The sequence below is a fragment of the Clostridium sediminicola genome (assembly GCF_050402865.1).
Taxonomy (GTDB): domain Bacteria; phylum Bacillota; class Clostridia; order Clostridiales; family Clostridiaceae; genus Clostridium_AF; species Clostridium_AF sediminicola.
In genome coordinates, this window is the sequence record NZ_BAABMF010000007.1 from 57,672 (window position 1) to 115,342 (window position 57,671).

Below are 57,671 nucleotides of genomic sequence, written 5' to 3' on the forward strand. Positions count from 1 at the left end.
TTGCTAAATTGTTTATTAGCTGATATAAAATCCACTCCCACTCCAGAAGGAATATCAAGATCCTCAACTGGTGAGTGAATTACTCCACTGCGAAAATATATGTAAATTATTATAGAAAGAATGAGAATAATTATATTTTTTTCTTTATTCACCAAACTAATTAATCTATTATTGTTAATATGTTTTTTATACATATATTCCCTCCAACTTTAGTTAATTCTTATTCTTAATTCGTATTAGTAAAGCTGTTAATGTAAAAAATATTAAATCGAAAATAATAAAAACAGGAATTGATAACTCTACTATTTTTGCTCTTAATATTCTATCTAAAAGTTTTAAAGACAAATAAAAAACAAAAGGATAAATGAATAAGCATAATTTTTTTATATCTATTTTTGTTAAGTGGTTTAAATTAAAAGCAACAGCAAAATAATTGACAGCTGAAGTTCTCAATGATATTAAAATCCATACAAACATGAATATATATCTAAAATTATTAATTATTGGTACATGAATACTTTCATAAACCAATATGAAAGACCAGTAGCTTTTAGGTATTATATCTATACCTAAATAGAATATAGTTACAAAAATAACCCACACATATATTATTCCGGTTAATCCTACAGCTTTTAGGGCTGATTTTTTTATGGCCTTAGTATCCTCTACATATGGATAAAACAAAAGTAGTGCTTCCCAACCATGGTAAGAATAGCCCGTTGTTATAGTTGCTTTTAAAATATTCGATAAACCAGAACTTAAAAAAGGCTGTAGGTTCAATATTCTACCATATTTTAAAGCTGATATTGAGAATAAAATCACTACTATAAAAATATAAGAAATTAATTCACTTGTTTTTCCTAACACCTTTAATCCTTTATAGGCTCCATAAGCTGTTATGAAAATTGCTACAATAGCAATTTTTAATGGTGTTAAAAAATTGACGATATAAGTTTTTATTAGGATGATAAAGTCTGATACAATTAAAACAGTAGTAATCAAAAATTCCATCATAAAAATAAAATTCAATATACTTCCTAATAAACTGCCAAAGTATTTTTTACTTAAGGAAAGTATATTTTCCTTTGGATGTTTATTTATAATATAACTGGCTATTAGAATAAGATATATTGGATATATTAATGCGATGATAGCAGAAATCCATGCATCCTGACCTGCTGTTTCCACAACAGCATTAGGTAATTTTAAAATACCTGTTCCAACTACAAAACTAAATAATAAAAAAGTTAGTTGATTTTGAGTTAAAAGATTTTCTTGTTTATTCATTATTATTCCTCCTGAACTGCTTCCTAAAATCACTCTGTCTTACTTGATTATTATTAGGAATAGATTCAGGTCTCTTATTCATCTTCCATAATGGAGCTCTAATAAATATATCTTTTAAATCACTATTTTTAATTGAAACATAAGGTACACCAAAGCTTTCTAAAGAGAAAAGATGGATTATCAAAAAAAACATCCCCCCTGTTATGCCCAAGAACCCCATAGCATTTGTAAGTATTAGCATAGGAAATCTTAAAACTCTTATACTAAGGGACATTTCATAATTAGGTATTAAAAAGGTAGCTATTACAGATATCCCAATTACAAGCAAAGTGGTAGGACTCACTATTTTAGATTCAACAGCAGTATTTCCTATGATAATACCACCTACTATACTTAGGGTTGAAGCTATTCTAGGGGGAAGCCTAAGCCCACCTTCTCTTAGAAATTCTACTACAATTTCCATTGCTAATATTTCAAGAAAAGGTGTTAAAGCTATACCTTCTCTTGACTGTACAATAGGATTAATAAATTTTACTGGTATAAGTTCAGTATTGTATTCTATGAGAGCTAAATATATAGACGGTAGTGTTATTACTATAAAAACTGCTATAATTCGCAGAATTCTTGCAAAGGATGAAACTATAGTTCTCTGACTATAATCTTCAATGGCTTGAAAAAATTCTATAAAGATAGCAGGCACTGAGAGCACATAAGGAGCCCCATCAAATATAATCGCCACTCGTCCTTCCATTATATTTGATTCTATTATATCAGGCCTTTCAGAACCGTAAACTTGTGGAAATACAGTATAAGTACTATCTTCTAAATATTGTTCAAGAATACCAGTACACTCAACCATATCAACATCAATCTTGGTTATACGATTACGAACTTCATTCAAAACATCATCATCTACTATACCTTCAATATACATTATAGCCAAATCTCTTTGTGAGAATCTTCCCACTTTAAATTTTTCAATTGCTAAATTTTTATCTTTAATATGTCTTCTTATTAAAGTTATATTAGTATTTAAATTTTCTACAAAGCTTTCTCTTGATCCTCTTATTGCCGATTCATTTGGTGGATCAGAAATAGAGCGATAATTACCTCCTAATGTATTAAGAACTATACTGCTAGATATACCATCTATTAGAATAGCAGTTTTTCCTGATTTAATGGAATCAATAACTTTATTTATATCTGATTCAATAGATGTATTTGATACTGGTATAAATCTTTTGCATATATACTCTAAAGAACTATCTTTTAAGATTGATTTTTCATCTACATTATTCATAAGTGGGGTTAATATATCCCTATCTATCATTTCCTTATTAACCAAACCCTCTACATATATAAGCACTGCATCTAATACTTCCTCATTTCCAATGAAAAAATGTTTTACAGTAATTGGACTTTTACTACCAATTTCATTAATAATCAAATCAATATTTGTATCAATATTTGTATTCATTATTTTTATCTCCTACATTAAAAGCATATTTACAAATTGATCATTTACTTCTTAAATTATAATTTTTGCATTTCTTTGTACCTTTATGCATATTTTTGTCGAATTCACGTCACAGTTTTACTATATGGTTAAACCACAGGATTATTCTTAAAAAAAATAGCCATACTAAGTATGAAAAGTAATTCATTTTAGGAGGATATAATGAAAACTAAAAAGAAAAAAGAGTGGACTAAAGAGAATTTTTTAAAAAATGGTACTAAATCACAAAATCAACACTCAAAAAATGAGCTAAGTACTACAATAGAAGAACCAGGAATTAATGAAAGTGGTATAGAAGCTAAAAAAAACGGGTGGAAATAAAAATAAAGTGCGAAAAATCGCACTTTATTTAAAATACTCTACTCCAGATAGGAATATTTGTTGATCTTTTGAACCTATTATATTTTTATAAACATTGCTGTCTATTCTTTCTGAGTGTCCCATCTTACCAAAGATTCTACCATCTGGACTTGTAATCCCTTCAATTGCGTACATTGATCCATTTGGGTTGAAGTCTATATCATAAGTAGGTTTACCTTCAAAGTCTACATATTGAGTAGCAACCTGGCCGTTTTTGAATAACTCTTTAGCTATTTCATCAGTACATACAAATCTACCTTCACCATGAGATATTGCTATTGAGTGGATATCATCTTGTTGTACTTTGTTAAACCATGGTGATAATGTTGATGTGATTTTTGTATTGACTATCTTTGACATATGTTTTCCGATTTTATTATAAGTCAATGTTGGACAGTTTTCATCCATCTCTCTAATCTCTCCAAAAGGTACAAGTCCTAGTTTAATTAATACTTGAAAGCCATTACAGATTCCTAACATTAAGCCATCTCTATTTTTCAATAAGTTCATAACCGCTTCCGTAACTTTTGGATTTCTAAATACAGCAGCAATAAATTTACCAGATCCATCTGGCTCATCTCCTGCACTAAATCCACCTGGTAACATGATTATTTGAGAATTATTTATTGCTTTAACCATATTATTAATAGATTCTTCTATAAGCTGTGGTGTTAAATTTTTGAATACTCCTATTTCAGTTTTGGCGCCTACTTTTCTAAAAGCTCTATCCAAATCATATTCACTGTTTGTTCCTGGGAAAACTGGAATATAAACATTCGGTTGTGCAACCTTTATCACTGGTGATTTACTTTTGAATATTTCTTCTGAGGAGTATTTAATTTCGTCATCTATTTTATTGGAATCTATTTTAAATACCTTAGATAATGGTTTTTGCCATGCATCTATTAAAGAATTAAGATTCATAACAGTATTTTTCACTTTTATTTCCGCTTTTGCTTGTGTAAATCCTAATAATTTATATGAAATTCCTTCAAGATCTTCTTTTAACTCAACTGATTCACAAAGCTCAAGTATTATAGACCCATAGTCAGGAGTAAATAAATTTTCAACTTTTACGTTGTTTGAAAAATTCATTCCGATTTTGTTACCAAAACACATTTTTGATACAGCTGCAGCTATTCCACCATATGTTACTGCATTTGCGGCAACTACTTTTTCTCTATGAATAAGTTCTCTAACTTTTTCAAAATTAGCTTTTAATATTTCAAAGTCAGGCAAACCATCTTCTCCAATAGGAGTCTGAACTAATACAACTTTGCTTCCTTTATTCTTGAATTCAGATGATACAACTTTATCAGTATCCACAACATTCACTGCGAAGGATACTAGTGTTGGTGGAACATTTAGATCTTTGAATGTTCCAGACATTGAATCCTTTCCACCTATTGCTGGTATTTCTAATTTATTTTGAGCATAAAACGCTCCAAGTAATGCACTAAATGGTTTTCCCCATTTTTCCGGTGTTTTTCCTAATCTTTCAAAGTATTCTTGGAATGTAAGTCTTATATTTTTATAATCTCCACCTGCTGCAACTATTTTAGTTACAGAATCTAATACCGCATAAAGAGCACCATGGAATGGACTCCATTTTGCAAGAGTTGGATTATAGCCATAAGACATAAGTGTTCCTGTTTTTGTTTCTCCATTTATAAGAGGAATTTTTGCACACATTACTTCAGATGGAGTAAGTTGATATTTTCCTCCAAATGGCATTAATACTGTCCCTGCGCCTATCGAACTGTCAAATTTTTCAATTAACCCTCTTTGAGATGCAACATTTAAGTCTTGAAGATTACTCATCCACTGCTCATTTACATCACTAATTTTCTTTTCTTCAAAATAAGTATTTTCAGAAGGTTTTGATACTTTAACATCAACCTTTTGTCTAACTCCATTAGTATCTAAGAAATCTCTCTTCAATGAAACAATAGGTTTTCCTCTCCATAACATTTTTAAAGTTCTATCATCTGTTACAGTAGATACTACAATTGCTTCTAAATTCTCTTCTTCTGCATATTTTATAAATTCTTCAGCCATTTCTTTTTCAACTACTACTGCCATTCTTTCTTGAGATTCTGAAATAGAAAGCTCTGTTCCATCAAGCCCTTCGTATTTTTTAGAAACTAAATCAAGATTTATTGTGAGGCCATCACTAAGCTCACCAATAGCTACTGCTACTCCACCTGCTCCGAAGTCATTACATTTCTTTATCATATTACTTACTTTTTCATTTCTAAATAGCCTTTGAAGCTTTCTCTCTGTAGGAGCATTTCCCTTTTGTACTTCTGCACCACAAGTTAGAATAGATTCTTCGTCATGCTCTTTTGATGAACCAGTTGCACCACCACAACCATCTCTACCAGTTCTTCCACCAACAAGTATTATTAAATCACCTTTTTCAGGAGTCTCTCTTCTAACATTTTTCTTTGGAGCAGCTGCAATAACGGCACCAATCTCCATTCTTTTTGCAACAAATCCCGGGTCATAAATTTCACTAACAAGTCCAGTAGCAAGGCCTATTTGATTACCGTAAGAACTATATCCATCAGCAGCCCCTAAAGTAATTTGTCTTTGAGGAAGTTTTCCTGCTAATGTCTCTTCAATAAAAGCTCTTGGGTCTGCACTTCCTGTAACCCTCATGGCCTGGTAAACATATGATCTACCTGATAATGGATCTCTAATAGCTCCACCAAGACATGTTGCAGCTCCACCAAAAGGTTCAATTTCAGTTGGATGGTTATGCGTTTCATTCTTAAACATTACTAGATATTTTTCTGTTTTGCCATCTACATCAACATCGCATTCAATACTGCAAGCATTGATTTCTTCTGATACTTCAAGGTCATCTAGTTTCCCTTCTTTACGAAGCTTTTTCATTCCCATTACAGCTATATCCATAAGAGTCATTTCTTTTTTTCTATCTCCGTATACGTATATTCTCGAATTCTTATACATATCGAAAGACTCTTTAATTGCTTTGGTGTATTTTGAATCTTCAATTTCAATATTTTCTAGTTTTGTTTCAAAAGTAGTGTGTCTGCAGTGATCTGACCAATAAGTATCTATTACTTTTATTTCAGTAATAGTAGGATTTCTCTTTTCTGTATCTCTAAAATACTCCTGGCAAAATTTTAAATCTTCAAAACTCATTGCAAAACCATGTTCATTAATAAATATGTTAAGTTTTTCATCATTCATCTCAATAAATCCATCAATAATTGCTACTTCTGCTGGTATATGAGTTTCTATATCTAAATTCTCAGGCTTCTCGAGAAGTGCTTCTCTTGAATCTACATTATTTATATAATAATCTTTTATATTTACAAAATCATCATCAGATACGCATCCATCAATAACTATAATTTTTGCGCAAGCAATTTTAGGTCTTTCTCCATGAGTTATAAGCTGAATACATTGACTTGCTGAATCAGCTCTTTGATCATATTGTCCTGGCAAGTATTCAACCGCAAATACTTTTGAATCTGAATTGAATTCGATTTTTTCGTCACAAACATTATCTACAGTTGGCTCTGAAAAAATAGTGTTTCTTGCTTTTTCATATATTTCATCAGAAACACCTTCAATGTCATATCTATTCACTAACCTTAATTTCTTAATACCCTCTATCCCAAGGTTTTCAGTTAATTCGCCATACAAAGCCATAGCTTCTACATCAAATCCCGATTTCTTTTCCACATAAATTCTTCTGACATTGTTATTCATGGTTTTACTCCTTCTAATTAAAATTCTTTTTTAAGCCAATATCTTTTCTATAATGCATCCCATCAAAATGGATATTCTGAAGATCTTTGTATGCTTTTTCTCTTGCTTCTTCCAAACTCTCCCCAAGAGCTACTACAGACAAAACTCTTCCTCCTGATGTTTTCAATTTTCCATCATTATATTTAGCTCCACAAATAAATACTTTACTATCGACTTTATCTATTCCTAAAATTTCATATCCTTTTTCATAAGTACCAGGATATCCTTTAGAAACTCCGTTAACACAACAAGCATGTTTTTCCTTCCATTTAACTTCACAAGTTTCTAATTTCCCATCCACTGCTTTCATCATTAAATTTAAATAATCACTTTCCATTAATGAAAGCACTGCCTGCGTTTCAGGGTCCCCCATTCTCACATTGTATTCAAGAAGATAAACTCCCTTTTTAGTAATCATTAATCCAAAGAAAATTGTTCCCACAAAATCCATCTTTTCTTCTTTTATACCCACTAATGTATTTTTCATAACGTCTTCTTCAAAGGCTTTTAGCACTTCATCATCACAATAGAAGTTTGGAGCTATAACACCCATACCACCTGTATTTGGACCCTTGTCTCCATCAAAAATTTGTTTATGATCTTTGCTTGAAATAAAAGGAATAATTGTTTTACCATCTGTAATTGAAAGTATAGAAGCTTCTACTCCTTCTAAGAATTCTTCCACAACAATTTCTAGTCCAGCACCATGGAAAATATCTAAAACCATTAATTTGTCTATAGCCTCTACTGCTTCTGTTACACTTTCACAGATAATTACCCCTTTACCAGCTGCAAGTCCATCTGCTTTAACAACTACTGGGTATTCACATCTTTGCACGTACTCTATTGCTTTTTTTCTATCATTAAACACTTTGTATTCTGCACTTCTAATTCCATATTTTTCGGCGAATTTCTTAGCAAAACTCTTACTTCCTTCTAATTGTGCCGCAGCTTTTGATGGCCCAAAAATCTTTAAATTTCTTTTTTTGAAAAGATCTACTATGCCATCAACTAATGGTACCTCGGGTCCAACAATAGTAAGTGCTATTTCATTTTCTATAGCAAAATCAGCCAATTTTTCTATTTCAGTTATATCTAAATTTTCGCATTTATTTTCTAATTGTGTTCCACCATTTCCTGGTGCCACATATATTTTTTCAACATCTTTATTTTGAGAAATATTCCAAGCAATTGCATGTTCTCTCCCACCTGAACCTACGATTAATATTTTCAATGTATGCATCTCCTTTTCAAGATCGGCTTAATAATTACTTCTACTTTTGTTTTGAAAATATGCATGTTTCTAACATTTTTCAAAACAATCTAGTAGATGTTTTTTTCAACGTTCCCTAACTGTGTACTTATTTTGAGTATAACCTATAGGTTAATCTATTTTAAAGATTAAAAACAAAAGGTAAATTGGTTATTCCAATTACTCACCTTTTGTTTTTAGTTTTACTAATGTTTAAAGTGTCTTAAGCCTGTCATTACCATAGACATCCCATTTTCATCACAAGCCTCTATTGAATCCTTGTCTCTAATAGAACCACCTGGTTGAATGATTGCTTTTATTCCATATTTAGCTGCTTCTTTTACAACATCATTAAATGGGAAGAAAGCATCTGAAGCCAAAACTGTTGCTTCTCCTTTAGCTCTTTCTAAAGCTTCCTGTGCTGCCCAAATTCTGTTAACTTGGCCTGCACCTACTCCAGTAGCCATACCATCTTTTGCCACTACAATAGCATTAGATTTCACATACTTACAAACTTTCATAGCAAATATCATATCTTTCATTTCTCTATCAGTAGGTTGTTTTTTAGTAACTACTTCATATTTATCTGCAAATTTCTTATCTTCTTCCATTACTAAAATACCACCATCAACTCTTGCAAGATTATACTCATCCTCTGGTTTAACTTCACACTTAATAACTCTAAGATTTTTCTTAGTTTTTAGTACTTCTAATGCGTCCTCGTCAAAAGCTGGTGCAATAACAATCTCAAGGAAAATTTTGACCATTTCTTCCGCTGCAGCTTTATTTACTGAAGTATTGCATGCAACTATTCCACCAAATATTGAAACAGGGTCACAACTATAAGCTTTTACATAAGCTTCTTCAACAGTTTCAGCAATTGCAACTCCGCAAGGAGTATTATGTTTTAATCCACAAACTGCAATTTCTTCAAACTCCCAAACAGTTTTCCAAGCAATATCCATATCTTTTATGTTATTGTAAGATAACTGCTTACCATTTAGTTGCTCAAAGTTATTCATAGCTCCTATACCACTTGTTGCTTTATAATAAGCTGCTGTTTGATGAGAGTTTTCTCCATATCTTAAATCAGCATCTTTTTCGTAAGACAAAGATAAATATTTAGGATACTCTTCTTCTAACATAAAGTTACTAATAGCAGCATCATAAGCAGATGTCAGATTGAATACTTTACCTGCCAATTTTTTCTTAGTATCGTAATTTACTTCTCCAGACTCATTCATTTGAACTTTTACATCTTCATAATCAGATGGATCAGTTATAACTACTACATCTCTAAAGTTTTTAGCAGCGGATCTTAGCATAGTAGGCCCACCAATATCAATAAATTCTATTTTTTCGTCAAATTCTAAGTCTTCTTTAACTTTTTCAAAGAAAGGATATAAATTTACAATAACCATATCAATTGGTTCAATATTCAATTCTTCTATCTTATTCATGTGATCAGCATTGTCTCTAATCGCTAATAATCCTCCGTGAATACATGGATGAAGTGTCTTAACTCTGCCATCAAGAATTTCTGGAAATCCTGTAATTTCATTTACTTCAGTAACAGGTATATCATTTTCTTTCAAATGTCTGTATGTTCCACCAGTTGAAATAATTTCAACACCTTTTTCCACTAAGAATTTAGCAAAATCAGCAATTCCTTCTTTTTTAAACACACTTATTAACGCTCTTTTTATCACAGTTAGCACCCCTTTATTCAGTGCACAATTCACAATGCACAATTCACAATTATTGTTGATTTTCTGAGAAAATCTTTAAATTTATTAATCTTACCTTAATTAATTATAGTCGCTCTTCTTCCTTCTATCCTAATTCTTTTTTCTGAAATCAGTTTGATTGCTTCTGGAAGAGCTATATGTTCTTGAACTAAAACTCTTTTTTGTAATTCTTTTGGTGTATCTTTACTTTTAACTTCAACAGCCTTTTGCAAAATAATAACCCCAGTATCAGTTCCTTCATCCACAAAATGAACAGTACAGCCAGCAATTTTCACTCCGTATTCAATTGCTTTTTCGTGAACTTTGATACCATACATTCCTGCCCCACAGAAAGCTGGTATCAAAGAAGGATGAATATTTACTATCTTATTTTTAAATTTATTTAGTATATCCCCTTTTAAAATCGACAAAAACCCTGCTAAAACAATCAAATCAACTTTCCCATCAATTACTTTTAGTATTTCATCAGATAAATTAGCCCCGTATTCTTTTTTATCTAAAGTAATACCTTTTATATTATGTTTTTCCGCTCGTTTTATAGCATAAGCCCCTTTTTTATCACAAATTACATATTCAATACTACAGTTCAAGTAACCATCCTCAATTCTATCTATAATTGATTGAAGATTACTTCCTCCCCCTGAGGCCAAAACTGCTATTTTAAACATACTTCCTTGCCTCCTGTTTGGACAAAACCAATCTCATAAGCTTTATCTCCAAGCTTTTTAAGTTCTTTTATAACTTCTTCTGAATCCTCTTTATTTATACATAACACAAATCCTATCCCCATATTAAAAGTATTATACATATGTTCTTCTTCAACACCTAAATCCATTAAGTAATTAAAAATTGGAGGTTTTTCAAATGAATCTTTAAAAATAACTGCAGTGAAATCATTTTTAAACATTCTAGGAATATTTTCATAAAATCCTCCTCCAGTAATGTGAGCCATTCCTTTAATACTAAATTTCTTCATTATTTCTAATACACTTTTAACATAAATCTTAGTAGGTTCTAATAAAACTTCACCAATTTTTTTTCCATTAAATTCTTCATCAAAATTAGTAATTAGTTTTCTTACTAAAGAAAAGCCATTGCTATGAACACCAGACGACTCTATTCCTATAAGTACATCGCCAGCTTCTATAGTGCTCCCATCTATTATGCTATCTTTTTCTACTGCACCTACACAAAAACCTGCTATATCATACTCACCTTTTTTATAAAATCCAGGCATTTCAGCAGTTTCCCCACCAATCAAGGCAGAATTTGCCATAATACATCCTTCACTCACACCTTTAACAATGTCAGTTGCCGCATCTGCATCTAATTGTCCACAGGCCATATAATCTAAAAAGAATAAGGGTTCTGCACCATGGCACAAAATATCATTTACACACATTGCAACACAATCTATTCCTACAGTATCATAAATACCCATTTCAAAAGCGATTTTTAACTTTGTTCCTACACCATCAGTACCTGACACTAATACTGGGTTCTTATAGTCCTTCAATTGATACATCCCAGCAAATGAACCTAAGTTATTTAATACCCCATCATTATATGTTTTTTCAACATGATTTTTCATCTGTGATACTGCTTTATAACCTTCTTCTATATTGACACCAGCGTCCTTATAAGTGGCCATGAATTTCCTACCTTTCTAAACATTCTTTTGAATTTTCTATTGGTGCAGATTCTGGATAAACTCCATTAAAACATCCCATACATAAACCTTTATTACATGGTATTGTTTCCTTCAAACCTTCTCTACTTAAGTATCCAAGACTATCTGCCCCAAGATAATCCCTAATCTCTTCAACATTCTTATGTGCACCAATAAGTTCTTTTCTATATGAAATATCTATACCAAAGTAACATGGATATTTTACTATAGGTGATGATACTCTAAAATGTATCTCCTTTGCCCCAGCTCTTCTCAATATCTCAACCAATCTTCTACTTGTTGTTCCCCTAACAATGGAATCATCAATTATTACAACTCTTTTTCCTTCAATATTAGGTTTAAGCGCATTTAACTTAACTGATACTGCTTTTTCTCTTAACTCCTGAGTTGGTGCAATAAAAGTTCTTGCAACATATTTATTTTTTATAAGTCCTATTCCATATGGAATTCCTGATGCCTTAGAATATCCTATAGCTGCTGATAATCCTGAGTCTGGAACGCCTACTACAATATCAGCTTCCACAGGTGCTTCCTTATATAATAATTCCCCTGCCCTTACTCTAGATTCATAAACACTATCTCCATCCATAACACTATCAGGCCTAGCAAAATAAATATATTCAAAAGAACAAGTTGCATGTTTTATTTTTTCAGCATATTTAATAGATTTAATTCCATTCTCATCAATTATTACCATTTCACCTGGATTAACATCTCTTACAAGGTCCGCTCCAATAGCATCTAATGCACAACTCTCAGAGCTTAGAATGTAATCATCATCAATCTTACCAATACAAAGTGGCCTAATTCCATGAGGATCTCTCACTCCTATTAATTTATTTTCAGTTAAAATAACTATAGCATAAGAACCTTTTACTGCACGTATCGCACTAACAACTGCTTCTTCTATTCCATACTTTACTTTTCTTGCAATTAGATTAAGTATTACTTCTGAATCATTTGAGGTATGAAATAAAACTCCGCCATCCTCTAACAAATCTCGTATAACATCAGCATTAATCAAATTTCCGTTATGTGCTATGGATATAGCCCCAAGTTTATATTTACTAAGTAAAGGCTGAGCATTTTTAACATTACTTGAACCTGTTGTTGAATATCTAACATGACCTATTGCCATATTTCCTCTAAGACTTGTTACCGTTTCTTTATCTAAAGCTTCATGAACTAATCCCATATCCTTAACACACTTTAATTTTTCTCCATCGGAAACTGTAATACCTGCACTTTCCTGTCCTCTATGCTGTAGTGCATAAAGACCATAATAAACAGAAGGCGCTACATCAATATCTTTTTTTGAATAGATCCCGAAAACTCCACACTCTTCTTTAAATTTATCATTTTCCAAAAAGATTCCACTCATTATTAGTTTTCCTTCCCAACCAATCTTTTTAAGATTTCTTCGTACGCCTCTTTTACGTCTCCCATATCTCTTCTAAATCTATCTTTATCTAACTTTTCATTAGTAGTAGCATCCCAAAATCTGCATGTATCAGGTGATATCTCATCAGCTAATAAAATTTCTCCATTGTATCTTCCAAACTCAATTTTAAAGTCAATAAGTTTAATATTTTGCTTTAAGAAAAATTCTTTTAAAATATCATTAATTTTAGCAGTCATTTCGTACATGACATTTAACTCTTCAAAAGTAGCAGCACCCAATGCAACTGCATGATAATCATTGATTAATGGATCTCCTAAATCATCATCTTTGTAGCAAATTTCAAAAATTGTAGTGCTTAACTCAGTTCCTTCTTGAATATTTAGTCGTTTTGCCATACTACCTGCAGCAACATTTCTTACTATAACTTCTAAAGGCACTATTTCAACTCTTTTACAAAGTTGTTCTCTATCACTTAACTTCTTCTCGAAGTGAGTTTTTATTCCATTTTCTTTCAATAAATCAAAAATCATTGTTGTAATGCTATTATTTAAAATTCCCTTACTTTCGATTTGTGATTTTTTTTCCCCGTTAAATGCTGTTGCATCATCTTTGTAATAAATAATTACATGATCTTTGTCATCTGCCTCAAAAATTTGCTTTGCTTTGCCCTCATATAACATTTTTCTATCCATTTTATAACTCCACCCCTTCACTATTGTCACTAATAAATTTAGCTTTCATATCTATACGATATTGAATTAATTTTTCTTTAAGTTCTGGATATTTGATAGATAACATTTCCACCGCTAACATTCCTGCATTTGAAGAATTGTTAACGCCAACTACTGCTACTGGAATAGGTTTTGGCATTTGAACCATAGATAGAAGAGAATCAAACCCTTGCATTGCCGCATTAATAGGTACACCGATTACTGGTAGTATTGTCTTAGAAGCAATAACTCCTGGAAGATGTGCTGCGAGTCCTGCTCCTGCTATAATACATTCAAATCCATCATCTTCAATTTTCTTAAGCACTTCAGATAGTTTTTCTGGAATTCTGTGAGCTGATAAAATATATGCTTTATATTCTATTGAGAATTCCTTAAGAATTTGTGCTGCCCCTTTCATTTTTTCAATGTCTGATCTACTTCCAAAAATAATAGCTACTTTCATAATAAACCTCCCGTTTTTTATATTTATTTTTTAAATTTTTCAATTGTATAATCATTTTAAAGTCCACCATTTGGAAAATTAATGGTGGATTTTTAATGTAAAATATATTTTTAGGGGAAATATATTTTAGTTAACTAAAGTTAATCATCGTTTGTATTAATACTAACATTGGCATATACAAAAGTCAATATATTAATTAATATTTCAAACTTATAATTCGTACGTAGTGAATTATTACATCTGTTTTTTGTGTGTTTTGTACGTACCGTATCGAACTATACGCATTTTTGTTTTAATTTTTTTGTTGTCTTTAAAACTTATCATCGTACTAATATGGATTAAAATATATCTTTTTTTGAAAATAAAACAAGAGTACCATTTAATAGGTACTCTCGTTATTATATACTCATATTTGAATTATTATTTATTCAACTACTTTTTTATTTTTCTTCTTAAAGTAATTTATTTTCATTTAAATTATCAAAGTAAGTCTTTGTTTCAGCAATTATAACTCCACTAAGACCTATTAAAGCAATTAAGTTTGGAATTGCCATTAACCCATTAACTATATCTGCTATTGTCCAAATCATATCTAGTTTTAAAAATGCTCCTATTGCAACTAAAGCAATAAAAATAACTCTGTATGGTGCAATTCCTTTTATTCCTACTAAATATTCTATACATCTTTCACCATAATAGTTCCATCCAAGTATTGTAGTGAAAGCGAAAAATATCAAACCAATAGTAACAATTAATTGCCCTATAACCGCCACTGGAAGGCTATTTGAAAATGCCGAATTTGTCATTGCAGCACCACTAAATTCTGAACTCCAAGCCCCAGTTAAGATCAATACAAATCCTGTCATTGTACATATTATTATTGTATCAAAGAATGTTCCTGTCATAGAAATTAATCCTTGTCTTACACAAGATTTTGTTTTGGCTGCTGCCGCCGCAATAGGTGCAGAACCTAAACCAGATTCATTAGAGAATACTCCTCTTGCAACACCACTTTGAATTGCAATCATGACAGTTGCACCTGTAAAACCACCTGTTGCTGCAGTTTTTGTAAATGCACTTTTAACAATTAAAGCAAAAGTGGCAGGTACTAATTTTATATTTAATATAAGAATTATTAAAGCCCCAATAACATAGAAAACAGCCATAAAAGGTACTGTTTTTTCAGCTACTGCTGCAATATTCTTTATACCACCAATAGTTACTAAAGCTACTAAAATCGTAAGTACTATTGCTGTTACGTAGATTGGTAACTTGAAAGTAATACTTACAGCTTCAGTAATAGCATTTACTTGTGTAAAAGTTCCTATACCAAAGAAAGCAACACCTACACCGAAAATAGCAAACATTTTTGCTAAAAATTTATTTCCAAGACCTTTTTCAATATAGTACATAGGTCCACCTGACATCTGACCATTTTCATCCACTGTTCTATACTTAACAGCTAGTAATGACTCGGCATATTTAGTTGCCATACCAAAGAAAGCTGCTATCCACATCCAAAATAGTGCACCTGGTCCTCCTACTTTAATGGCAGTTGCTACACCTACAATATTTCCTGTACCAATTGTTGCCGATAAAGCAGTACATAAAGCTGCAAATGAGGATACATCTCCCTCTACATTATCATCACTTTCTTTTGTAAATAAATACTTTAAAGCTAATGGAAGTTTTTTTACTTGAAGTAATCCTAACCTAATAGTAAGATAAATTCCAGTTCCAACAAGTAAAATTAGAAGCGGTGGTCCCCAAACAAAACTATCAATTTTTTCAAGAACACCCATAAGATTTGACATAAAATTTGACATAAAAATTCCCCCTTAAGTCTTTTGTTTTTAACTAAGAGGAGATTAAATTATACAACTCAATCCCCTGTCCTTTTACCTGAGAGTTTCAATAGTATAGAACTATTTTGCTCCTTCGGTGACTGTAAACCAGTTCTCTCCAAGGGCTCGTCCAATAACGGTCCTGCCAATTAAGGCACCTGAAAGCATAACATCTTCGGTAGATGGTTTCCCATCACTCTCCCGTAATCTTCATCCGAACACAATATTCAATTAACTTAGTTACTTAATATGCATAATTATAATAAGAATTTTATAATTTTGCAAGTAAAAATAACAAGCTCAGAATATTCTAATTATTCCACTTATAATAATCAAAATCATATACTTCATCTTACTTTTAATGGATTAACCATATAAGCTTAATAAAAGAGTTCACGATTGAAATAAAAAACGAAATAAATCAGTGACAAGTTAATGATGATTGAACATTGAGCTTTTGCTACGCATAAGGAATCATTTTATTCTTTATTAATTAAAAGCTTTCGCTTGCGAAAGGTATCCATAACTTGTCACTATAAATTGCGAACTTGTTCGCAATTTATAAAAAAAGTGCCCTTCGGAATATCCTCAGGACAATTATATTATGAAAAATAAATTAAGGGCATAAATAATCCAAAGTATCATTTATCACTTTGTTTGATATTGTAACATATTCTTAACTATTTGTATAGTTTTTAAGACTTTTTATTATTAATTTATCAATATCTTCACCTTTTAATTATCCATTTGTTAATAACATGTTTATGTTTTCTACAAATCGATATCTATGTTTTTAGTTTTACATTTTTGATAAATGTAGATAATTTTTATAATTTATAGTAAAATATTTATGATTATTGTTTCGTTTTTTATAAGATACTTTTTCTCAATAAAGATCTTTAACTAATCCTGTATGAGGTGTTCTTATGGATATTAATACTTTTAATTATTTCAAAAGTTGGTTTTCACGTTATGTAGAATCATTTTATTGTGAAGATGAATTTATAAATGAAAATATTACTTTAAAGCTTAATCATACTATACGCGTAGTCGAAAATTCTAAAATCATTTCCCAGTTTTTAAAACTAACAAAAGAACAAAGTTTAACGGCCGAAGTTACAGCACTTTTTCACGATATAGGCAGATTTGAGCAATTTAAAACATATAAAACTTTTAACGATAAAATATCAGAGGATCATGCTTCTTTAGGTATAAGCATCCTAAATAATTATGGAATTTTAAATACTCTAGATAATAAAGAAAAAAATATTATACTTTTTGCAGTATATCATCATAACAAATTTTCTATACCAAAAATTAATAATATAAACAAAGAAATGATATGTAAAATAACTCGAGATGCAGACAAACTAGATATACTAAAAATAGTAACTGACTATTATGCTACTAGGTTCACAAATTCTAATCCAGCTATTGAACATAACCTAGTAGAAAGTAATAATTATTCTTCCAAAATTGTTGAAGATATATTTAAATGTCAAAACTCCAAATTAGAATATATTGAAACTTCAAATGATTGTCGTTTAATGAAACTCACATGGATTTTTGATATATATTTTCCTAAAACACTTTTGTTAATTAAAGAAAGAAATTTTATTCAAAAAACAATGGAAGCTCTTCCCAAAACAGATGAAATGGACTCAATTCAAAAACATCTTTTAAATTATATCGACAAAAAAACTATCAGTTAATGATAGTTTTTTTATCGATATTAAATTTATATTTAATATAAATATTGTACTTGAAATAAAATTCGAACTAGTTGACGGTTAACAGTAAAGGACACCTTTCACTAAAGTGAAAGTTTTAAATTAAAATTTGTTTACTTTTCCGTTAGCAAAAGTACCTTATACCAATTAGCTAAGCTAATTAAGGCTTAGCTAAAGATTTTCTCCAAGAAAATCATCCTTTACTGTCAACTATAAATTATAATACTTTAAAAACCTTATCATACTCTAAAGTACAATTCCCTGTGGTTTCAATATCAGCACAGAAATCACTTTCTATGTATAAATAATTACCATTCTTTTCAATAATCTTTCTAACAACTGTATCATCTTCACTGGTTTCATATGTGTGAACAACATTGTAATCACTATAAATAGGTTTTTCAACTTCTTGTGAGTTTACTGTTTCGCTTATAAGTTCAAGATTAGCTTTTCCTTCACTTATAGCGTTTATGATGTCTTGAAGTTTTTTCATAATTACACCTCGTTATTAAATAGATAAACTGTTTCAACTATGAATTTAGTTTTTAAGTTATCTATCATAAATAAATGTTCCTATTTATATTATGTACAAATAAAATTTAAAAATACTACTTAAACTGCACTTAAATTTCTTATAAGATCCATTGCAATTACTTTTAATTCCTTTTCTTCATTTATATTTCCTTCGTATAAATGTGGAATAGAATCTTTATTACATAGTCTATTGATTATTTTTAAATTTGCCTTAAACTCTTCTCTTAAAATTATTGTTCTTTCATTAAGTTTTTTTATGTATTCACGATTTTCGCTAAATTCTTTTGTATATCTCCCAACCAAAGTCGCTCCTTCCATTTCACAAATAAGCTCAATATATTTTCCAGCTGAAACTATTAATTCTTCTACAATATCAATACAATCATCGTCTTCTGAAGAAATCAACGCACTTACTAATTCTTTTATTGTGCATAATTGCATAATATCACCTCTTTGTATATTCTATGTTATCTATCTTTTTATAAAATACATATAATTCGGTTATTCCACAAAAGGTAATTCAGTTGAACTTCAACCACAATATATAGCGTCAGAACGCACCAATCCGTGGTAGATATTGTGGTTGATTTTAGTTCAACTTACTTTTTGTGGCTTAACCATAACACTTTATTTTGATAGAGATATATCCTCTACTATAAATGAAAACTTTATTACATTAGCAATGTATTGCTTGAATATATTCTCCTCTTTAGTATTGTCGTAAATATCGATAATTTTTATTTTACTCAAACATATCCATCTATTTTCATTGTATTCAATAATTTCACTATTAAATTTATCAATCAATATTTCTTTTCTTTCATTTTTCCTTGTTTTATCTGATTTTAAACCCCTATACAAACGAGCTAAGGAACCTTGTCCACCAAATCTACTAATATTTTTTACAATATATATATATTCATCATCTATTAAGTTTTGAGATAAATCTAATCCAAAAAAATGACTCCCAAAAGTTTTGCATCCTACACAAAAATGTACTCCGGGTAACCTTGATTTTGTTTTCCAATTTCCGATATTATAATATAGTTCTTCTTTCTTTCCTTTTATGTCCAAAACTTTACTATCATCATTTTGCATAAAATAAACTTCTTGCATATCTTTAAAATGTTCACTCTCATCAGTAGTAGAAACCCCATCTAATTCTAATTTTACATCTAATACTTCACTCCTATATGTAACAGGTTCAATCATCCCGCTATTTAATAATATTTCTTTCAATCTTAATACTTCTTTTTCTCCAATCAAACTATACCCCATTTAATCTCCTCCCAAAAGTACTTTCAAATATTATTTTCTATGGTAATTTTTGTATGATTATATAATACCATTAACTCCCATTTTTTTCAATCTTAAATAATTTAAAAAAGGCGAAGAAATTATTATAATTGAATTTCTTCGCCTTAATCATTTAAAAAATATTTTTTAGTTCTTTTATATCATTTATCAATAAGTCAGCTTTCTCTAACTCATCAGTTAATCCAAAACCATATTGGCAACCGATTGTATAAATACTATTCTTTATCCCTGCTTCTAAATCTTGAACTCTATCTCCTATAATAACCATATTACCTTCGTATTTATTCTTAATTTTATTCAGTATTTCGTATTTAGGTATAAAATTAAACCTCTCTGAACATACCATTTCACTAAAATACTCATCTAACCTAAAATATTCATTCACACTATCCATATAGTATTTGCCACAATTACTAATAAAAATCAATTTGTAACTTTTACTTTTTAAATATGAAAGAACCTCTATAGCCCCATCATAGAGCTCTGCTCTTCCTTCATTAATTGCAGTTAACATTTCAGATCCAATGATTTTGCTACAAGCTTTTTTATCTTCTTCGACTAGTTCAGGCATAAACTTTTTCCACATTTCTTTACTACTATAACCAAGCCAATAACTAATTTCATCTTCACTCCAAATTTTAGGCTCTGCAAATTTATTCTCTACTAAATATTTATATGCCATTCTAAAAGCAGGTGCATATATTTTTATACTATCATGCACCGTACCATCAAAATCAAAGAATATTGTTTTAATATTTTCCAATTTATTCACATTTTTATTTACTTTAGAATTCATTTAACAAGTTTGCCATTTCAATAAAAGTAACAGCTGCGTCAAATCCTTTATTACCAGCTTTTGTTCCCGCTCTTTCGATTGCCTGCTCAATAGAATCAGTTGTTAAAACTCCAAAGATAACTGGCTTCTCTGTTTCCATTGAAGCTTGCGCAACCCCTTTAGCTGCTTGACTACAAACATAATCAAAATGAGGAGTTGAGCCTTTTATAACTGCACCTAAACAAATAACACCATCATATTTATCAGTTTTTGCAAGTTTCTTTGCTATTAATGGGATTTCAAAAGCACCCGGCACCCATATAATATCTATATCATCTTCATTTACTCCATGTCTTTTCAAAGCATCTATAGCACCACTTAGAAGTTTTCCTCCAATAAATTCATTAAATCTTGCAACTACGATTGCTGGTTTTAAACCTTGCCCTGTTAATTTTCCTTCAAATATATTCATTAATATTTTCCTCCTTATATCTTCTCAAAATTTATTATAAATTTAATTGATGACCCATTTTTTCTTTCTTTGTTTTTAGGTAAAATAGATTTTTCTCGTTATGATTCATTTCAATGTGCACTCTTTCAGTTATCTCAATTCCTGACGCTTCTAATCCCAAAATTTTATCAGGATTATTTGTCATTAATCTTACTTTCTTAACTCCAATATTTTTTAGTATCTGCCCCGCCACTGCATAATCTCTTAAATCATCTGGGAAACCAAGAGCAATATTAGCTTCAACTGTATCCATTCCCCCATCTTGTAACTCATATGCTTTTAATTTATTTATTAACCCTATTCCACGACCTTCTTGTCTCAAATAAATAAGAATCCCCTTACCTTCTTTATTTATTCTTTCCATTGCTTCACCAAACTGCTCTCCACAGTCACATCTTCTAGATCCAAACACATCTCCTGTTAAACACTCAGAGTGAATTCTCATAAGAATAGGTTCATCACCTGTTATTTTACCTTTTACTAATGCCACATGATGTTCTTTGGTTATTTTGTTTTCAAAACCAACTACCTTAAATTCTCCATATTTAGTTGGCATATCAGCTTCTGCTTCTTTTAGTATCATAGTTTCGTTTTCTAGACGATATTTTACTAAATCAGCAATCGTTATTATCTTCAAATCATGTTCTTTCACATACTCCATTAATTGAGGTACTCTAGCCATAGTTCCATCATCATTCATTATTTCGCAAATAACTCCAGCAGGATAAAAACCACATAATCTTGCTAAATCAACTGCTGCTTCAGTATGCCCTGTTCTTTCTAGTACACCATTCTCTTTTGCTCTTAATGGAAATATATGTCCTGGTCTTGTAAAATCTTCTGCTCTTGATTCCATATCAATGATTTTAGAAATAGTATCAGCTCTTTCAAAAGCAGAAATCCCTGTTTCATTACTTATATGATCTACAGAAACAGTAAAAGCAGTTTCCTTCGCATCAGTATTATTTTTAACCATAGGATGCATATTCAACTGATCTAACCTGTCACCAATAATAGGTAAACAAATAAGTCCTCGTCCATATTTAGCCATAAAATTTACTGCTTTAGCTGTAGCCATCTGAGCTGGAATAATTAGATCGCCTTCATTTTCTCTATCCTCATCATCTACAGCTACTATCATCTTTCCCTTTTTCAAATCTTCTAATGCTTCTTCAATAGTATTAAATTTATACATTTTCTCACCTCATATTTAAAATCCATTTTCTCTTAAAAAATCCATGCTAATTTTATTTTCTGTTTTATCTTCTTTTTTATTAAAGCCTATCAATCTTTCAACATATTTTCCTACAATATCACATTCAATATTAACTCTCTCTCCTATACCTTTTGAAAGCAAAGTAGTTTCTTCTTTTGTCAATGGTATCAAAGAAATTTTGAATATTTTTTCATCTACATACGCAACCGTAAGACTTATGCCATCAATTGCAACTGACCCCTTTTCTACTATATATTTCAAAATATCATCATTTACTTCAATAGAAACCCAAGTCGCATTATCTTCATTTTTAAGGTTTATAATGTATCCAACTCCATCAATATGCCCAGAAACAATATGTCCACCAAATCTATCACCTACTTGCATAGCACGTTCTAGATTCACTTTACTTCCTGTTTTTAAGTTTCCTAAATTACTTCTGTTCATAGTTTCTGGCATTACATCAACAGTAAACTCATTTTCAGTAAATTTTGTCACTGTTAGACAAACCCCATTTGTTGATATACTATCTCCCAACTTTACTTCCTTTAAAATTTTATTAGCTAATATAGTTATCTTTGCAGAATTCCCTGATTTATCAATCTTTTTAATCTTACCAATTTCCTCTATTAAGCCTGTAAACAAAATTATCCCCTCCTTTCATATGAATATGTATGATGGACTGTTCCCTGTAAAATATCAACTAAACACTGTCAACTGTAAACTGTCAACTGTATATGTATCCTTCTATCACAATATCTTCATCCAATGTTATGATTCTCATGTCTTTTATCAATATACTACTATCCATAGTAGCTACACCAGTTCCTTCCACTGGCGTTTTTGCATTTTTTCCTCCAATAATTTTGGGTGCTATAAAACTAATCACTTTATTTACTAGTCCATTACTAAGAGCACTCCAATTTAGAGTTCCTCCCCCTTCAATCAGAATACTATCAATTTTCTTTTCTCCAAGCTTTTCTACTAGCTTGCTCAAATTAACTCTATTATTCTCCGAAGGCATAATTAAAACTTCTGCACCTTTTTTCTTAATGGACTTTAATTTCTCATCATCAATGTTTTTTGTAGTAGCAATTATTGTTTTTGATGCTGACTTAGAATTTAAAACCTTAGAATCTAATGGGATTATTCCAGTAGAATCAACAATAATTCTTATTGGATCTTTACCTTCACCACTTTCTAATCTAGTAGTAAGAGATGGATTATCTGCTAAAACTGTACCTATACCTACCATTATTCCAGAAACATGATTTCTAATTTTATGTACATACTCTCTTGATTTTTCATTAGTTATCCACTTTGAATGTCCTGTATAAGTAGCAATTTTGCCATCTAAGGTCATTGCTGTTTTCATAATACAATAAGGTGTTTTTGTAGTAATATAATGGATAAAAACTTCATTAAGTTCTTTTGCTTCTTTTTCCATAATTCCACAAGTAACATCAATACCATTATTTCTTAATATTGCTATCCCGCCACCAGCAACCACTGGATTAGGGTCTTCCATTGCAATAATTACCTCTTTGATTCCTTTTTCTACTATAGCATTGGCACAAGGTCCAGTTTTACCATAGTGTGAACAAGGTTCCAAAGTTACATACATAGTTGCACCTGTAACATCCTCTTTTGCATTTTTAAAAGCATTAATCTCTGCATGAGGACCTCCATAAAACTCATGGTACCCTTCACTTATAATCTGATCATTCTTGACAATAACCGCTCCTACTAATGGATTAGGATTAACATACCCAGAACCCATATTTGCAAGCTCTAAAGCTCTTTTCATAAATTTTATATCCATACTCTACCCACCTTTGACCTTCTCTAATCCTACTTTTCCCTAGTCAATAATATTTACTCATATCAATATATAATAGTTATTGATATCTTTTTACTGAAAAACTTAAATTTAATAGAAAATAAAAATGCTCTGAAGATTTTAATCTTCAGAGCATTTTTAATCATAAAAAAAGTTATCTTATTGTTCTACCATAAAGTAATTTAAGTTTAACTTACTTTTGTGGTTTAACCGTCTTTTATAATCTTTAGAAACTTTTTGTTAGTTTCTATATATAAAAAACCCTGAAGAATTATAAATTCCTCAGAGTTGATAAAATCAGATCATAAAAATAACCTTATTAAAGCTTAATATTCCTTCTTCCATCCAGACTTTAACTGTCGGTCTTGGAATTTCACCAAGTCAACTATTTATATCATTTATACAAATAGCTCGCGGACTATAACCGCCGGTAGGGAATCACACCCTGCCCTGAAGTTTTATTTAATTTTTATATTTGTATTATATTACCCTCTATCAATTTTGTCAATATGTATTTTGCATTTTGTATTTCTGATTACCTTTCTAATATTGTATCGATACATTTGCTTTGATTTAATAAACGTACTATGATTATTTCAACAAATAGCTCGACTTTAAGATGTTATTGATTAAAATTATTAGACACACTATCTATGAATTGCAAACAAGTTCGAAATTTATAATGACAAGTTACAAGTGATAAGTGACAAGTTGTGAATACCTTTCGCAAGCGAGAGCTTTTAACTAAATAAAAGATAAAAAGATTCCTTTTGCATCAGCAAAAGAACATTATTTCAGTTAGCGAAGCTAACAAAGGCTTAGTTAAAGATTTTCCTAAAGAAGATCATCCTTAACTTATCACTTATAACTTATCACTTGTCACTGATTTGTTTCGCATTTTATTTCGATTTTGTACTCAATATTTACAATTATCATTATCATCTTAAAACAGCGCCAAACAAACAAAAGGGGGATTTCTCATGGAACAAAAACAAAATATTACACTAACAAAAAGGAATTTTGCTGTAAAAGATTTAACTTTATCTGCTCTATGTATTGCTTTGGTTTTTATTGCAACAAAATTTATTAATATTAGACTACCTATTTCAGTTAATGGTGGTTTAATTCATCTAGGTAATGTTATGCTTTTTTCAATATCAATATTATTTGGTAAGAAAAAAGGTGCTATTGCAGGTGCTTTTGGTATGGCCATCTTTGACTTGTTATCTGGATGGGTAATTTGGGCTCCCTTTACTTTTATTGTACGAGGTGTGATGGGGTATATTATAGGAAGTATTGCTAATGCTAAAAACAGAAACGGAGAGAAACTTTCTTGGAATTTATTAGGTATAACACTAGCAGGCATTTGGATGATCTTCGGCTACTATATTACCGAAATCGCAATTTACGGAAATTGGTTAGCACCAGTTACATCAATTCCAGGAAATATAATTCAAATCGTTTTTGGAGCTATCCTTGGAATCCCATTGGCTGCTTCACTAATTAAACTAAAAATAAAAAATTTCGTATAATTTTGAGGTGATAAAATGAAAGAAACTTTAATAATGACTCCTGGCCCTACTTATGTTAATGAAGCGGTAAGAAGTGCTCTGGCAAATCCTATTACTAATCCAGATTTAGATTTGAATTTTTATGACTTCTACTTAAATACATGCACTAAATTGCAAAAATTAATGAAAACAGAAAATGATGTTCTTATTCTAAGTGGAGAAGGAATTTTGGGACTAGAGGCTGCTTGTGCATCATTAATTGAACCTAATGATAAAATCCTATGTATTAACAACGGAATTTTCGGTAAAGGGTTTGGAGATTTTGCAAAAATGTACGGGGCAGATGTTTACTATTATGACTGTGAAAATAGAAAAGCTATAGATACACAAAAATTAGAAGAATTTTTGAAAGAAAATCATGATTTTAAGATTGCAACTTTGGTTCATTGTGAAACTCCATCCGGTATCACTAATCCAGTTAAAATTATTTGTCCTTTACTTAAAAAGTATGGTATTATCAGCATTGTCGATTCAGTTTCTGCTGTTGCAGGGGAATCTTTAGAAGTGGATAACTGGCAAATGGATATAGTTATTGGTGGTTCACAAAAATGCCTTTCTGCTCCTCCTGGACTAACTTTTTTAAGTATAAGTGGAGAAGCTTGGAACGTTATAAATAATAGATCTACACCAGTGTCCGGCTTCTATGCAAATTTAGGTATTTGGAAAGATTGGTATGCGCAAAAATGGTTTCCTTATACTCAACCTATTAGTGATATTTATGCTCTTGATAAAGCTTTAGAAATTACATTATCTGATAAAGACCTAATAAATCGCCATGCTTTATTAGCTAACGCTGTACGTAAAAGTTTTATTCAATGTGACTTAGAACTTTATCCTATTAACGGATTTTCAAATACTGTAACAACTGTTAATATGCCACAAGGTTTGAGTTACGATAAACTATTTAATGAAATGCTAAATAGTCATAGTATTATGATTGCAGGCGCCTTTGATTTCCTAAAAGATAAAGTTTTTAGAATTGGACATATGGGAGAGAATTGCAAAGAAGAAAAGCTCTATATTACTTTAAAAGCTTTAAATACTGTACTGAAAAATAATAAAATAAGATTAGAAAATGATCTTCATAAAATTTTTAGTTCCTATTTATAAAATGCGAGTCTTTTTTCGCATTTTATTTCAATTATGCATTAATTTTTAATCTTATTATAGTTTTATAAACAATCCAACAATTCCTTCTGTTCTTAACACAAACTAAACATATTAAAATATGCATTTTTCTTACAATTATAATTAATTTGCTTTTTCTCCTCAAAAATATTTGCGTAATCTAGTACAATATTGCGCAATCTACTATCCATGGGATTTATACGCTCATTTCAATATACTATTCTAGAAAATTGTTATATAATGATTGAATATATTATTTATATTATTTAAGGGGGCTTTATAAATGAAGAATTTGTTTGAAAATAGTGAGCGGGGATTACTCACTTATAAAAACATAGAAGAAGCAGTAGAAAATCTGCATGGAGTTTCTACAAAAACCGGACTTATTTATAGCGATGTTTTTAGTTTAGAATGTGGTAATAAAGTATATATTAAACCTGAAAATCTTCAAGTTACGGGAGCATTTAAAATTAGGGGAGCTTATAATAAAATTTGCAAATTAAGTAAGGAAGAGAAAAAAAACGGTATCATTGCATCATCTGCTGGTAATCATTCACAAGGAGTAGCCTATGCTGCAAAACTATTGGGGGTAAATGCAACCATTGTAATGCCTAAAAATACTCCTTTAATAAAAGTTTCTTCTACTCGTTCTTATGGAGCTAATGTAATTTTACATGGAACTTGTTATGATGAAGCATATTCAAAAGCAGTAGAGCTACAAAAATTAAATAATTATAGTTTTGTACATCCATTTAATGATATAGATGTAATTGCTGGGCAAGGAACAATAGCAGTAGAAATTATAGAAGAAATTAAGAATATAGAATATATCCTAGTTCCTATTGGTGGAGGTGGCCTAATAAGTGGTGTAGCTTTTGCAGCTAAGTCGATAAATCCAAACATTAAAATTATAGGTGTTGAGCCCAATGGTGCAGCAGCAATGAAAAAGTCTATCAAAGATAATAAAGTAGTAAGTCTTGATTCCGTAACAACAATAGCTGAAGGAGTGGCGGTAAAAACTCCTGGTGATTTAGCTTTTGGAATAATCAGAGATTATGTTGATGATATTGTAACTGTATCAGATGAAGAAATAATGGAAGCTTTCTTAATGATAGTTGAAAAACATAAATTAGTATCAGAAACTTCTGGAGCTGTTTCTCTTGCTGGACTAAAGAAATTAAATGTAAAAGATAAAAAAGTAGCATGTATTCTAAGTGGTGGAAACATTGATGTTGTAACAATTTCTTCAATGATTAATTCTGGTTTAGTTTCAAGAGGAAGGTTATTCTGTTTTTCAGTTGAATTACCTGATAAACCTGGAGAATTAGTGGAAATTTCTAAACGCCTCGCTGATTTAAATGCTAATGTTATTGGTCTTGAACATAATCAATTTAAAGCTTATGACAGATTAAAAAATGTAGTATTAGAAATTACTTGTGAAACAAATGGTTTAGATCATATAAACCAAATAGTTTCTGAACTAAATACTGCGGGTTATATCGTTAAAAAAGTATATTAATTCTTATCTAAAAAACCTCTCAGACATAAATATTTGAGAGGTTTTAATTCTAATCAATTTCTTAAAATTATTGTATAACAGTTAATTCATCTTGCATCTTTTCTAAATCACTGAATTTAATTACTGATTCATCATTTTTGTCAGGAACTTTTATTTCAACTGCTTCATTTATTCTTTCAATTTTATAATCAAAAACCATTTCCATTGTTTGCCCTTCAGCAGTGATTAAAACATTATACTTAACACCAGTTATAAATCCATCATTAATGATTGTTTCCATTTCCAAGTTGAATTCTTCTACTTCTTGTAAACCAGTAAAAAACTCTTCCTTGAATCCTTCAATACCTACTGTATCTTTCTGCTCAGAAGGATTTGCTGATTCACTAATTTGCATCATTTGCTCTATTAATGAAATGACCTCTTCATCAGCAAATAAAGCTTCCATAAATTTAATAGATTGCTCTTTATTTAGATTAAATAAATACTTACCATTTGATTCAATTGATTTACCCTCAATTTCTTCAAATACTAGAACACCCTTGTTGTTTTTAGTAAAATTATCAAATATGGCATTTATGCTTTCGTTAAATTTAGTTAAACTATTTAAAAATTCATCATGTTTAGTTTTCTCGTCTTGTTTTATAATATCTTTAGGATTATAATATAGAACATTTTTTCCTTCTGGTAATCCCATCATTTGTGCAAACATTGTAGGTATTGTAATAAATATATCTGCATCATTTGCACTTTTCGTATCAATAACAATAGGGAATTGAAAATCCATTCCTAAATCTTCCATATTCAAATTTATATTAACTTCATTTTTACCCTTTTCTTCATTCTCTATATCAAATGCTCCATCAAAAGATACCTGTGCATTAATCGGTATACTTTCCTCATCACCAGGTAAATTCATAGCCATATTTGCACTATAATATCCTGATTTCATCTTATTACTGTTTTCCATAGCCTGTTTTAGAGTAATTGGCTCTTTCTTTCCACATCCACTTAAAGCAAAAATAAATACTAGTATCAAACAACTAACTATTGCTTTAAAACTCTTATTCCATCTTTTGTTTATCATATTTTTCATCTCCTATTTTTGAAAGTATAACTACGTATATATTTAAAACAATTTAATTCTAACAAAGTGTTGTTTGCATGTCCACATGAAAAATGTACCATAAATATACCTTATGCATTAATAAATCCATCAACTTATTGAGTTAGGAGACATTTTATTATAAAATATTAAACTGGGAGGTGTTTTTATGAATGAAATAAAAAAATCACTTTATGATAACATCAATTTTTTTGACTCTTTTTCAAAATACGTACCATCATTCATTTTAAGAACAATTATTGTAACTTTAGCTATTTTTATTTTATTTTTAATCCTAAGAAAAATTTTTACTAAATACATATTTCGTATATCAATAAAACTAACCCTGAAAACCAAAACTAATCTTGACGAAAAATTACTTCATGCCTTTGAGAAGCCAATGAAGTCCTCCTTTATCGTTATCGGAATATTTTTTTCGCTAAAGTATTTTACTTCTGAATTCGGTCTTACAATGGCTAAAATATACATAAGTATTTTTCGTTCTATATTTATTGGACTTTTTTCATGGGGACTACACAATTTGACGAACGAGGATTCTATTCTATATGAAAATCTTAAAGAAAAATTTAGTTTAAATATTGATAAAACTCTATATACTTTTTTAGCTAAAATCATCAGATTTATCATTGTTACACTTTCTTTATGCGTTATTGCGGAAGAATTCGGCTTTAATGTTAATGGTTTTATTACTGGTCTAGGTATTGGTGGACTCGCTGTAGCTTTAGCTGCTAAAGATACTTTAGGAAATATTTTTGGAGGCTTTGCAATTATAATGGATAAACCATTTTCAATAGGTGATTGGATTAAAGCTGATTCTGTGGAAGGTACAGTTGAAGATATTACATTTAGAAGTACTAAAATCAGAACTTTTGCAAATGCTATCGTAACAGTCCCTAACTCTAAATTATCAAATGAATCTATTACTAATTGGGCTAAGATGCAAAAAAGAAGAATAACCTTTAATATAGGAATAACTTATGACACTCCAATAGATAAAATTCAAGTATGCATAAAACGTATAAAAAAAATGCTCCAGGAACATCCCGATATACATCCAGAAACAATATTTGTTAATTTTGATAAGTTTAATACTAGTAGTTTAGATATATTTTTATACTTCTTTACCAATACTACAAATTGGAGTAAATTCCTAAAAGTTAAAGAAGATATAAATTTTAGAATAATGAAAATTCTCCAAGAAGAGAATGTCAACATAGCATTCCCAAGTAGAAGCTTATATATTGAAAAATCTTAAAATTTAAGAATACTAATAGAAACAGAAAAAGGATGATAATCTATGGAAAAGCTATTAAAATCAATTACCATTGAAGAATTCAATTCTATTAAGAAAATATCCATCACTAATATTCAAGAAGGATTTAATAACTATACCCATGGTATCCTAGATGTCCATGATAGTTCTTTATCCATTAATGAACAAGATGAATCTTCACGCTTAATCTATAACAATAATTTGAAATATGAAAATAGATTTATAAATTTCATGAAAAAAATTTATACTATTAATAAGAAAAAACCCATAATAGTAGATTTTTATCTAAACAATATAGATAACGAAGGAATTCTTAGAGTGCTCTCTCACTTGGAACATGACGATAAATTAACCTTTATAAATCATGTCAGAAATATAAAAACCCATTCAGTATACTTTTTGATAGAAGATAAAGAGTTAATCCCTTTTATGACCAGACTTTCTACAAGAGAATTACATTTTTGTACATTTCATTTTACAGAAAAACCTATAACTATATGGGGTAACTACAATTTGTCCTTTCCAGTATTTTTTAAGAATAATGAAGATGTAAACTTTTATGACTCTATTGCCCGAAAAAATGATCTATTTATTAGGGATATAAATTTCTTAAATACATAACCTATATTTTCAAAGTAACTTTACTTCTAAAACAATAAGACAGCTTAAATATTTAAGCTGTCTTTACATTTTTCCCTTTTATTTTCTCACTTATCTTTTCCCAAAATAATACAACATATATCCCCATTATAATAAATACAGTCCCGATGAAAAGATTCATAGTAGCTTTTTCCTTCAAAATAATTATCGCAAAGACACTTGCTAGTACTGGCTTTATAAAAAAAACTAAAGAGCCATTACTTGTACCTATAATTTCTAAACCTTTAAAATACGCAATATAAGCAATGCCTGTTACAAAGAAAGACAAATAGAAAACTGGTAAAATTAAAGAAGATTCAAATTTGATAACTGGAATTTTAAATAACATAAGAAATGGAATAATTAATACACTTCCTATAGTAAATGAGTATGCATTCATTTTCAGACTTCCAATTTTTGATGATACTTTTTTACCTAGTACAGTATACATTGCAAAAGAAATTGCAGATGCTAATGCTAAAGAAGGACTCTTAAAATTCATGTTTGACATATCTAGATCCTGAAAAAATACTATACCAATTCCCAAAACACCTATTATTAATCCAACAACTTTGTATAGTTTGATTTTCTCCTTTTCAATTAACGCAGAGAAAATAGTAACAAAGATGGGATTACTACTTATAATCACTGCAATAACTGATGCTTTAGCATTACTATCACTTAGACTTAACTGAATTAAATTCATAGAAATACCTACATTCATTATTCCAACTAATGTAACCCATAAAAATTCCTTTTTACTTATCCTTTTACTTTCTTTAGATATAAACAATACAACTAGTAAAAGAATTCCCCCAAAGAAAAATCTCAGAAAATTAATTTGAAATGGACTGATTTTTCCCGCAACCATCCTACTTACGACCTCAAATGTACTAAAAAATATAATTGTGTTTAATAAATAAAAATACCCCAAACTCTCTTTTTTCATAAAATCCCCCCGTAAACTTCAGTAAAAAGCTTCGCTTTTTTCTTAATATTGAATATTATACCACATATATGCAACCATTATAATCATGGATAAAGCCATATAATTCTAGAAAGCAAAGACAAACTTAAGTATTATCCCCCTAAGTTTGTCTTTGTTTTATAAAATATTTTTTATACCCAACCTAAAAGTAAACATATAGCTAAAAATAAAGCAATTGCCGAAGTTATATAGTATAAAATTGCTGCTCGTTGATCCCCTAATGCTTTTCTTATTAATTTAACTCTTTTACTTTCCCAAAAATATTCTATTTTTTTAAATACACTAATACTTACAAATATAGCAAGAAAAATAAATGCAAATGCAATCATAAAAGAATTCTCGTGCAGATAGTTTTCCATATCTATACCTCCTATCTATGTTTTATATTATACTCAAATTCAATCAACACCAATAATTATTCTATCACAAAATCTTTGTTTACTGAACACATAAATAACTTAAAAAGCCATGAGCTAAAAGCCCATGACAGATTATCGGTATACAGCATTTTAATAAAATAATATGGATTTTTGCTCAACAACTTATTTACCTAATAAGATGACATATGCTTTATGATATCCAAATACTCCTGTGATACATCAGGACAAACAGATAATATTGAGTCTACTACAAAATCAACATTACTATCATCTATTTTTTTAGCATTACACCCTTCATCATTTATAATACTTTCTCCATCTAATTTATTGTATATACTTTCAACTATAGGAGCTTGCATTACCCTATCACTTTCTGTACATTTTTCTGAAAAGTAAAGCTCTCCTTCAATTACTTTAAATTGACCAAATGCATACTCTTTTTGAGTTGTTTTTAACCCATTACTAGTTTTACAATTATATTTCGTATGTTCAACATTTTTTAAATTAAAGCTATATATAGGATCCTTTCTTTTTAGAACCCCTCTTACCTCTAAATCTAGTAATCTTTCTTTAATATGTTCAGAAAAATCTTCTCCAAATTCTGCAATAAACATTTTCATTGACAATGTCTTCTTTAAATTATACTTTCTTTTCACTTAATCATTCTCCCTTTTATTTAATCACCTAAAGTAGCAAAATATTATATCTCTGCTTAGATAAGAAACCTTAACCTTCTCGGTGTTTATAAACCAGAACCTATTCATTTTTACGTCATAAAAAGTACAAAAGCTACACTTAAATCCACTGAAAAAATCACCTAGTTAGGTGACAATGTTTTATCATTATGGCATATAATTTACATAATATATTATAACACATATAATTGAAATAATACTATCCATAACTATATTATACCACAATGTAGTTCTATTACGAATTAATATTCTAAAACTAATTTAAATAAACACCTAAACTAATGTTTAAATATAGATGATTTATTAGTTTTTTTTAAACCAGAAACCTATTTTTAATATTTATTAACTTTTATGATATAATATGACTATCATTATATTTAAATACTGGAAGGTGATATTTATGTATAATAAAACCAAGAAAGGATTTACTTTAATTGAACTAATTATTGTAATAGCAATTTTGTCAATTTTAGCATTAATAACTATACCAAAATTCATAAATTATTCTCAAAATACTAAGTTAGCTGCGGATAGATATAATGCCAAAATCATAGGAGATGCAATAAATTTTGCTTATCAAAATGGCGATATATCATTATCAAATAACAACAGTTTCAAAGGGGTAGATTCGTCAGGTAAAAAAGTATCTTTCACTGGCTCAGGTAGATCTTTTGAAAAAATCTTTGTTCCAAATTACATTGACAAAAAAATCCTAGATAACATCATTGACAAAAGACAATATGTATTCAACTTAAATGTAACTGCTTCTAATATCAAAGTTGATGTAAAATTTAATCCAGCATCCAAAAGACATAATAAATATCCAGATGAAGTTCTATATACTATTAATATATCAAAATAACTAATAAGGAATAAATTTATATCTGTGCTATAAAATTTATTCCTTATTATATGCTTTATTGAATTTAATGATATTTTCTAACAGCAATCTCCCTCTTTTGCAATAAATCCTACACGCTCTAAAACTTCTCTAGCTTCTGCAACTTTTGTTTCATGAACCATTACTATTGGTCCTGTACAACCCATTCCACTCTCAGCATAGATACCATTTTTCCAAAGTGCTTTTACAGCATCTTCAAGTTCCATTATATCTACTCCTGATAATGAACCTGTTACTACTTCCTTTGGTGGTGCTGTTACTTCTTCTTCATCTGAAGATTTTTTTGCATCTTTATTAAGAGATTCTAAAATTGAATTTAGTTTTGCATCTTTTGCTTTCTTAAATTCTGCTTTTGATTTTTCTACTAATTTACCTTTTGCAAGGTCTGCTGCATATTTTATAGCATTTGCTACAACTGGTATTCCTGATGCTCTTGATACTATTAATATATTTCTTTCATATCCTTCTCCAACTCCAGGACCATATCCGTATCCTGTTGCTTCGTAGCTTCCACCTGTTGTGTAAGCTGAGAATACTTTCATCATAATGTTACCCGTTAAAGTATCTGTAATCATAACATCTGCAGTTCCAGCTAATAAGTCATTACCTCTCATAACGGCTCCGCCATCGGCACGAGCTGAGTCAGCAAATTTTATTTTATATCCGTTACTATTTAATTCTTTTAAAATACGCTCCACTTGTCTTGCTCCATCTAAGTTTAGAATTCCAACTGTTGGCTCTTCTATTCCCATAGATTTTGCAGTGATTATGCCATGTAGAGCATTTTTAACCATGGCTTCTACTCTGTTTACTGCTGCCGTTCCTGTAGTAGTAGCTAAGAACATTTTTTTTCCCATTCCTGGAGTTATCACTCTTCCTACTGTTGAAACTCCAACTGGGAAGTTATAGTGCATAGTTACACAACCTTGAAGTTCTCCACTATCTAATAACTCTTCCATTTTAGAGTACATTTCATCTTCACTGTTTGCTTCAACTATTGCAAGTTCTGTTTCAACCTTTGGTCCTATTAAAACAACCTCAATATTTTCCGAAGTTTTTGAAGCTAATTCTGCTGCTTTCAGAAGATTTTCAGTTCCATGCTCTGAACCTAAAGTAGTTATTCCTATTCTTACTTTCTTTCCAAATTGACCAGATTCAATTGCCTCTGATACTTCAAGCAATGCATTTCCAATCATTTCTTTAACTGAAGATTTACTCATTGTCATATAGTTCACCCCTATTCCTTTAGTAGAAGTGCTGCTAAATCTCTCATTGATTCTGCAATTAATGTTTTAACTTCATCTTGAGAAACACTTGAACCAGCTTCCTCTTTTTTGCCTGAATTTCTTTCTATAACAACTGAAACTCCATCAAATAGGTTAGTCATACGACCTAAGAACAAGCTTCCTTTTGCTACGATCATTACTTTATTTAAGCTACCTTCTGTTAAATCATCCATAGCAAAACCTAAGTAAGGAACTCCTGATGGAATATGACCTTGAGTTGGAGCCCATCCTGGCATTCCATGTTTTTTGATAAATGGAAGTAATTCTTTTCTTTCAAGCTCTTTTCTCTTAACACCTAATGCACCAATCATTTTGTAGTTTCCTTCTGGTACATCTCCAGCTCCTGCTGGTTTAGTTACATCTGGATTTTGCATTTCAACTGAGTATTTATCTATATCAGTGATTTTTAATCCTGCTCTATCTAAAGGTGCAGCGATTAATGATGTCATTACTGCTTGTGGTGAAGAACCTGTACCAACTGTATGTCTTCCTAAAATATCTGTTCTAATTACAGGGCTTACGCCATCATTTTCACTTATTAATACTGCAAATCCACCTAATATATCTTCAAGTACTGGAATTCCTTTTTTAACATGGTCTTTTCCGTTCATTCCAAGCTTCGCTGTAGCACCACCAGCTACTATAACAACATTTTTGTATATTCCTGCTTGAACTAAAGCTGACGCTTCTATAAGGGCATGAGTTGGTGCAGCACAGAACCCTCTAGTATCAGAACCTGTTGCATTTACAGCACCTGATATCTCTGCTATAGATTTTGCAAAGTTTCCGCCACCTCTTTGGTTCATGTCTCCGCAAGCTTCTTCTGAACATTCAATTACATATTCAATATCTTCAACATTAATGTTGTTTTTAGCAACAAGATTTTTGAATGCAAGAACACCTGATGCTTTAACAACTAAGTTTTCGAATAAAACATGAGCAGTTAAGTTTCCATCTATATCATGAGCTTTTTTAACACATCCAACTAATTTTCCATCGTTATAGATTCCTTCTCCATGAAGTTCGTTAACAATGTTCTCAATCTCTTCCATTGAGTCTCCATCTTGTAACTTATCTATCTCATCTTTGAATAATGGGTGATTAGCTAATTTTTCTTTGATTCTTGCAGTAAATTCTTTATTAAGTTTAACAAGTTCAAAAGCATCTGAAATCTTCATAAGACCAATAAACTCATCTTGAGGCATAATTTCACCAAATTTACCATCACGAGTTGCACCTTCAACGCTCTTGTCATACCAAGGCATCTCATATCCTCTTAATTCTTCTGGTGTCATGTTTCCTATATAAGCTTGGTTTGGTGCATAGTTAACCACTTCTTCAAATGGTCTAATATATTTAGAAATCTCCTTCAAATAATGTGAATCAGGATTTGTTATTTTCTCCATTGTTTGAGTTGTACCATTATGTAAAATCATGTCAGGAGTATTTACTAATACATAGCCAGTTCCTTTTATAACAGCATAGTTCATTTTGTTTTCCCTCCAACTTTTTATTAGTGACAAGTTTTAAGTGACAAGTGACAAGTTACGGATACCTTTCACCTTTCACTAACGTGAAATCTTTAATTAAAAATCATTCATCGAAGATGAGAAAAGCTTAATTTAAGATTTTCTGTAAGAAAATCATCCTAAACTTGTCACTTGTCACTCTTCACTTGTCACTCATATAGATATATATAAAAAAACGAGTGATGCGCACATCACCCATTTCATATTTTGAACATTATAGAAATTTACAAAATTGTTCTCTGATAGAAGACATTTCTGAAATAATATCATCTACATCTAATACCATTTCCATCATGCCTATTTGCTCTTCGTATACTTCCTCATTTACTGCTTCTTTCACTTCTGGCTCTACTACGTGATAAGTTTTTAGTCCCAACTGGACTCCTGCTAATGAACCTGCGAAAGTAGGGTCTCCGTTTGTAACTGTTTCTGCTGCTAAACCTGCAGCTTCACCTTCTGCTGCACCTAAAAGAACTATCATGTTCTCTGCACCATACTTTTCAGTTAAACTTTTTACCCTATTTTGATTTTCTAGATCCATAGCACCTGCAGCTGTTCAGACAAAGCATTCTGTTGATGAAAAAACTATTTCAGCACCAGTACCTTTGATACATTCAGCTATTGCAGGACCAGGTATACCATCTCTATCGCCAACGATGATTACTTTTGCTCCTTCAAACATACTCATGTTCGATATCCTCCTTTTATTTTTAAATTTAAATAATTATTATCTATAAATGTAATAACTCAATATTAAATATTAACTTTTTTAGTTCTATAACTTACAACCTACAACTTAACACTTACAATAATAATATATAAATCTACGCAGTATTTTATATATTATTTACTAGCCTAAATGTTTATTAATCATTGCATCAATATTAGCTTTTGTTGCATCAGTTTTTGTTAATTCATCAATCTTAACTCCATCTCTATAAAGAGATATTGTTGGAAGACCTAAAACTTTTTGAGAAATTGCTAATCTTCTAGCTTTAGAAGTATTTAATTTAGTGAATTTCATTTTTCCCTCATATGCTTCAGCTAATGCTAATACATCAGGCATCAAAGCTTCGCATGGTACACAACCATCACCAAAGTAATCAACTAAAACTAATCCTTTAGATTCTAAAACTTCTTCTTTAAAAGTATTTTTATCTAATACTAACATTTTTTACCTCCTTTAAATTTATTGTTTTATTATATTAATTCTTATTCAGAATCTTCAACATATCTTTCAGCATTTACTGCTGCAATAGCTCCATCTCCTGCTGCTGTAATTACTTGTCTTAAAGATTTAACTCTGATATCTCCCGCAGCATATACACCTTCGATATTTGTTTTCATGTCTTGATCTGTAACAATATATCCATGTTCCATTTCAATTTGTCCTTCATATAACTTACTAATTGGAGTGTATCCAATAAAAACAAATATTCCAAAGATTCCATCATCTTCATCAGCAAAATACTCAGTTGTTTCTCCAGTTTTAGTATTTTTGAAGATAGCTGACTCTACTATGCCATCACCTTTTATTTCTTCAATTACTGAATCCCACATAAAATGCATCTTCTCATTTTTAAATGCTTTTTCCTGAATTGACTTTGCAGCTCTTAATTCATCTCTTCTATGAACTATAGTTACTTTTCTTGCAAACTTAGTTAAGTATAATGCTTCTTCAACAGCAGAGTCTCCTCCACCTACTACAAATACTTCTAATCCTGCAAAGAAATCAGCATCACAAGTTGCACAATATGAAACTCCTTTACCTGTAAATTCTGCTTCCCCTGGACAATCAATTAATTTTGGTTCTGCACCAGTTGCAATTATTACAGATTTTGCATGATACTCTCCTTTTTCCCCTTTAATAACTTTTACTTTACCAGAAAGTTCAACCTCAACAATATTGTCACTTACTCTTTCAGCTCCAAATTGTTCAGTTTGATTGACCATTCTAGCTATTAAACTAGGACCACTTTCTTCCGCAATAGCACCAGGATAATTTGCAATTTCATGAGTTATTACAATTTGTCCACCTGGGCTATCTTTCTCCAAAATTAAAGTTTTCATTCTTGCTCTAGCAGCGTAAAGTCCAGCAGCTAATCCAGCTGGTCCAGCGCCTAATATTATCACATCATATAAATTATCCATCTTTACCCTCCAAATATAATGAAGTATTCTACTTCTTAATAAAAATTTGTAATTCACTATCTTTTCTATTTAGGCAAACTTTTCTTCATAGGATTTTAATAAATCCATCCTCGATTTATTATATAGCAAATAATGTACCAAAATATTCAATTGACTTTTTTGATGCATAATCCCACAAGTAATGACCTCCAACTGTTAATAATATAACAGTTAAAATATATAAAAAGAAATTTTTTTCTTCAATTATGAAAAAAATTTCTTTATTTAAAGACTGTATGTTTAATGAAATTTATAAATTCCTCATACATAAAAAAAAGCTTGTGAAGAACTTTTCAATTTCCTCACAAGCTTTATTATTCATTTTTTAGCACTCACTGTGCAAATTATTACATTACACTTACTTATAATATACTTAGATTATCATTTTACATACTTAAATCATCATTATAGTTTTTAGATATTCTAGATTTTATACTTTTTATAAACATTATAATAAGTAATACTATCCCGACATACCCATTGATAACGTATACAATGTTTACAAGCTTAGCAAATGGCAATCCTATTCCAACTAATAAACCTATTATTGCTAAAATTATCGTCAATACTCTAAATTTAGGGCTTTTATCTTCAGTAAATCTCGAAGAAACTGACCATAACAATGGTACTGCAGTAGTATATATCCCCGCAACAATAATTACTGAGAAAACTGTTGCCAATAAAGGATGTACGTTCTCAGCCAAAATTAATGAAGGTATTTGACTACCTGCTACTTCTTCAATACAAGCCAATAATCCTAATGCAACAATAATTACAGCTAAAGAAAAACTTATTGCCCCTAATATAGCTCCATATGCTGCTTCTTTTTTACTATTAGCAGTAGCACCCATCGCTGATAAAAATCCTGCTAACCACAACATACAAAATCCTACATAAGAGCCTGCTGCAAAAAACCAATTAGTTGATGCTTTTGTTAAAGTAAGAGTCTGTACTAATTCACTTGACTTTGCAAGTCCATCTAAATTACTAAAAATTGAAATTAAGCCTAATGCTATCGATATAACTACTATGGTTGGACCAATCTTTCCAATTATATCAACGATACGGCCTAGACCAAATAACACAGTCATACCTGCTAAAAAAGCCATTGTTATTCCGCCAACATAAACTGGCAAACCAAAATGCTGATTAAATGTAGCTCCAGCTCCAGCTATCATTACTATAAATGACAAGTAAATAAAAAGTATAGAAAAATAATCAAAGAATGTTCCTAATATATTACCGCAATAATACTTATATATGTCACTACCCTTTTCAAATTTATTTTCTTGTCCTACTGTTATGAAACTAACCCCTACATACAAAAGTAGAATAAGGACGACAAATGAACCAGCAATCCCCATAAACCCATATGATGAAAAATACTGTAATACCTCTTGACCTGTTGCAAATCCAGAACCTATTAAAAAAGCTATAAAAGCTCCAGCAAATGTTATCACTGTTTTCATATTAACTGTTTGCTCTTTCATAATGACCCCTTTCTAATAAAGAAATATACACTCGCTTTGAGGATGAGTTTATATATTCATCAAAAAAGTTATTCAAAAAAACACCAGTTATACTTAAATATATTATATATATAGTTAAAACTTACTGTCAAGGATTTAGTTTTCATTTTTGCCTCAAATCATACTCATTAATCTTATTAAACAACTGTCTTGAACTAATATTTAAATCCTTTGAAGCTTTTGAAACGTTACCATTATAGCGTTTCAAAACCCAAGCTAAATAATTTTTTTCTGTTTCTTGTTTATATTTTCTTAGAGGAATTACTTTTTTAAATTCATTCTGTTGTACATTCTCTTTATCTGGTTTTATAGAATGCATTATAGGTAATCCATTTTCAGTTATTACTCCATTTTCTGATAGAACAACCATTCTATCTAAAATATTTTTTAATTCTCTTAAATTACCAGGGTATTCGTACTGAAGTAAAAATTCCTTTACCTGTGGTTCTATATCATGTATTTGTATTTCATTTTCTTCTTGGGACTTTTCTAACATAAAGTCAATTAAATCCTCTAAATCCTCTCTCCTATCTCTCAGAGAAGGAACCTTTATTACTACTGTGCTTATTCTATAAAAAAAATCTTCTCTAACTTTTTCGTCTAATACTGCCTTTTTCATATCTATGTTAGTGGCAGTGATTAATCGAAAATTTATTTCTGTTTCTTTGTTGCTACCTACTCTTTGAATTTTTTTAGTTTCTAATGTTCGTAATAATTTAATTTGTGTAACCAAATTAAGGTCGCCAATTTCATCCAAAAATAATGTACTTTTGTCCGCCATCTCTATTTTCCCTCTTTTAGCTTTGATGGCTCCAGTAAAAGCTCCTTCTTCATGTCCAAACAGTTCACTTTCCAATAAATTATCTGTATAAGAAGAACAGTTCATAATTATTAATGGATTATGATTTCTCTTACTGCAATAATGTATATATTTTGCAGCTACTTCTTTTCCAGAGCCAGACTCACCGATAAGTAAAACATTCACATTTGTTTTAGCAACTTTTTCACAAAGATAGAGCATTCTTTGAAATTTTTTACTTTTAGTACTGATACAATATTCTTGTAAAAAATCTTTATTACCTTTCATTTGTGGTCACACTCCTTTTTTATTCCTATTTTTACCTTTTGATAATATTGTATCATATTTGATTAAATTAAAAGAAATTTTTTTCACTATTTGAGAAATAAATTTCTTTTTCTTATTTTTTAATCACTTCACTATATCAAAATATTAGAAGTTAATCTTAATTTTATTTGTCTCATAAGCTTCAATTCTCTAGAGTCTATCCCAATTAAATTGGTTAGTAATATTGGTATCTCTGTTAAAATCCCTATTAAAATAATCATTTTACTTTATTTGGCATACTACTTGCTGTAAAGAATATTGAGGATGAGTTGATAAAATATTATCAAAAAATTTCACTGTTTTTTATAGGAGGTTTATTTTATGTTAGAAGAAAAACAATATCTACTTATTACAAACAACAATAAAGTGTATTTGAAGTATAAAGATAAGTTTACTGTTATTTTCCAAAATGTTAGCTATTTAGAAATCTTACAACTTGTTCGCGACAAAGTTCATTCTAATTATAAAATTCTAACACACCCTATGGCTGGCAGCTTGAAACCAAACCAAACACCATATAAGTCTGTACTTTTAATACCTAGCGATATCATGGATTTCAATAGCATAACGCTTATTGAAAATGCAATAGAATCAGCTAATAAGTTTCTTAAATTTAGAAGTTTACCCAAATGGTCAAATTCAATTTTAAATGATTTTAAGACTTTAGATTTATCTTTTATGGATGGAGCTACACTAAATAAAAGTACCTATATAAACTTGTTATAAACTTATCTGCCTAAATTATTGAGAAATTTTAGTTTCATGAATTGAACTAATTATTTTTCAACTTAGGTAAACAAGTCTATCTATATAAGATAAACAACTACACATTTCTGTAATGTTTATCTGCAAATCAAGGGATTATCGAAAAGTTATTAATATAACTTTTGGCACTCTCAAATTATTAAAGGAGGTAATGTTTTGAAGTTAGAATTAGGTAAAATCAAGATTTCTGATGTACAATTTGGTTCTGAAACAAAAGTTGAAAATGGAACTCTTTATGTAAATAAAGACGAAATAAGTAAATTAGTTTTAGAAGACAAGAGATTAATCAAAGCGGAAGTAGAATTAGCAAGACCAGGTGAATCAGTAAGGATAGCTCCTGTAAAAGATGTAGTAGAACCAAGAGTAAAGGTATCTGGATCTGGAAAAATTTTCCCTGGAGTAATAAATAAGGTTAAAACAGTAGGTGAAGGACGTACTCATGCTCTTGTAGGTGCAAACGTTATCACCTGTGGTAAAATTGTAGGTTTCCAAGAAGGTCTTATTGACATGTCAGGTCCTACTGCAAAATATACTCCTTTTTCAAAAACATGTAATGTTTGTATTGTAATCGAAGGTAAAGAAGGCATTGAAACTCATGAATATGAGGAAGCTGGCAGACTAGCTGGATTAAAAGTTGGCGCTTATGTTGGAGAGGCTGGAAAAAATATAGAACCTGATGAAATAGTTACTTATGAAACTAAACCACTTTTAGAACAAGCTGCTCAATACCCTAATCTCCCTAAAGTAGGATACGTTCATATGCTTCAATCTCAAGGTTTATTGCACGATACTTTTTATTATGGAGTAGATGCCAAGACATTCATTCCTACTTTTATGTACCCTACTGAAATCATGGATGGTGCTATTGTTAGTGGAAACTGTGTAGCACCTTGCGATAAAGTTACAACATTCCATCACTTTAATAATCCTGTTATTGAAGATTTATACGCAAGACACGGGAAAGATTTAAACTTCATGGGTGTTGTTCTTACCAATGAAAATGTTTGGCTTATGGATAAAGAACGTTCTTCTGATATGACAGCAAAGTTATGTAAACACTTAGGTTTAGATGGTGTTATCATCACCGAGGAAGGATACGGAAATCCTGATACTGACCTTATGATGAACTGTCAAAAGATTCAAAAAGAAGGCATAGATGTTGTTCTTATTACTGATGAGTTCCCAGGTAGAGATGGAAAATCACAATCTGTAGCTGATACAGTTCCTGAAGCTGATGCTTTAGTATCATGTGGAAATGGTAATATTATCGAGTACTTCCCTCCTATGGAAAAAACTATAGGAACATTAGAATTCATAGAAACTATGATTGGTGGTTATGAAGGTTCTCTTAAAGAAGACGGAAGTATTGAAGCTGAAATTCAAATAATTATTGCTTCGACAATTGCTAACGGTTACAACAAATTAGCAGCAAGAAATTATTAATAGGAGGATATATCATTATGAGTAAATATAGAGTTGTTCATTATATAAATAACTTTTTTGCTGGTATCGGCGGAGAAGAGAAAGCTGATATTCCACCACAATTAAAAGAAGGCGCTATAGGTCCTGGTTTAGCATTAGCAGCTGGTCTTGGTAATGATTATGAAATAGTTGCTACTGTTATTTGTGGTGATTCATATTTTGGTGAAAATTTAGAAAGTGCAAAAAAAGAATTAATGGATATGATAAAAGAATTTAAGCCCGATTTATTTGTAGCAGGTCCTGCATTTAATGCAGGTAGATATGGTACTGCTTGTGGAACTATGGCTTTGGAAGTTGAAAAAGAATTAAACATACCTGTAATAACTGCAATGTATCCTGAAAACCCTGGTGTAGATATGTTCAGAAAAGATTTATACATTATTGAAACTGCTATCTCTGCAGCAAGCATGAAATCTGCTGTTAAGAATATCTGCTTACTTGCAAAAAAATTAGTTAATAAAGAAGAAATTCTTTCAGGTTCAGAAGAAGGATATCTTGAAAGAGGAATCAGAGTAAATTACTTTAATGAAAAAAGAGGATCTGAAAGAGCTATTGATATGCTTTTAAAGAAAATAAGCAAAGACGAGTATGCTACCGAGTACCCTATGCCTACTTTTGATAGAGTTGATCCTGTTGCTCCTGTTCCAGATATATCTAAAGTTAAGGTTTGTGTAGTTACTTCAGGTGGTGTAGTTCCTCAAGGAAACCCAGATAGAATCGAATCTTCTAGTGCAACAAAATATGGTATTTATGATATTTCAGAAATGGATACCATGAAAAAAGAAGATTTTATGACAATACATGGAGGATATGATAGAGCCTTTGTAACTGAAGATCCAAACTTAGTTATTCCTCTAGATGTACTTAGAGAATATGAAAAAGAAGGAATCATTGGTGAACTCGCTAACTACTTTGTATCTACAACTGGTACAGGTACTTCAGTAGGAAATGCTAAAGGTTTTGGAGAGTCTTTCAGTAAAAAACTTGTAGAAGATGGAATAGGTGCAGTTCTACTTACTTCAACCTGAGGAACTTGTACTCGTTGCGGCGCAACGATGGTAAAAGAAATTGAAAGAGCTGGAATTCCTGTAGTTCACTTAGCTACTATAATTCCAATATCTTTAACAATCGGAGCAAATAGAATTGTTCCAACTGTAAGTATTCCTCACCCATTAGGAAACCCAGCTTTATCTTATGAAGATAGTAAAGATATTAGATATAAGTTAGTAAAAAAAGCTTTGAAAGCTTTAGAAACTGAAGTATCAGAACAAACTGTTTTTGAAGATTAATTATAATTGAAATTACTTTAACAAAAATAAGGTGTGCTCAAAATTAAATTGAGCACACCTTTTTATATTTCCCTACTCTGCCCCAAAACATATTTTTAATCTGTAACAAACTTTTTCTTTAAAAAGTACAAACATTATCTAAGGAAACTATAAATTCTTGATAATTTATTTAAAAAGTGCTATATTATTTACAAGTGTATATACACCTGTAAATCCATACTGTTTTGTAAAATAAAATATTATAAAGATTCCAATTCAAATATTGATTTTGGTTTCTCTAAAGATAATATTAAAGGAGAGATATATATGACCCCTACTGAATTTAAGAAAAAAATTATTGAGCTTAAGAAGGAAAAGAATGCAGTTATTTTAGCACATTACTATGTTGATAAAGATATTCAAGAAATTGCCGATGAGGTTGGAGACTCATTTTATTTGAGTAAGACTGCGAAAAATTGTAAAGAAAATACCATTGTTTTTTGTGGAGTCAACTTTATGGCAGAAAGTGCAAAAATCTTATCACCAGAAAAAAAGGTTCTTATCCCTGTTAATAATGCCTTTTGTCCAATGGCAAATATGGTTGATGAAGAAGGAATTCTAAGTATGAAAGAAAAGCATCCAGACGCAAAAGTAGTTTGTTATGTAAATTCTACTGCCGAAGTAAAAGCAGTATCAGATATATGCTGTACTTCATCAAATGCAGTTAAAATTGTAAATAACCTTGATGCAGATAAAATCATTTTTGTACCTGATAAAAATCTAGGTTCATATGTTGCTGAACAAGTAAAAGACAAAGAAATCATTTTATGGGATGGTTATTGTTGGGTTCATGATGAAGTAACTGAAGAAAGATTACTTAAAGTACAAGCTGAAAGTTTAAAGAATGATGAGAAAGTTGCTACATTAGTTCATCCTGAATGTAGAAAAAATATTAGGGACAAGGCTGATTTTGTTGGAAGTACTGGACAGATAATAGCGTTTGCAGGAAAAGCAGATTATGACAAATATATAATAGTTACTGAAGGTGGCATAAAACATAAGTTAACTGAAAAATATCCTGAAAAAGAATTTATTTTTGTGCCATTAATGCATTGTTTCACTATGAAAAAGATAATTCTTGAAAACTTATATGAATGTTTGAATGAAGAAAAATTTGAAGTTAATTTGGATGAAAAGGTTATAAATAAAGCCTCTCATTCACTCCAAAATATGCTTAAACTAGGTAAGTAGGTGATTATATGAAAATTAGTACTGATGTATTAATTGTAGGAAGTGGCCTTGCAGGGCTCTATGCAGCTCTTCATTTGAAAGAAGACTTAAACGTAACTATCGTAACAAAATCCACTGCAGATAATTGCAACACCTATCTTGCTCAGGGAGGTATTTCAACTGTTTTAAATGACGAAGATGAATCATTATTTGTTGAAGATACCCTTAGAGCAGGATCGTATAAAAATGACATAAATGCTGTTCGTATTCTTGCTACAGATACCAGGCCAAATATAGAATTTGTAGAAAATATAGGAGTAGATTTTGATAAAAATGATTCGGGCTATAATTACACTAGAGAAGGTGCACATAGTGTAAATAGAATTGTACATTATAAGGATTATACAGGTAAGCAAGTTTTTGAATGTTTGTATAAAGAAGTAATAAATAGAAAAAATATTAATATAATTGAAAATTGTTGTATAGTAGATTTATTAAAAGATAGTAATAATGCAATAGGAGCTATTGGTTTAATAGATGATGAAGTTATAACTTTTAATTCTAAAATAACAATATTAGCAACTGGTGGAATAGGTGGACTATTTAAAAATTCTACTAATCAAAGAGGAGTTGCTGCTGAAGGTATAGCTATAGCTATTAGAAATGGGATCAAAGTAAAAAACTTAAATTTTGTTCAATTCCACCCTACTGCATTATATGAAGAAGAAAATAATGATAGAAGATTTTTGATATCTGAGTCAGTAAGAGGTGAAGGCGGAATATTGGTTAATAAATATGGTAATAGATTTGTTAATGAACTTCTTTCTAGAGATGTGGTTTCAAGAGAAATTATCAAAGAAGAGAAAAAGACGGAATGGCCTTGTGTGTACTTGGATATTTCAAACATGACTAGTGATTATATTATTGATAGATTTCCTAGTATCTACAAAGGATGTTATGAAAGAGGTATAGATATTACAAAAGAGAAGATACCAGTTACTTCTGTTCAGCACTATTTTATGGGAGGAATTGATGTAGATTTCAATTGTAAAACATCTATGAATAATCTTTTTGCTTGTGGAGAAGTAAGTTGCACCGGTGTTCATGGTTCTAATAGACTTGCAAGTAACTCATTGCTTGAAGCCTTGGTTTTTTCAAGAAGAGCAGCAAATTATATAAATGATACCATTTCCAAAACATCTATTATGAGTTTTGAAAGTGATTTAGCTAAAAGTAAGGTAAATAAAATTTTAGATTTAAATAGAAAAGTCGCAGTTTACGAATTCAGTAAAGTATTGGGGGACAAGAAAAATGAACTGGCTAGTTGTTGATAAAATAATAAAAGAAGCTTTAATTGAGGATGGAATTTATGGAGACATTACAACACAAGCAATAATAACAGAGAACTCTACATGTAGTATAGATCTAATTGTAAAGGAAAATGGGATAGTTGCAGGCATTGAAGTTTTTAAAAGAGTGTTTGATATAGTAGGTAATGTTGAAACAGCATTTTCTGTTAAAGATGGAGCTGAAGTAAAGAACGGTCACATTATATGCAAAGTCTCTGGATTAACTTGCAATATTTTAACTGGCGAAAGAGTTGCTTTGAATTTAATTCAGAGAATGAGTGGCATTGCCACCATATCAAACAAAATGGCATCACAGGTTAAACACACTAAAGCTAAAATTCTGGATACAAGGAAAACTACCCCTAATCTTAGAATTCTTGATAAATATGCGGTAAGAGTTGGAGGTGCTTACAATCATAGATTTAATTTATCAGATGGTATAATGATAAAAGATAATCACATTAGTGCAGCAGGCGGTATAAGAGAAGCAGTAAAAAAAGTTAAGGACAATACATCTTTTGTTAGGAAAATCGAAGTAGAGGTTGAAAGTTTAGAAGGAGTTTATGAAGCATTAGATGCTAAAGTTGATATTATAATGCTAGATAATATGGATATTGAAACAATGAAAAAAGCTGTAGAAATAATAGATGGAAGAGCAATTACAGAAGCTTCCGGGAATGTTACTATTGATTCTATAAAATCAATTGCAGAAACTGGAGTAGATTTTATCTCTTCTGGAATGTTAACTCATTCTGTAAAAGCACTTGATATTAGTATGAAAAATCTAGTATTATAGTATGTATAGAGGAATTGTATAATACAGTAATCCCCAACACTCATACACCATTCATTACTTTTGAAATATACAAAGTGGTATATATCGTAGGGTGATTGGATTAAAGTCTGATTATACAATGTTACTTTATTGGGTAGTATCCATTTGGAACTACACCTGAGGTCATTTTATAACTAATATTTTGCTCATATCATCAGAATGAGACAAGTAATAAATGTATCACTACTGAATACTTTTTTGGAGGTGATATATTATAAATTTAAAAATCGGTTTTATAGGAGCAGGTAAAGTAGGCTTTTCTTTAGGAAAATATTTTTCTGTGAATAATATAATTATTACAGGTTATTTTAGCAGAAATTTCGAATCTGCTAAAGAAGCAGCAGTTTTTACTAATTCAAAAGCTTATAGCAATATAGAAGATTTAATTAAAGATTGTGATACCATATTTATTACTACTCCTGATGATAAAATTAATGAAGTATGGCAAAATATAAAAAATTATACTATTAAAGGGAAAATTATTTGTCACACAAGTGGCTCTTTTTCCTCAAAAATTTTTTCACAAATAAACCTCTCAGGTGCCTTCGGATACTCTATCCACCCAATTTTTCCATTTTCAGATAAATTTACTTCTCACTCAAAATTAAATAATGCGTATTTTTCTATTGAGGGACATAAAAAACATATTGATTTTTTGAGAAAATTTTTTATGGATTTAGGTAATAAAGTTATCTCAATAGACAGTAACAAGAAACCTTTGTATCATTTAGCAAATGTAACTGTTTCAAATCTTGTATTATCTTTATTTGATATAGGATGTGATTATTTAAAACTTTGTGATGTGCCAAGGAAAGATGCAAAGGATGCCCTATTACCACTTATTTGTAGTAATATCCAAAATATTAAAGAAAATGATTTCATGGATGCATTAACTGGTCCCATCGAAAGAGGCGATGTTAATACAATCCAGAAACATATTAATGTTTTGAATGAAAATAATAAAGAATTATATAAAATTTTATCTTTAAATCTTTTGAAAATTGCTAAAGATAAAAATAAAGAAAGAGATTATTCTGAATTAGAAAAACTATTGGAGGAGAGCTAATTGAAAAATAGTGTTGCTACATTTATTAAGGCAAAAGTTGATAACAATAAGCTTACAATGCTTACTGCATATGATTATTCCATGGCAAAACTAATTGATGAAGCTGGAATAAATGGTATATTAGTAGGTGATTCATTGGGCATGGTTTGTTTAGGTTATAAAGATACTCTTAGTGTAACAATGGAAGATATTATACATCATACAAAAGCAGTTACAAGAGGTACAAAAAACGCTTTAATAGTTGCTGATATGCCATTTATGTCTTATCAGACTTCTGTTTATGATGCTGTGAAAAATGCCGGAAGATTAGTAAAAGAAGCAGGAGCTCAAGCAGTGAAACTTGAAGGTGGAGCTATAGTTTGTGATAAAATAAAAGCTATTGTAGAAGCACAAATTCCTGTGATGGGTCATCTTGGTTTAACACCTCAATCAATTAACATTTTCGGAGGTTTCAAAGTACAGGGTAAAAATGAAAATGCTGCAAAAAAACTAATCCAAGATGCCAAGAAAATTGAAGAAGCAGGCGCATTTTCAATAGTTTTAGAATGCATACCTTCAGAATTGGCAAAATTAATTTCTGAAAAAGTTTCAATCCCTACAATAGGTATTGGAGCAGGATCAGATTGTAATGGTCAAATACTTGTGTATCAAGATATGCTAGGCATGTTTTCAGAATTTACACCAAAGTTCGTTAAAAAGTTTGAGAATGTTGGTGAAATAATGAAAGAAGGTTTTAAAAGATATATTGAAGAAGTACAAGATAGAACTTTTCCTGGAGAAGAACATACTTTCAAAATAAATGAAGATATTCTAAACAAATTATATTAGTAAATAAGTATAAGAAGGAAAGGAGTACGAATATGAGTACAATAGAGATATCAAAATCCATAGATGCCATTAGAACGAATGTTAAAGAATGGAGAAAAAGAGGACTATCCATTGGATTAGTTCCAACAATGGGATTTCTTCATGAAGGACATAAAAGTTTAATTGATAGAGCAGTAGTTGAAAATGATAAAGTGATAGTTAGTATTTTTGTAAATCCAACTCAATTTGGCCCTAAAGAGGATTTAAATACTTATCCTAGAGCCATTGAAAATGATGTAGCATTATGTGAAGATTCAGGAGTTGCATTAATATTTAATCCTGAGCCAAAAGAAATGTATACTAATAACTATTCCACATATATAAACGTACAAGGACTCACAAGTGGTTTATGTGGAGCAAAAAGAGAAGGTCATTTTAGAGGTGTTTGTACTGTTGTTTCAAAACTTTTCAATATTGTTAAACCCCATAAAGCTTACTTTGGAGAAAAAGATGCGCAGCAGCTCGCTGTTATAAAAAGAATGGTTGATGATTTAAATATTGATTTAGAGGTTATTGGATGTCCTATCGTTAGAGAAAAAGATGGTCTTGCAATGAGCTCAAGAAATACATACCTGTCTTCTGAAGAAAGAAAGGCAGCTTTAGTACTGAATAAAAGCTTATCAAAAGCAAAACAATTATTAAAAGATGGAGAAAAAAACTCAAAAATAATTTTAAATACTATTGAATACGAAATTTCAAGTGAACCATTGTCAAAAATTGACTATATTGAAGTTGTAGACTCAAAAAACCTTCAACCTATAAGAGAAATAAAAGACTCAGTTCTTGTGGCTATAGCAGTATTTATTGGGAAAACAAGACTTATTGATAATTTTACCTTTAATATAGAATAGATAATGGAGGAATATCACATGGAAATTACAATGTTAAAATCTAAAATTCATAGGGCTGTTGTAACTCAAGCTGAATTACACTATGTAGGTAGTATTACGATAGCTAAAGATTTACTAGAAGCAGCTAATCTTTTAGAATATGAGAAAGTTGAGATTGTAAATATAAATAACGGTCATAGAATACAAACATATACAATTGCCGGAGAACCTGGAAGTGGAATGATTTGTTTAAATGGAGCTGCTGCAAGGTGTGCTCATAAAGATGATAAAATTATTATTATGAGTTATACTCAAATGACTCTTGAAGAAGCTAAAGATCATAAGCCAAAAGTAGTATTTGTCAATGATGATAATTCAATACAACAAGTATTTAATTATGAAAAACATGGTGAAATAAGTAACATGGTAAAGTAATCAAACAACTAGGCTGTTTTAAAATAGAAGATATATTTTATTTTAAAACAGCCTTTCTATTTATTTTATATTGGACATAAGTAAGCTATATATCTCCGTTTTTAATTCTGAAAATTTAGAATTCTCTATTGAAAAAAGAGATCGTGGTCGTTCAAAAGGTACTATCACCTCTTGAATTATTTTTGCAGGCCTTTTGCTCATAACAACTATTCTATCTGAAAGAATCAAAGCCTCGTCAATATCATGTGTTACAAATAGTATCGTTGGTTTATAAATTTCCCATAAATCCATCAAGAGACTTTGCATTTCTAAACGAGTCTGGTAATCAAGTGCCGCAAAAGGTTCATCCATTAACAATAAACTTGGTTTCATAACTAAAGCCCTTGCCAAAGCTACTCTTTGTTGCATACCACCTGATAATTGGTGTGGAAAATAGTATTTAAATTCTTTTAAATCTACTCTATTAATATATTCTTCAACCTTTTTTTGCCTTACTTCTTTGCTTACTTTTTTTATTTTAAGACCGTATTCAATATTCTTTTTTACATTAAGCCAAGGAAATAAAGATGGTGATTGAAACACCATACCCATTGAGTCAAATAAAGATTCTTGTATTGACTGGTTTTTATAAATTACTGTACCAGAATCAGCCTTTTCAAAACCTGCAACTATATTCAATAATGTAGATTTGCCACATCCACTTGGACCAATAATACCTACAATTTCACCTTTCCTAACATTCAACGATACTGAATTTAGTGTACACATTTTTTCTCCAATACTTGGATTGATAAATGTTTTACTTACATCTTTAAATGAAAGTACTTTATGAAAATCATTATTCATTATGGCATCCTCCAATAAATGGATTAATTCTTTTCATTAAAAGAACTAATATAATATCACTGACTCTTCCCCAAAATGCTATACAAAACATAGAAACCATAATCATATCTACATGCCCCAACATTCTAGCATCCATCATAATAGCACCTAATCCCTTTGTCACTCCTGTAAGTTCACCTAATACTACATAGGCCCATGAAATACCTAACCCAAGTCTTACTCCCGAAAATAAAGAGGACATTGATGCAGGTAAAACTACCGTACTAAAAAATTTAAATCCCCGTGCACCAAGTATTTTCGCTGCCCTAATTGTTTTAGTTGGAATAGTTCTAACTCCTTCTGAAACATTAACATATATAGGAAAAAATGATGCTAGAGCAATAAGAAAAATTGTAGTTCTACCTCCAACACCAAACCAGACTATAGCAATTGGGAGCCATCCAATTCCTGGTATAGTTCTAATCAAATGAATTAATGGATCAATCAATCTATTCAACAAGGAAGATCTACCTGTCAATAGCCCTAAGGGTAACCCAAAACAAAATGCAATAGAAAAACCACCCAAAACTCTTCCAATACTAGCCACTGAATGAGTCAAAAAATCCCCTGAATAAGGTGTCACTCCCGAAATTCCCCAAATAAAATCAACTAACACAATTATTAGGTGTTTTGGAGATGGTATTATATACTCTGGAAGATTAAAAATAGAAGTAGCTAACTGCCATAAAACAACAATTCCTGTAGGCAAAACTAACTTAATCCAATCTATAGATAAATTCCTCTTCTTAATCAAATCATTTCTTCTCATTTTTTAATTCTTTCCTAGAGTATTCTATAAAACTTAAATTGAATAGTTCTTCAATATCTGGAACTTTAGAAATAACCCCTAATTGTTCCATACGCTTAGCAAGATTTTTTGTTTGTTCTATCATTTCCTGATTAATTTCCCATGCTAAATCCATATTATCTACAGCTAGTTCCAACACTTTCTTATCAGTGCCAAATTCTTGCGCTTTATCTAACCAGTCTTTTCTGTTCCCTTTTAAATATTCAGTAGATTTTACATGTGCAGTGACCAGTTTTTTAATCTTTTCCCTATCCTTTTCAATTCTATCTTCTGTAGTAATCATTACAGCATTTATATATCCAATGCTTTCATCATAATATGGATAAGTTAATATTTGTCCATATTTTTCAGATAGTGCTATAGAAGGAGATGGTTCTCCACTACAAAAGGCATCTATATCTCCCCGTGCAAGGGCTTGTCCCATATCAAAGAAATCTATTCGCTTTAATTCTACATCTTTATCTGGATCAAGACCTACTCTTTCTAATGTTTCAAGTAAAAGTATATGATGCATTGTCCCAGGCACATATGCAATAACTTTTCCTTTTAAATCTTCTACTTTTTCAATATTGGAATCCTTACCTACTACAATAGCCGAACATTTATTACAAAGGCCACTGATTATCTTAATAGGTTCCCCTTTAGATGCAGCAATTATTGCAGTTACCAAAGTTGTGCCACACATATCTAACTCTCCTGAAAGTAAAGCTGCCTTTTGATCTCCTGGATTTGTAAAAGGAAACACTTCAATATTATCCTCTTCATCTAAAAACTGTTTATACGTAAAAGGCTGAATAGTTTGCGCTGTCTTCCAAGTCCCCACTTTAATATTATTTATATTGCTTTGTTTTTTACTACACCCAGTAATAACTATAACCATGCAAAAAACTATTGCAATAAATCTTATCCTTCTCATCTTTATTACTCCATTCTATAGACATACCTTACGTAAACTTAATCTCTACATGTACAAAATCTTAGTTATCAATAAGGTTTGACATGTTTAGATTTATTGTTGAATTGGTATTTCTCTAATTTTAATATTAATTATGCTAATCTTCGTATCCTGCATTTTCAAACCATTTTTTTGCGGTTTTAACATCAAAACTTTGCCATTCTGAGTTTAAATTATTAGAATCCCTTGGAACTGCACCTACATCAACAACCACCACATTTGCTCCCCACTCCATTGCTAACTGAGATGGCGGATGTACACATATATCCGGTGCCAAATTTCCTGCTACAAGTCTTGTTATAGCTACAATTTGAGCTAATCTTCTTTCTGGTAGTTGACCATGATGATAAAGTGGAGTTCCTGGTATTGGAATTCTTGACATGGCTCCTGAAAGTTTGGCTCCATGATTTAGTGCAGTTATAAACACATCTGCTATTTCCTCATTTGTGTGTTCAATCCCAATAGGCTCTACCAAATGAGCAAGATCCATATTAGTATTTTGAATAGCTTTTAAAGTTTTACATCTATTTTCCACTAAAAATGGGGTATCAACACCCTCATTCAATCTAACTGAATGATATACAATTTCAAATCCTGCTTGTGTTAGTAGTCTTGCTCTTTCATCATTAAACTCACCAGTATTTACAACAAGTTTATAATTACCTGGTACAGTTGAACGTATCTTTTTTGCTAATTCACAAAGCCTATCAAAACCAAAAAATTCTGTAGTTCTAAGTGTTATCCAAAATGCACCTTCTGATGCAAATTTTCTCACAAAACTAATTACTTCATTATCAGACCAAGTATAAGATTCTTTAGTAGCCGCCCACTTTTCTCCAAAAGAACAGAAGCTACAGTTCATAGAACATGGCTGATAGTCTACTCCAATAGAAGCCCATACTTTTCCTTTATTACTCACCACTTCTCTCGCTACATCTCTAGCACTTTCTCCTAACTTTTCAGCTTCTTTTGAATTTGGATCAATTTCCAATAACTTTATAATACTGTATCTATCTAATACTTTCCCACTTAACGCATTTTCTTTTGCATATTGGATCAATTCTTCTGTATTCAATATAATGCCTCCTTCTTGTTACGTATTTTATAGTTTACTCTTTATTGCATACATTTTTTGCGTCTTTTAATATAATATCTATTGTTTCTTTATATTGCTGTAAAGTATAAATCCATTGTTCCAAACATTCTCTACCCACATTAGTAATGCTATATATTTTTTTCGCAGGCCCTGTACCTGACACATCCCATTTTGATATAACTAAATTTCTCTCTTCCAATGTCCGCAATGTACGATAAACTCCAGTACTGTCAGGAGTTTTTTGAGAAAATAAGTTCTTGTTCCCTAATTCCTCCATAATCCTATATCCATGCATCCCTTCTTCCACTTTTGCTAACATAGTTAAAAGAGTAGGTTGTATTAGTTTATCTAAATTATTACCTTTACACGAACACTTTTTCATGTCTGTTAGTAGACCTTGTCTGTTAGTAGACATAGTTAATCACCTCAATTTTTATTCTACATACTGTTTTAAAAATTAACAATACCTTGACTTTAACTGGTTAAAAATGTACAAAAAACACAAATATTTTACTATTACTTAAATATAAACTACTTCATAAATTCATAAAAAAATAATCATATCTTATCATCATGGATGATAAGGTATGATTATTTTTGTTATCCTAGGGTTTTGAAGCTTTTACTTTAGTTAAAAGCTTTTGATTCATCAAAAGGTGTCCATAACTGTGAACTGTCAACTATTAGACAAACTTACGAAGTAGTTTATCTATATTATTATATCCTTGATACTTCTTTCATTAATAAATATTCCCTTAAATTTTTCTATATTAAATCTTCTAGAGAATAAATCACATTTGCATAAGAAAATATAATAAATGTTCATACCGCAGCCAGAAAGCGTTTCAAAATTTCCTTGCCCTTTTGAAATTATTAAATCTGCATTATCAATTATTTCCTTTGACTTTTTATTTATTTGATCTAATTGTGTACCTGGTATATCTGTTCCATTTTCAATAACACTAACCATACTACATAGACCTATTTCTTCTGCATCTATAATCGTAGCATCATTGTATACAGGTTTACCTCTTACAATTACATCTATAACTAGTTCCGGGTACATTTCTTTAATTACTTTAATGAATATTTTATCAAAGACGATTTCTCCTGCATTATCTGCAATGTATACTATTCGATTAGCATTTTTTAATTCTTTTGAGAAATTTTCATATTCATTAATATCAATTTTTTCTTCAGGAACATTTTTAATTAAATCTTTGAGCTCATCAATATCAACCTTGTCTAGCGCTCCAAAATCAATAAAATTGCCGACCATTGCATATTTTAAAGCTGAAATTAGTTTATCATCTGATTTATTAATATACCCTAAAATTTCTTCTTCCATGGAAATAAGAAGTTCATTATATTTCTTTTTTATATCAAAATAAATATCACCTAAATTTAATTCACTATTTAAAACTCTCATTATCCGTGTACTCAAATACGGAGATGTATCCCCCTTTTCTGACATGGAAATAATTCTAAATACTTCTTTCATAAATTTTAATTTTTTATTTTCATCCGTTTCATGTTGCGTAAATAGTGAGTCTGCTTTTTTTATAGTACAATAAATACATTCTAAATTAACATCCATATCTAGCCCCCAAAGTTCATTATTTATTAATCATTACAATGGCCTTCATGAGCATGTTCACTACATATGCTACCAGTTGATTTTAATTTACCTTCTAAATAAACATTTGTTACATCATCGCAAAGTCCTTGTGCACCAACAACTACTTCTATTCCTTTTTCATTAAATAATTGCTGTGCTGTTCCTCCCATACCTCCTGCAATTATAACATTTGCACCTTGTTCTTTTAAGAATACTGGTAAATATCCAGGTCTATGTCCCGGATTTGGTTTAAATTCTTTTTTCAGTTCTTTTCCTTCTACAGTCTCATAAAATGTGAACCCTTCACAATGTCCAAAGTGTCCACTC

The 57,671-nt window shown here is 30.4% G+C and carries 56 protein-coding genes and 2 riboswitches (2 of these 58 cut by a window edge); of the genes, 18 read left to right on the forward strand and 38 right to left on the reverse strand.

Annotated elements, in window-relative coordinates; translation table 11 throughout:
- The 3 genes in view from ACQ3F0_RS13085 to ACQ3F0_RS13095 are tightly spaced (at most 19 nt apart) and all read right to left on the reverse strand, a layout consistent with a single transcriptional unit that may run on beyond the window.
- A protein-coding gene (locus ACQ3F0_RS13085) for a Ger(x)C family spore germination protein (protein ID WP_428865734.1) crosses the window boundary here: on the reverse strand, positions 1-194 show its beginning. It extends 955 nt beyond the left edge of the window; the window shows 194 of its 1,149 coding nt (coding positions 1-194); the start codon lies at positions 192-194; its stop codon lies off the left edge, out of view.
- A gap of 19 nt (positions 195-213) precedes the next feature.
- On the reverse strand, positions 214-1,287 hold the full coding sequence (locus ACQ3F0_RS13090) for a GerAB/ArcD/ProY family transporter (RefSeq protein ID WP_428865735.1): 1,074 nt from the start codon (positions 1,285-1,287) through the stop codon (positions 214-216).
- The gene (locus ACQ3F0_RS13095) at positions 1,280-2,764 is read right to left on the reverse strand and encodes a spore germination protein (protein WP_428865736.1); all 1,485 of its coding nucleotides are present in this window, start codon (positions 2,762-2,764) and stop codon (positions 1,280-1,282) included. Before ACQ3F0_RS13095 ends, ACQ3F0_RS13090 begins: the two co-directional genes overlap by 8 nt.
- 201 nt (positions 2,765-2,965) lie before the next feature.
- Here ACQ3F0_RS13095 and ACQ3F0_RS13100 point away from each other — a divergent pair, with 201 nt between their 5' ends.
- Positions 2,966-3,124: a hypothetical protein gene (locus ACQ3F0_RS13100; protein WP_428865737.1), complete on the forward strand. Its 159-nt coding sequence runs from the start codon at positions 2,966-2,968 to the stop codon at positions 3,122-3,124.
- 24 nt (positions 3,125-3,148) lie between these two features.
- On the opposite strand, the gene ACQ3F0_RS13105 is transcribed toward ACQ3F0_RS13100, so the two are convergent.
- The 9 genes from ACQ3F0_RS13105 to ACQ3F0_RS13145 form a co-directional block, all read right to left on the reverse strand.
- Positions 3,149-6,907, reverse strand: coding sequence for a phosphoribosylformylglycinamidine synthase (locus tag ACQ3F0_RS13105; RefSeq protein ID WP_428865738.1), 3,759 nt, complete (start codon positions 6,905-6,907; stop codon positions 3,149-3,151).
- A gap of 13 nt (positions 6,908-6,920) precedes the next feature.
- Positions 6,921-8,180 (reverse strand): phosphoribosylamine--glycine ligase, encoded by a 1,260-nt coding sequence (purD, locus tag ACQ3F0_RS13110; protein WP_428865739.1) that lies wholly within the window; start codon positions 8,178-8,180, stop codon positions 6,921-6,923.
- 224 nt (positions 8,181-8,404) lie between these two features.
- On the reverse strand, positions 8,405-9,907 hold the full coding sequence (gene purH, locus ACQ3F0_RS13115; protein ID WP_428865740.1) for a bifunctional phosphoribosylaminoimidazolecarboxamide formyltransferase/IMP cyclohydrolase: 1,503 nt from the start codon (positions 9,905-9,907) through the stop codon (positions 8,405-8,407).
- Positions 9,908-10,002: 95 nt separating this feature from the next.
- On the reverse strand, positions 10,003-10,614 hold the full coding sequence (purN, locus tag ACQ3F0_RS13120; RefSeq protein ID WP_428865741.1) for a phosphoribosylglycinamide formyltransferase: 612 nt from the start codon (positions 10,612-10,614) through the stop codon (positions 10,003-10,005).
- Complete coding sequence (purM, locus tag ACQ3F0_RS13125) at positions 10,602-11,597, reverse strand: phosphoribosylformylglycinamidine cyclo-ligase (RefSeq protein ID WP_428865742.1); 996 nt, start codon at positions 11,595-11,597, stop codon at positions 10,602-10,604. The genes purN and purM overlap by 13 nt, the downstream gene beginning before the upstream one ends.
- A gap of 7 nt (positions 11,598-11,604) precedes the next feature.
- Positions 11,605-13,017: an amidophosphoribosyltransferase gene (gene purF / locus ACQ3F0_RS13130; protein ID WP_428865743.1), complete on the reverse strand. Its 1,413-nt coding sequence runs from the start codon at positions 13,015-13,017 to the stop codon at positions 11,605-11,607.
- 2 nt (positions 13,018-13,019) lie between these two features.
- Positions 13,020-13,730 (reverse strand): phosphoribosylaminoimidazolesuccinocarboxamide synthase, encoded by a 711-nt coding sequence (gene purC, locus ACQ3F0_RS13135; RefSeq protein ID WP_428865744.1) that lies wholly within the window; start codon positions 13,728-13,730, stop codon positions 13,020-13,022.
- A 1-nt stretch (position 13,731) separates the two neighbouring features.
- Positions 13,732-14,211: a 5-(carboxyamino)imidazole ribonucleotide mutase gene (gene purE / locus ACQ3F0_RS13140; protein WP_428865745.1), complete on the reverse strand. Its 480-nt coding sequence runs from the start codon at positions 14,209-14,211 to the stop codon at positions 13,732-13,734.
- A 452-nt stretch (positions 14,212-14,663) separates the two neighbouring features.
- Positions 14,664-16,025, reverse strand: coding sequence for an alanine/glycine:cation symporter family protein (locus tag ACQ3F0_RS13145; protein WP_428865891.1), 1,362 nt, complete (start codon positions 16,023-16,025; stop codon positions 14,664-14,666).
- Positions 16,026-16,091: 66 nt separating this feature from the next.
- Positions 16,092-16,187, reverse strand: a riboswitch (glycine riboswitch).
- Between the two features lie 794 nt (positions 16,188-16,981).
- Here ACQ3F0_RS13145 and ACQ3F0_RS13150 point away from each other — a divergent pair.
- Entirely contained in the window at positions 16,982-17,767 is a 786-nt protein-coding gene (locus ACQ3F0_RS13150; protein WP_428865746.1) for an HD domain-containing protein, read from the forward strand.
- Between the two features lie 235 nt (positions 17,768-18,002).
- On the opposite strand, the gene ACQ3F0_RS13155 is transcribed toward ACQ3F0_RS13150, so the two are convergent.
- The 8 genes from ACQ3F0_RS13155 to ribD all read right to left on the reverse strand — a co-directional run bounded on the left by ACQ3F0_RS13155 (position 18,003) and on the right by ribD (position 23,960).
- Positions 18,003-18,278: a hypothetical protein gene (locus tag ACQ3F0_RS13155; RefSeq protein ID WP_428865747.1), complete on the reverse strand. Its 276-nt coding sequence runs from the start codon at positions 18,276-18,278 to the stop codon at positions 18,003-18,005.
- A 119-nt stretch (positions 18,279-18,397) separates the two neighbouring features.
- Positions 18,398-18,760, reverse strand: a complete 363-nt coding sequence (locus ACQ3F0_RS13160; RefSeq protein ID WP_428865748.1) for a DUF3232 domain-containing protein — start codon at positions 18,758-18,760, stop codon at positions 18,398-18,400.
- A gap of 186 nt (positions 18,761-18,946) precedes the next feature.
- Positions 18,947-19,597 carry a hypothetical protein gene (locus tag ACQ3F0_RS13165; protein WP_428865749.1) on the reverse strand — a complete coding sequence of 217 codons (651 nt, stop codon included), beginning with the start codon at positions 19,595-19,597 and terminating at the stop codon, positions 18,947-18,949.
- Between the two features lie 151 nt (positions 19,598-19,748).
- Entirely contained in the window at positions 19,749-20,432 is a 684-nt protein-coding gene (locus ACQ3F0_RS13170; protein ID WP_428865750.1) for an HAD family hydrolase, read from the reverse strand.
- Positions 20,422-20,883 carry a 6,7-dimethyl-8-ribityllumazine synthase gene (gene ribH / locus ACQ3F0_RS13175; protein ID WP_428865751.1) on the reverse strand — a complete coding sequence of 154 codons (462 nt, stop codon included), beginning with the start codon at positions 20,881-20,883 and terminating at the stop codon, positions 20,422-20,424. Before ribH ends, ACQ3F0_RS13170 begins: the two co-directional genes overlap by 11 nt.
- A gap of 34 nt (positions 20,884-20,917) precedes the next feature.
- Positions 20,918-22,117, reverse strand: coding sequence for a bifunctional 3,4-dihydroxy-2-butanone-4-phosphate synthase/GTP cyclohydrolase II (locus ACQ3F0_RS13180; protein WP_428865752.1), 1,200 nt, complete (start codon positions 22,115-22,117; stop codon positions 20,918-20,920).
- 15 nt (positions 22,118-22,132) lie between these two features.
- A complete protein-coding gene (locus tag ACQ3F0_RS13185) occupies positions 22,133-22,783 on the reverse strand; it encodes a riboflavin synthase (RefSeq protein WP_428865753.1) in 651 nt (216 codons plus the stop codon).
- 82 nt (positions 22,784-22,865) lie between these two features.
- Positions 22,866-23,960, reverse strand: a complete 1,095-nt coding sequence (gene ribD / locus ACQ3F0_RS13190) for a bifunctional diaminohydroxyphosphoribosylaminopyrimidine deaminase/5-amino-6-(5-phosphoribosylamino)uracil reductase RibD (protein WP_428865754.1) — start codon at positions 23,958-23,960, stop codon at positions 22,866-22,868.
- A gap of 347 nt (positions 23,961-24,307) precedes the next feature.
- Positions 24,308-24,440, reverse strand: a riboswitch (FMN riboswitch).
- Positions 24,441-24,958: 518 nt separating this feature from the next.
- Between ribD and ACQ3F0_RS13195 the strand changes: the two genes are divergently transcribed.
- The 3 genes from ACQ3F0_RS13195 (at position 24,959) to ilvA (ending at position 28,196) form a co-directional block, all read left to right on the forward strand.
- A complete protein-coding gene (locus ACQ3F0_RS13195) occupies positions 24,959-25,510 on the forward strand; it encodes an ECF transporter S component (RefSeq protein ID WP_428865755.1) in 552 nt (183 codons plus the stop codon).
- A 15-nt stretch (positions 25,511-25,525) separates the two neighbouring features.
- A complete protein-coding gene (locus tag ACQ3F0_RS13200) occupies positions 25,526-26,659 on the forward strand; it encodes a pyridoxal-phosphate-dependent aminotransferase family protein (RefSeq protein WP_428865757.1) in 1,134 nt (377 codons plus the stop codon).
- Between the two features lie 301 nt (positions 26,660-26,960).
- Entirely contained in the window at positions 26,961-28,196 is a 1,236-nt protein-coding gene (gene ilvA, locus ACQ3F0_RS13205) for a threonine ammonia-lyase (protein ID WP_428865758.1), read from the forward strand.
- 67 nt (positions 28,197-28,263) lie between these two features.
- On the opposite strand, the gene ACQ3F0_RS13210 is transcribed toward ilvA, so the two are convergent.
- Complete coding sequence (locus ACQ3F0_RS13210) at positions 28,264-29,280, reverse strand: hypothetical protein (protein WP_428865759.1); 1,017 nt, start codon at positions 29,278-29,280, stop codon at positions 28,264-28,266.
- A gap of 187 nt (positions 29,281-29,467) precedes the next feature.
- Between ACQ3F0_RS13210 and ACQ3F0_RS13215 the strand changes: the two genes are divergently transcribed.
- Both ACQ3F0_RS13215 and ACQ3F0_RS13220 read left to right on the forward strand, forming a co-directional pair.
- Positions 29,468-30,574 (forward strand): mechanosensitive ion channel family protein, encoded by a 1,107-nt coding sequence (locus ACQ3F0_RS13215; RefSeq protein WP_428865761.1) that lies wholly within the window; start codon positions 29,468-29,470, stop codon positions 30,572-30,574.
- A 42-nt stretch (positions 30,575-30,616) separates the two neighbouring features.
- Positions 30,617-31,213: a hypothetical protein gene (locus tag ACQ3F0_RS13220; RefSeq protein ID WP_428865762.1), complete on the forward strand. Its 597-nt coding sequence runs from the start codon at positions 30,617-30,619 to the stop codon at positions 31,211-31,213.
- Positions 31,214-31,265: 52 nt separating this feature from the next.
- Here ACQ3F0_RS13220 and ACQ3F0_RS13225 read toward each other — a convergent pair whose 3' ends face one another.
- From ACQ3F0_RS13225 to ACQ3F0_RS13235, 3 genes are all read right to left on the reverse strand, one after another.
- Complete coding sequence (locus ACQ3F0_RS13225) at positions 31,266-32,180, reverse strand: DMT family transporter (RefSeq protein ID WP_428865764.1); 915 nt, start codon at positions 32,178-32,180, stop codon at positions 31,266-31,268.
- 170 nt (positions 32,181-32,350) lie between these two features.
- Positions 32,351-32,578, reverse strand: coding sequence for a hypothetical protein (locus ACQ3F0_RS13230; RefSeq protein ID WP_428865765.1), 228 nt, complete (start codon positions 32,576-32,578; stop codon positions 32,351-32,353).
- A 191-nt stretch (positions 32,579-32,769) separates the two neighbouring features.
- The gene (locus tag ACQ3F0_RS13235) at positions 32,770-33,255 is read right to left on the reverse strand and encodes a hypothetical protein (RefSeq protein ID WP_428865766.1); all 486 of its coding nucleotides are present in this window, start codon (positions 33,253-33,255) and stop codon (positions 32,770-32,772) included.
- Positions 33,256-33,694: 439 nt separating this feature from the next.
- On the opposite strand from ACQ3F0_RS13235, the gene ACQ3F0_RS13240 reads away from it, so the two are divergent.
- The gene (locus tag ACQ3F0_RS13240; protein ID WP_428865767.1) at positions 33,695-34,156 is read left to right on the forward strand and encodes a type II secretion system protein; all 462 of its coding nucleotides are present in this window, start codon (positions 33,695-33,697) and stop codon (positions 34,154-34,156) included.
- A 77-nt stretch (positions 34,157-34,233) separates the two neighbouring features.
- On the opposite strand, the gene grdD is transcribed toward ACQ3F0_RS13240, so the two are convergent.
- From grdD to ACQ3F0_RS13275, 7 genes are all read right to left on the reverse strand, one after another.
- Positions 34,234-35,415 (reverse strand): glycine/sarcosine/betaine reductase complex component C subunit alpha, encoded by a 1,182-nt coding sequence (grdD, locus tag ACQ3F0_RS13245; RefSeq protein ID WP_428865892.1) that lies wholly within the window; start codon positions 35,413-35,415, stop codon positions 34,234-34,236.
- Between the two features lie 17 nt (positions 35,416-35,432).
- Entirely contained in the window at positions 35,433-36,971 is a 1,539-nt protein-coding gene (gene grdC, locus ACQ3F0_RS13250) for a glycine/sarcosine/betaine reductase complex component C subunit beta (protein ID WP_428865768.1), read from the reverse strand.
- Between the two features lie 253 nt (positions 36,972-37,224).
- Entirely contained in the window at positions 37,225-37,698 is a 474-nt protein-coding gene (grdA, locus tag ACQ3F0_RS13255; RefSeq protein WP_428865769.1) for a glycine/sarcosine/betaine reductase complex selenoprotein A, read from the reverse strand.
- A gap of 162 nt (positions 37,699-37,860) precedes the next feature.
- The gene (trxA, locus tag ACQ3F0_RS13260) at positions 37,861-38,181 is read right to left on the reverse strand and encodes a thioredoxin TrxA (RefSeq protein WP_428865770.1); all 321 of its coding nucleotides are present in this window, start codon (positions 38,179-38,181) and stop codon (positions 37,861-37,863) included.
- Between the two features lie 41 nt (positions 38,182-38,222).
- Positions 38,223-39,161 (reverse strand): thioredoxin-disulfide reductase, encoded by a 939-nt coding sequence (trxB, locus tag ACQ3F0_RS13265; protein WP_428865771.1) that lies wholly within the window; start codon positions 39,159-39,161, stop codon positions 38,223-38,225.
- A gap of 425 nt (positions 39,162-39,586) precedes the next feature.
- Positions 39,587-40,690, reverse strand: a complete 1,104-nt coding sequence (locus tag ACQ3F0_RS13270) for a YkvI family membrane protein (protein WP_428865772.1) — start codon at positions 40,688-40,690, stop codon at positions 39,587-39,589.
- 142 nt (positions 40,691-40,832) lie between these two features.
- The gene (locus ACQ3F0_RS13275; protein WP_428865773.1) at positions 40,833-41,816 is read right to left on the reverse strand and encodes a sigma-54 interaction domain-containing protein; all 984 of its coding nucleotides are present in this window, start codon (positions 41,814-41,816) and stop codon (positions 40,833-40,835) included.
- A 360-nt stretch (positions 41,817-42,176) separates the two neighbouring features.
- Here ACQ3F0_RS13275 and ACQ3F0_RS13280 point away from each other — a divergent pair, with 360 nt between their 5' ends.
- From ACQ3F0_RS13280 to panD, 10 genes are all read left to right on the forward strand, one after another.
- Complete coding sequence (locus ACQ3F0_RS13280; RefSeq protein ID WP_428865774.1) at positions 42,177-42,581, forward strand: GrdX family protein; 405 nt, start codon at positions 42,177-42,179, stop codon at positions 42,579-42,581.
- Positions 42,582-42,776: 195 nt separating this feature from the next.
- Positions 42,777-44,063 carry a sarcosine reductase complex component B subunit alpha gene (grdG, locus tag ACQ3F0_RS13285; protein WP_428865775.1) on the forward strand — a complete coding sequence of 429 codons (1,287 nt, stop codon included), beginning with the start codon at positions 42,777-42,779 and terminating at the stop codon, positions 44,061-44,063.
- A gap of 17 nt (positions 44,064-44,080) precedes the next feature.
- Positions 44,081-45,391 carry a sarcosine reductase complex component B subunit beta gene (gene grdF, locus ACQ3F0_RS13290; protein ID WP_428865776.1) on the forward strand — a complete coding sequence of 437 codons (1,311 nt, stop codon included), beginning with the start codon at positions 44,081-44,083 and terminating at the stop codon, positions 45,389-45,391.
- A 306-nt stretch (positions 45,392-45,697) separates the two neighbouring features.
- Positions 45,698-46,621 carry a quinolinate synthase NadA gene (gene nadA / locus ACQ3F0_RS13295; RefSeq protein ID WP_428865777.1) on the forward strand — a complete coding sequence of 308 codons (924 nt, stop codon included), beginning with the start codon at positions 45,698-45,700 and terminating at the stop codon, positions 46,619-46,621.
- 8 nt (positions 46,622-46,629) lie between these two features.
- Positions 46,630-47,931: an L-aspartate oxidase gene (locus tag ACQ3F0_RS13300; RefSeq protein ID WP_428865778.1), complete on the forward strand. Its 1,302-nt coding sequence runs from the start codon at positions 46,630-46,632 to the stop codon at positions 47,929-47,931.
- Positions 47,912-48,745, forward strand: a complete 834-nt coding sequence (gene nadC, locus ACQ3F0_RS13305; RefSeq protein WP_428865779.1) for a carboxylating nicotinate-nucleotide diphosphorylase — start codon at positions 47,912-47,914, stop codon at positions 48,743-48,745. The genes ACQ3F0_RS13300 and nadC overlap by 20 nt, the downstream gene beginning before the upstream one ends.
- A 265-nt stretch (positions 48,746-49,010) precedes the next feature.
- On the forward strand, positions 49,011-49,850 hold the full coding sequence (locus ACQ3F0_RS13310; protein WP_428865893.1) for a Rossmann-like and DUF2520 domain-containing protein: 840 nt from the start codon (positions 49,011-49,013) through the stop codon (positions 49,848-49,850).
- Entirely contained in the window at positions 49,851-50,678 is an 828-nt protein-coding gene (panB, locus tag ACQ3F0_RS13315; RefSeq protein WP_428865780.1) for a 3-methyl-2-oxobutanoate hydroxymethyltransferase, read from the forward strand.
- A gap of 32 nt (positions 50,679-50,710) precedes the next feature.
- A complete protein-coding gene (panC, locus tag ACQ3F0_RS13320; RefSeq protein WP_428865781.1) occupies positions 50,711-51,568 on the forward strand; it encodes a pantoate--beta-alanine ligase in 858 nt (285 codons plus the stop codon).
- A gap of 18 nt (positions 51,569-51,586) precedes the next feature.
- A complete protein-coding gene (gene panD, locus ACQ3F0_RS13325) occupies positions 51,587-51,982 on the forward strand; it encodes an aspartate 1-decarboxylase (RefSeq protein ID WP_428865782.1) in 396 nt (131 codons plus the stop codon).
- A 60-nt stretch (positions 51,983-52,042) separates the two neighbouring features.
- On the opposite strand, the gene ACQ3F0_RS13330 is transcribed toward panD, so the two are convergent.
- From ACQ3F0_RS13330 to ACQ3F0_RS13360, 7 genes are all read right to left on the reverse strand, one after another.
- Positions 52,043-52,828: an ABC transporter ATP-binding protein gene (locus tag ACQ3F0_RS13330; RefSeq protein ID WP_428865783.1), complete on the reverse strand. Its 786-nt coding sequence runs from the start codon at positions 52,826-52,828 to the stop codon at positions 52,043-52,045.
- Entirely contained in the window at positions 52,821-53,636 is an 816-nt protein-coding gene (locus ACQ3F0_RS13335) for an ABC transporter permease (RefSeq protein ID WP_428865784.1), read from the reverse strand. The genes ACQ3F0_RS13330 and ACQ3F0_RS13335 overlap by 8 nt, the downstream gene beginning before the upstream one ends.
- Entirely contained in the window at positions 53,623-54,591 is a 969-nt protein-coding gene (locus ACQ3F0_RS13340) for an ABC transporter substrate-binding protein (protein ID WP_428865785.1), read from the reverse strand. Before ACQ3F0_RS13340 ends, ACQ3F0_RS13335 begins: the two co-directional genes overlap by 14 nt.
- A 136-nt stretch (positions 54,592-54,727) precedes the next feature.
- Positions 54,728-55,705, reverse strand: a complete 978-nt coding sequence (locus tag ACQ3F0_RS13345; RefSeq protein ID WP_428865786.1) for a biotin synthase BioB — start codon at positions 55,703-55,705, stop codon at positions 54,728-54,730.
- A gap of 34 nt (positions 55,706-55,739) precedes the next feature.
- Entirely contained in the window at positions 55,740-56,141 is a 402-nt protein-coding gene (locus ACQ3F0_RS13350) for a helix-turn-helix transcriptional regulator (RefSeq protein ID WP_428865787.1), read from the reverse strand.
- Between the two features lie 294 nt (positions 56,142-56,435).
- Positions 56,436-57,323 (reverse strand): damage-control phosphatase ARMT1 family protein, encoded by an 888-nt coding sequence (locus ACQ3F0_RS13355; protein ID WP_428865788.1) that lies wholly within the window; start codon positions 57,321-57,323, stop codon positions 56,436-56,438.
- Positions 57,324-57,349: 26 nt separating this feature from the next.
- A protein-coding gene (locus ACQ3F0_RS13360) for a NifB/NifX family molybdenum-iron cluster-binding protein (RefSeq protein ID WP_428865790.1) crosses the window boundary here: on the reverse strand, positions 57,350-57,671 show its 3' portion. Its footprint extends 35 nt past the window's final position; the window shows 322 of its 357 coding nt (coding positions 36-357); its start codon lies beyond the right edge, outside the window; the stop codon is at positions 57,350-57,352.

Bases quoted from the DNA above. Each gene is read 5' to 3' on its own strand.
- ACQ3F0_RS13155 (WP_428865747.1), bottom strand. From the start codon at position 18,278: ATGAAAAAACTTCAAGACATCATAAACGCTATAAGTGAAGGAAAAGCT.
- panC (WP_428865781.1), top strand. From the start codon at position 50,711: ATGAGTACAATAGAGATATCAAAATCCATAGATGCCATTAGAACGAAT.
- ACQ3F0_RS13220 (WP_428865762.1), top strand. From the start codon at position 30,617: ATGGAAAAGCTATTAAAATCAATTACCATTGAAGAATTCAATTCTATT.
- ACQ3F0_RS13210 (WP_428865759.1), bottom strand. From the start codon at position 29,280: ATGATAAACAAAAGATGGAATAAGAGTTTTAAAGCAATAGTTAGTTGT.
- ACQ3F0_RS13095 (WP_428865736.1), bottom strand. From the start codon at position 2,764: ATGAATACAAATATTGATACAAATATTGATTTGATTATTAATGAAATT.
- ACQ3F0_RS13330 (WP_428865783.1), bottom strand. From the start codon at position 52,828: ATGAATAATGATTTTCATAAAGTACTTTCATTTAAAGATGTAAGTAAA.
- ribH (WP_428865751.1), bottom strand. From the start codon at position 20,883: ATGAATATATTTGAAGGAAAATTAACAGGGCAAGGTTTAAAACCAGCA.
- ACQ3F0_RS13180 (WP_428865752.1), bottom strand. From the start codon at position 22,117: ATGTATAAATTTAATACTATTGAAGAAGCATTAGAAGATTTGAAAAAG.
- ACQ3F0_RS13170 (WP_428865750.1), bottom strand. From the start codon at position 20,432: ATGAATTCTAAAGTAAATAAAAATGTGAATAAATTGGAAAATATTAAA.
- ACQ3F0_RS13225 (WP_428865764.1), bottom strand. From the start codon at position 32,180: ATGAAAAAAGAGAGTTTGGGGTATTTTTATTTATTAAACACAATTATA.
- nadA (WP_428865777.1), top strand. From the start codon at position 45,698: ATGACCCCTACTGAATTTAAGAAAAAAATTATTGAGCTTAAGAAGGAA.
- trxB (WP_428865771.1), bottom strand. From the start codon at position 39,161: ATGGATAATTTATATGATGTGATAATATTAGGCGCTGGACCAGCTGGA.
- ACQ3F0_RS13335 (WP_428865784.1), bottom strand. From the start codon at position 53,636: ATGAGAAGAAATGATTTGATTAAGAAGAGGAATTTATCTATAGATTGG.
- ribD (WP_428865754.1), bottom strand. From the start codon at position 23,960: ATGGATATAAAATTTATGAAAAGAGCTTTAGAGCTTGCAAATATGGGT.
- ACQ3F0_RS13270 (WP_428865772.1), bottom strand. From the start codon at position 40,690: ATGAAAGAGCAAACAGTTAATATGAAAACAGTGATAACATTTGCTGGA.
- ACQ3F0_RS13240 (WP_428865767.1), top strand. From the start codon at position 33,695: ATGTATAATAAAACCAAGAAAGGATTTACTTTAATTGAACTAATTATT.
- purE (WP_428865745.1), bottom strand. From the start codon at position 14,211: ATGAAAGTAGCTATTATTTTTGGAAGTAGATCAGACATTGAAAAAATG.
- ilvA (WP_428865758.1), top strand. From the start codon at position 26,961: ATGAAGAATTTGTTTGAAAATAGTGAGCGGGGATTACTCACTTATAAA.
- panD (WP_428865782.1), top strand. From the start codon at position 51,587: ATGGAAATTACAATGTTAAAATCTAAAATTCATAGGGCTGTTGTAACT.
- ACQ3F0_RS13100 (WP_428865737.1), top strand. From the start codon at position 2,966: ATGAAAACTAAAAAGAAAAAAGAGTGGACTAAAGAGAATTTTTTAAAA.
- ACQ3F0_RS13200 (WP_428865757.1), top strand. From the start codon at position 25,526: ATGAAAGAAACTTTAATAATGACTCCTGGCCCTACTTATGTTAATGAA.
- purN (WP_428865741.1), bottom strand. From the start codon at position 10,614: ATGTTTAAAATAGCAGTTTTGGCCTCAGGGGGAGGAAGTAATCTTCAA.
- ACQ3F0_RS13215 (WP_428865761.1), top strand. From the start codon at position 29,468: ATGAATGAAATAAAAAAATCACTTTATGATAACATCAATTTTTTTGAC.
- ACQ3F0_RS13145 (WP_428865891.1), bottom strand. From the start codon at position 16,025: ATGTCAAATCTTATGGGTGTTCTTGAAAAAATTGATAGTTTTGTTTGG.
- ACQ3F0_RS13160 (WP_428865748.1), bottom strand. From the start codon at position 18,760: ATGCAATTATGCACAATAAAAGAATTAGTAAGTGCGTTGATTTCTTCA.
- purM (WP_428865742.1), bottom strand. From the start codon at position 11,597: ATGGCCACTTATAAGGACGCTGGTGTCAATATAGAAGAAGGTTATAAA.
- ACQ3F0_RS13280 (WP_428865774.1), top strand. From the start codon at position 42,177: ATGTTAGAAGAAAAACAATATCTACTTATTACAAACAACAATAAAGTG.
- ACQ3F0_RS13165 (WP_428865749.1), bottom strand. From the start codon at position 19,597: ATGGGGTATAGTTTGATTGGAGAAAAAGAAGTATTAAGATTGAAAGAA.
- ACQ3F0_RS13340 (WP_428865785.1), bottom strand. From the start codon at position 54,591: ATGAGAAGGATAAGATTTATTGCAATAGTTTTTTGCATGGTTATAGTT.
- ACQ3F0_RS13150 (WP_428865746.1), top strand. From the start codon at position 16,982: ATGGATATTAATACTTTTAATTATTTCAAAAGTTGGTTTTCACGTTAT.
- trxA (WP_428865770.1), bottom strand. From the start codon at position 38,181: ATGTTAGTATTAGATAAAAATACTTTTAAAGAAGAAGTTTTAGAATCT.
- grdC (WP_428865768.1), bottom strand. From the start codon at position 36,971: ATGAACTATGCTGTTATAAAAGGAACTGGCTATGTATTAGTAAATACT.
- ACQ3F0_RS13275 (WP_428865773.1), bottom strand. From the start codon at position 41,816: ATGAAAGGTAATAAAGATTTTTTACAAGAATATTGTATCAGTACTAAA.
- ACQ3F0_RS13105 (WP_428865738.1), bottom strand. From the start codon at position 6,907: ATGAATAACAATGTCAGAAGAATTTATGTGGAAAAGAAATCGGGATTT.
- ACQ3F0_RS13350 (WP_428865787.1), bottom strand. From the start codon at position 56,141: ATGTCTACTAACAGACAAGGTCTACTAACAGACATGAAAAAGTGTTCG.
- ACQ3F0_RS13355 (WP_428865788.1), bottom strand. From the start codon at position 57,323: ATGGATGTTAATTTAGAATGTATTTATTGTACTATAAAAAAAGCAGAC.
- ACQ3F0_RS13230 (WP_428865765.1), bottom strand. From the start codon at position 32,578: ATGGAAAACTATCTGCACGAGAATTCTTTTATGATTGCATTTGCATTT.
- ACQ3F0_RS13300 (WP_428865778.1), top strand. From the start codon at position 46,630: ATGAAAATTAGTACTGATGTATTAATTGTAGGAAGTGGCCTTGCAGGG.
- ACQ3F0_RS13195 (WP_428865755.1), top strand. From the start codon at position 24,959: ATGGAACAAAAACAAAATATTACACTAACAAAAAGGAATTTTGCTGTA.
- purF (WP_428865743.1), bottom strand. From the start codon at position 13,017: ATGAGTGGAATCTTTTTGGAAAATGATAAATTTAAAGAAGAGTGTGGA.
- ACQ3F0_RS13090 (WP_428865735.1), bottom strand. From the start codon at position 1,287: ATGAATAAACAAGAAAATCTTTTAACTCAAAATCAACTAACTTTTTTA.
- nadC (WP_428865779.1), top strand. From the start codon at position 47,912: ATGAACTGGCTAGTTGTTGATAAAATAATAAAAGAAGCTTTAATTGAG.
- grdD (WP_428865892.1), bottom strand. From the start codon at position 35,415: ATGAGTAAATCTTCAGTTAAAGAAATGATTGGAAATGCATTGCTTGAA.
- purC (WP_428865744.1), bottom strand. From the start codon at position 13,730: ATGGATAGAAAAATGTTATATGAGGGCAAAGCAAAGCAAATTTTTGAG.